General features: G+C 34.1%; 67 protein-coding genes, 1 pseudogene, 1 riboswitch and 2 other annotated features. Of the genes and pseudogenes, 52 read left to right on the top strand and 16 right to left on the bottom strand.

Going from position 1 to position 57671, the window contains the following annotated elements; all coding sequences use genetic code 11:
• Positions 1-116 precede the first annotated feature (116 nt).
• The 13 genes from IEU51_RS08195 (at position 117) to IEU51_RS08135 (ending at position 14834) form a co-directional block, all read left to right on the top strand.
• On the top strand, positions 117-2372 hold the full coding sequence (locus tag IEU51_RS08195; protein ID WP_186088538.1) for an ATP-binding protein: 2256 nt from the start codon (positions 117-119) through the stop codon (positions 2370-2372).
• 367 nt (positions 2373-2739) lie between these two features.
• Entirely contained in the window at positions 2740-3054 is a 315-nt protein-coding gene (locus tag IEU51_RS08190) for a YdcP family protein (RefSeq protein ID WP_186088539.1), read from the top strand.
• A 12-nt stretch (positions 3055-3066) separates the two neighbouring features.
• Complete coding sequence (locus IEU51_RS08185) at positions 3067-3447, top strand: YdcP family protein (RefSeq protein WP_095312472.1); 381 nt, start codon at positions 3067-3069, stop codon at positions 3445-3447.
• Positions 3447-4787, top strand: a complete 1341-nt coding sequence (locus IEU51_RS08180) for an FtsK/SpoIIIE domain-containing protein (protein WP_186088540.1) — start codon at positions 3447-3449, stop codon at positions 4785-4787. Before IEU51_RS08185 ends, IEU51_RS08180 begins: the two co-directional genes overlap by 1 nt.
• A 211-nt stretch (positions 4788-4998) precedes the next feature.
• Positions 4999-6198 carry a MobT family relaxase gene (gene mobT, locus IEU51_RS08175; RefSeq protein ID WP_186088604.1) on the top strand — a complete coding sequence of 400 codons (1200 nt, stop codon included), beginning with the start codon at positions 4999-5001 and terminating at the stop codon, positions 6196-6198.
• A gap of 129 nt (positions 6199-6327) precedes the next feature.
• The gene (locus IEU51_RS08170) at positions 6328-6549 is read left to right on the top strand and encodes a hypothetical protein (protein ID WP_050349780.1); all 222 of its coding nucleotides are present in this window, start codon (positions 6328-6330) and stop codon (positions 6547-6549) included.
• Between the two features lie 101 nt (positions 6550-6650).
• Positions 6651-7301 carry a DUF6037 family protein gene (locus IEU51_RS08165; RefSeq protein WP_308808182.1) on the top strand — a complete coding sequence of 217 codons (651 nt, stop codon included), beginning with the start codon at positions 6651-6653 and terminating at the stop codon, positions 7299-7301.
• 75 nt (positions 7302-7376) lie between these two features.
• Positions 7377-7877 carry an antirestriction protein ArdA gene (locus IEU51_RS08160; RefSeq protein WP_186088542.1) on the top strand — a complete coding sequence of 167 codons (501 nt, stop codon included), beginning with the start codon at positions 7377-7379 and terminating at the stop codon, positions 7875-7877.
• A gap of 68 nt (positions 7878-7945) precedes the next feature.
• Positions 7946-8338, top strand: a complete 393-nt coding sequence (locus IEU51_RS08155; protein WP_186088543.1) for a conjugal transfer protein — start codon at positions 7946-7948, stop codon at positions 8336-8338.
• The gene (gene tcpF / locus IEU51_RS08150; RefSeq protein ID WP_186088544.1) at positions 8322-10775 is read left to right on the top strand and encodes a conjugal transfer ATPase TcpF; all 2454 of its coding nucleotides are present in this window, start codon (positions 8322-8324) and stop codon (positions 10773-10775) included. The genes IEU51_RS08155 and tcpF overlap by 17 nt, the downstream gene beginning before the upstream one ends.
• Positions 10756-12885, top strand: coding sequence for a CD3337/EF1877 family mobilome membrane protein (locus IEU51_RS08145; RefSeq protein WP_408634893.1), 2130 nt, complete (start codon positions 10756-10758; stop codon positions 12883-12885). The genes tcpF and IEU51_RS08145 overlap by 20 nt, the downstream gene beginning before the upstream one ends.
• Positions 12886-12890: 5 nt before the next feature.
• Positions 12891-13907 (top strand): bifunctional lytic transglycosylase/C40 family peptidase, encoded by a 1017-nt coding sequence (locus IEU51_RS08140; RefSeq protein WP_186088605.1) that lies wholly within the window; start codon positions 12891-12893, stop codon positions 13905-13907.
• Between the two features lie 15 nt (positions 13908-13922).
• Positions 13923-14834: a conjugal transfer protein gene (locus tag IEU51_RS08135; RefSeq protein WP_186088546.1), complete on the top strand. Its 912-nt coding sequence runs from the start codon at positions 13923-13925 to the stop codon at positions 14832-14834.
• A gap of 209 nt (positions 14835-15043) precedes the next feature.
• Here the strand turns inward: IEU51_RS08135 and arsC (IEU51_RS08130) are convergent, their stop codons facing one another.
• The 3 genes from arsC (IEU51_RS08130) to IEU51_RS08120 are packed head-to-tail and all read right to left on the bottom strand — an operon-like array spanning position 15044 to position 17069.
• Complete coding sequence (arsC, locus tag IEU51_RS08130; protein ID WP_186088547.1) at positions 15044-15445, bottom strand: arsenate reductase (thioredoxin); 402 nt, start codon at positions 15443-15445, stop codon at positions 15044-15046.
• A 17-nt stretch (positions 15446-15462) separates the two neighbouring features.
• Entirely contained in the window at positions 15463-16752 is a 1290-nt protein-coding gene (gene arsB, locus IEU51_RS08125) for an arsenite efflux transporter membrane subunit ArsB (RefSeq protein ID WP_186088548.1), read from the bottom strand.
• Entirely contained in the window at positions 16749-17069 is a 321-nt protein-coding gene (locus tag IEU51_RS08120; RefSeq protein WP_186088549.1) for an ArsR/SmtB family transcription factor, read from the bottom strand. Before IEU51_RS08120 ends, arsB begins: the two co-directional genes overlap by 4 nt.
• 265 nt (positions 17070-17334) lie before the next feature.
• Between IEU51_RS08120 and IEU51_RS08115 the strand changes: the two genes are divergently transcribed.
• The 11 genes from IEU51_RS08115 to IEU51_RS08080 all read left to right on the top strand — a co-directional run bounded on the left by IEU51_RS08115 (position 17335) and on the right by IEU51_RS08080 (position 24435).
• The gene (locus IEU51_RS08115; protein WP_186088550.1) at positions 17335-17655 is read left to right on the top strand and encodes an ArsR/SmtB family transcription factor; all 321 of its coding nucleotides are present in this window, start codon (positions 17335-17337) and stop codon (positions 17653-17655) included.
• Positions 17656-17744: 89 nt separating this feature from the next.
• Positions 17745-18629, top strand: a complete 885-nt coding sequence (locus IEU51_RS08110; RefSeq protein WP_186088551.1) for a permease — start codon at positions 17745-17747, stop codon at positions 18627-18629.
• 19 nt (positions 18630-18648) lie between these two features.
• A complete protein-coding gene (locus IEU51_RS09340) occupies positions 18649-18957 on the top strand; it encodes a methyltransferase domain-containing protein (RefSeq protein WP_229713928.1) in 309 nt (102 codons plus the stop codon).
• A gap of 171 nt (positions 18958-19128) precedes the next feature.
• Entirely contained in the window at positions 19129-19707 is a 579-nt protein-coding gene (locus tag IEU51_RS09335) for a methyltransferase domain-containing protein (protein WP_229713926.1), read from the top strand.
• A 21-nt stretch (positions 19708-19728) separates the two neighbouring features.
• Positions 19729-19857 (top strand): hypothetical protein, encoded by a 129-nt coding sequence (locus IEU51_RS09385; RefSeq protein ID WP_268234196.1) that lies wholly within the window; start codon positions 19729-19731, stop codon positions 19855-19857.
• Between the two features lie 306 nt (positions 19858-20163).
• Positions 20164-20601 (top strand): RNA polymerase sigma factor, encoded by a 438-nt coding sequence (locus IEU51_RS08100; protein ID WP_186088552.1) that lies wholly within the window; start codon positions 20164-20166, stop codon positions 20599-20601.
• Positions 20585-20839, top strand: a complete 255-nt coding sequence (locus tag IEU51_RS08095) for a helix-turn-helix domain-containing protein (protein WP_186088553.1) — start codon at positions 20585-20587, stop codon at positions 20837-20839. Before IEU51_RS08100 ends, IEU51_RS08095 begins: the two co-directional genes overlap by 17 nt.
• A 582-nt stretch (positions 20840-21421) precedes the next feature.
• On the top strand, positions 21422-23182 hold the full coding sequence (locus IEU51_RS08090; RefSeq protein WP_186088554.1) for a recombinase family protein: 1761 nt from the start codon (positions 21422-21424) through the stop codon (positions 23180-23182).
• A 375-nt stretch (positions 23183-23557) separates the two neighbouring features.
• Positions 23558-23692 (top strand): gamma-glutamylcyclotransferase, encoded by a 135-nt coding sequence (locus IEU51_RS09460; protein WP_229713925.1) that lies wholly within the window; start codon positions 23558-23560, stop codon positions 23690-23692.
• Positions 23693-23709: 17 nt separating this feature from the next.
• On the top strand, positions 23710-23889 hold the full coding sequence (locus IEU51_RS09455; protein WP_229713923.1) for a hypothetical protein: 180 nt from the start codon (positions 23710-23712) through the stop codon (positions 23887-23889).
• Between the two features lie 75 nt (positions 23890-23964).
• On the top strand, positions 23965-24435 hold the full coding sequence (locus tag IEU51_RS08080) for a hypothetical protein (protein WP_186088555.1): 471 nt from the start codon (positions 23965-23967) through the stop codon (positions 24433-24435).
• A 357-nt stretch (positions 24436-24792) separates the two neighbouring features.
• Here IEU51_RS08080 and IEU51_RS08075 read toward each other — a convergent pair whose 3' ends face one another.
• Positions 24793-25158 (bottom strand): hypothetical protein, encoded by a 366-nt coding sequence (locus IEU51_RS08075; protein ID WP_186088556.1) that lies wholly within the window; start codon positions 25156-25158, stop codon positions 24793-24795.
• A 167-nt stretch (positions 25159-25325) separates the two neighbouring features.
• Positions 25326-25573: a binding site (T-box leader), on the top strand.
• Positions 25574-25614: 41 nt separating this feature from the next.
• Positions 25615-25875: a binding site (T-box leader), on the top strand.
• A gap of 301 nt (positions 25876-26176) precedes the next feature.
• Here IEU51_RS08075 and IEU51_RS08070 point away from each other — a divergent pair.
• From IEU51_RS08070 to IEU51_RS08055, 4 genes and pseudogenes are all read left to right on the top strand, one after another.
• Entirely contained in the window at positions 26177-26773 is a 597-nt protein-coding gene (locus IEU51_RS08070) for a protein kinase (RefSeq protein ID WP_186088557.1), read from the top strand.
• A 157-nt stretch (positions 26774-26930) separates the two neighbouring features.
• Complete coding sequence (locus IEU51_RS08065; protein ID WP_186088558.1) at positions 26931-27221, top strand: PH domain-containing protein; 291 nt, start codon at positions 26931-26933, stop codon at positions 27219-27221.
• A 1-nt stretch (position 27222) separates the two neighbouring features.
• Complete coding sequence (locus tag IEU51_RS09445) at positions 27223-27333, top strand: PH domain-containing protein (protein ID WP_408634899.1); 111 nt, start codon at positions 27223-27225, stop codon at positions 27331-27333.
• Positions 27320-27597 (top strand): annotated as a pseudogene (locus IEU51_RS08055) (23S rRNA (uracil(1939)-C(5))-methyltransferase RlmD); the annotation flags it as partial. The gene IEU51_RS09445 and the pseudogene IEU51_RS08055, both read left to right, overlap by 14 nt.
• A 43-nt stretch (positions 27598-27640) precedes the next feature.
• Here IEU51_RS08055 and IEU51_RS08050 read toward each other — a convergent pair.
• The gene (locus IEU51_RS08050; RefSeq protein ID WP_186088559.1) at positions 27641-27955 is read right to left on the bottom strand and encodes a DMT family transporter; all 315 of its coding nucleotides are present in this window, start codon (positions 27953-27955) and stop codon (positions 27641-27643) included.
• On the bottom strand, positions 27955-28305 hold the full coding sequence (locus IEU51_RS08045; protein WP_186088560.1) for a DMT family transporter: 351 nt from the start codon (positions 28303-28305) through the stop codon (positions 27955-27957). Before IEU51_RS08045 ends, IEU51_RS08050 begins: the two co-directional genes overlap by 1 nt.
• Positions 28306-28352: 47 nt before the next feature.
• Positions 28353-28451: riboswitch (guanidine-I (ykkC/yxkD leader) on the bottom strand.
• A 275-nt stretch (positions 28452-28726) separates the two neighbouring features.
• Between IEU51_RS08045 and IEU51_RS08040 the strand changes: the two genes are divergently transcribed.
• From IEU51_RS08040 to IEU51_RS08020, 5 genes are all read left to right on the top strand, one after another.
• A complete protein-coding gene (locus IEU51_RS08040) occupies positions 28727-29428 on the top strand; it encodes a ferredoxin reductase domain-containing protein (protein WP_186088561.1) in 702 nt (233 codons plus the stop codon).
• A gap of 19 nt (positions 29429-29447) precedes the next feature.
• Positions 29448-30008, top strand: a complete 561-nt coding sequence (locus IEU51_RS08035) for a TetR/AcrR family transcriptional regulator (protein WP_186088562.1) — start codon at positions 29448-29450, stop codon at positions 30006-30008.
• Positions 30009-30316: 308 nt separating this feature from the next.
• Positions 30317-30952: a DUF3885 domain-containing protein gene (locus IEU51_RS08030; RefSeq protein WP_186088563.1), complete on the top strand. Its 636-nt coding sequence runs from the start codon at positions 30317-30319 to the stop codon at positions 30950-30952.
• On the top strand, positions 30936-31796 hold the full coding sequence (locus IEU51_RS08025; protein WP_229713922.1) for an aminoglycoside phosphotransferase family protein: 861 nt from the start codon (positions 30936-30938) through the stop codon (positions 31794-31796). The genes IEU51_RS08030 and IEU51_RS08025 overlap by 17 nt, the downstream gene beginning before the upstream one ends.
• A 112-nt stretch (positions 31797-31908) precedes the next feature.
• The gene (locus tag IEU51_RS08020) at positions 31909-33624 is read left to right on the top strand and encodes a hypothetical protein (RefSeq protein WP_186088565.1); all 1716 of its coding nucleotides are present in this window, start codon (positions 31909-31911) and stop codon (positions 33622-33624) included.
• Positions 33625-33660: 36 nt separating this feature from the next.
• Here the strand turns inward: IEU51_RS08020 and arsC (IEU51_RS08015) are convergent, their stop codons facing one another.
• A complete protein-coding gene (arsC, locus tag IEU51_RS08015; protein WP_186088566.1) occupies positions 33661-34056 on the bottom strand; it encodes an arsenate reductase (thioredoxin) in 396 nt (131 codons plus the stop codon).
• A 12-nt stretch (positions 34057-34068) separates the two neighbouring features.
• Complete coding sequence (locus IEU51_RS08010) at positions 34069-35361, bottom strand: arsenic transporter (protein WP_308808181.1); 1293 nt, start codon at positions 35359-35361, stop codon at positions 34069-34071.
• A gap of 411 nt (positions 35362-35772) precedes the next feature.
• Between IEU51_RS08010 and IEU51_RS08005 the strand changes: the two genes are divergently transcribed.
• Positions 35773-36273: a hypothetical protein gene (locus IEU51_RS08005; protein ID WP_186088567.1), complete on the top strand. Its 501-nt coding sequence runs from the start codon at positions 35773-35775 to the stop codon at positions 36271-36273.
• A gap of 32 nt (positions 36274-36305) precedes the next feature.
• Positions 36306-36539, top strand: a complete 234-nt coding sequence (locus IEU51_RS08000) for a hypothetical protein (protein ID WP_186088568.1) — start codon at positions 36306-36308, stop codon at positions 36537-36539.
• A 20-nt stretch (positions 36540-36559) separates the two neighbouring features.
• Here the strand turns inward: IEU51_RS08000 and IEU51_RS07995 are convergent, their stop codons facing one another.
• Complete coding sequence (locus tag IEU51_RS07995; RefSeq protein WP_186088569.1) at positions 36560-37576, bottom strand: NAD(P)/FAD-dependent oxidoreductase; 1017 nt, start codon at positions 37574-37576, stop codon at positions 36560-36562.
• 112 nt (positions 37577-37688) lie between these two features.
• Here IEU51_RS07995 and dinB point away from each other — a divergent pair, with 112 nt between their 5' ends.
• Together dinB and map are read left to right on the top strand one after the other, a co-directional pair.
• Complete coding sequence (dinB, locus tag IEU51_RS07990; RefSeq protein ID WP_186088570.1) at positions 37689-38756, top strand: DNA polymerase IV; 1068 nt, start codon at positions 37689-37691, stop codon at positions 38754-38756.
• A 54-nt stretch (positions 38757-38810) separates the two neighbouring features.
• Positions 38811-39563: a type I methionyl aminopeptidase gene (gene map, locus IEU51_RS07985; protein WP_186088571.1), complete on the top strand. Its 753-nt coding sequence runs from the start codon at positions 38811-38813 to the stop codon at positions 39561-39563.
• 44 nt (positions 39564-39607) lie between these two features.
• Here the strand turns inward: map and IEU51_RS07980 are convergent, their stop codons facing one another.
• Genes IEU51_RS07980 through IEU51_RS07970 form a run of 3 tightly spaced genes read right to left on the bottom strand, consistent with a single transcriptional unit; the run spans position 39608 to position 41559 of the window.
• Positions 39608-40171 (bottom strand): beta-class carbonic anhydrase, encoded by a 564-nt coding sequence (locus tag IEU51_RS07980; protein ID WP_186088572.1) that lies wholly within the window; start codon positions 40169-40171, stop codon positions 39608-39610.
• Positions 40168-41187 (bottom strand): YihY/virulence factor BrkB family protein, encoded by a 1020-nt coding sequence (locus tag IEU51_RS07975; protein ID WP_186088573.1) that lies wholly within the window; start codon positions 41185-41187, stop codon positions 40168-40170. The genes IEU51_RS07980 and IEU51_RS07975 overlap by 4 nt, the downstream gene beginning before the upstream one ends.
• Before the next feature lie 51 nt (positions 41188-41238).
• Positions 41239-41559, bottom strand: coding sequence for a YtxH domain-containing protein (locus IEU51_RS07970; RefSeq protein ID WP_186088574.1), 321 nt, complete (start codon positions 41557-41559; stop codon positions 41239-41241).
• A gap of 143 nt (positions 41560-41702) precedes the next feature.
• Between IEU51_RS07970 and IEU51_RS07965 the strand changes: the two genes are divergently transcribed.
• From IEU51_RS07965 to IEU51_RS07930, 8 genes are all read left to right on the top strand, one after another.
• Positions 41703-41900 carry a DUF1128 family protein gene (locus IEU51_RS07965; protein WP_186088575.1) on the top strand — a complete coding sequence of 66 codons (198 nt, stop codon included), beginning with the start codon at positions 41703-41705 and terminating at the stop codon, positions 41898-41900.
• Positions 41901-41915: 15 nt separating this feature from the next.
• Positions 41916-43145 carry an aminopeptidase gene (locus IEU51_RS07960; RefSeq protein ID WP_186088576.1) on the top strand — a complete coding sequence of 410 codons (1230 nt, stop codon included), beginning with the start codon at positions 41916-41918 and terminating at the stop codon, positions 43143-43145.
• A gap of 73 nt (positions 43146-43218) precedes the next feature.
• Complete coding sequence (locus IEU51_RS07955) at positions 43219-43392, top strand: hypothetical protein (protein ID WP_186088608.1); 174 nt, start codon at positions 43219-43221, stop codon at positions 43390-43392.
• A 59-nt stretch (positions 43393-43451) separates the two neighbouring features.
• Complete coding sequence (locus tag IEU51_RS07950) at positions 43452-43958, top strand: acyl-CoA thioesterase (RefSeq protein WP_186088577.1); 507 nt, start codon at positions 43452-43454, stop codon at positions 43956-43958.
• An 8-nt stretch (positions 43959-43966) separates the two neighbouring features.
• Positions 43967-44761: a RecX family transcriptional regulator gene (locus tag IEU51_RS07945; protein WP_186088578.1), complete on the top strand. Its 795-nt coding sequence runs from the start codon at positions 43967-43969 to the stop codon at positions 44759-44761.
• Complete coding sequence (locus tag IEU51_RS07940) at positions 44730-45053, top strand: YfhH family protein (protein ID WP_186088579.1); 324 nt, start codon at positions 44730-44732, stop codon at positions 45051-45053. Before IEU51_RS07945 ends, IEU51_RS07940 begins: the two co-directional genes overlap by 32 nt.
• On the top strand, positions 45053-46552 hold the full coding sequence (locus IEU51_RS07935; protein ID WP_186088580.1) for a hypothetical protein: 1500 nt from the start codon (positions 45053-45055) through the stop codon (positions 46550-46552). The genes IEU51_RS07940 and IEU51_RS07935 overlap by 1 nt, the downstream gene beginning before the upstream one ends.
• A gap of 10 nt (positions 46553-46562) precedes the next feature.
• Positions 46563-47300: a hypothetical protein gene (locus IEU51_RS07930; protein WP_186088581.1), complete on the top strand. Its 738-nt coding sequence runs from the start codon at positions 46563-46565 to the stop codon at positions 47298-47300.
• A gap of 26 nt (positions 47301-47326) precedes the next feature.
• Here the strand turns inward: IEU51_RS07930 and IEU51_RS07925 are convergent, their stop codons facing one another.
• Positions 47327-48298 (bottom strand): metal-dependent hydrolase, encoded by a 972-nt coding sequence (locus IEU51_RS07925; RefSeq protein ID WP_186088582.1) that lies wholly within the window; start codon positions 48296-48298, stop codon positions 47327-47329.
• 42 nt (positions 48299-48340) lie between these two features.
• Here IEU51_RS07925 and mutY point away from each other — a divergent pair, with 42 nt between their 5' ends.
• The 4 genes from mutY to IEU51_RS07905 are packed head-to-tail and all read left to right on the top strand — an operon-like array spanning position 48341 to position 52355.
• Positions 48341-49357, top strand: coding sequence for an A/G-specific adenine glycosylase (gene mutY / locus IEU51_RS07920; protein ID WP_186088583.1), 1017 nt, complete (start codon positions 48341-48343; stop codon positions 49355-49357).
• Between the two features lie 56 nt (positions 49358-49413).
• Positions 49414-49953, top strand: coding sequence for a nucleoside tri-diphosphate phosphatase (gene ntdP, locus IEU51_RS07915; RefSeq protein WP_186088584.1), 540 nt, complete (start codon positions 49414-49416; stop codon positions 49951-49953).
• 46 nt (positions 49954-49999) lie between these two features.
• Positions 50000-51736 (top strand): ABC transporter ATP-binding protein, encoded by a 1737-nt coding sequence (locus IEU51_RS07910; RefSeq protein ID WP_186088585.1) that lies wholly within the window; start codon positions 50000-50002, stop codon positions 51734-51736.
• A 4-nt stretch (positions 51737-51740) separates the two neighbouring features.
• Positions 51741-52355 (top strand): DNA-3-methyladenine glycosylase, encoded by a 615-nt coding sequence (locus tag IEU51_RS07905; RefSeq protein WP_186088586.1) that lies wholly within the window; start codon positions 51741-51743, stop codon positions 52353-52355.
• Between the two features lie 42 nt (positions 52356-52397).
• Here IEU51_RS07905 and IEU51_RS07900 read toward each other — a convergent pair whose 3' ends face one another.
• Both IEU51_RS07900 and IEU51_RS07895 read right to left on the bottom strand, forming a co-directional pair.
• Entirely contained in the window at positions 52398-53507 is a 1110-nt protein-coding gene (locus tag IEU51_RS07900) for an FUSC family protein (protein ID WP_186088587.1), read from the bottom strand.
• Positions 53508-53518: 11 nt separating this feature from the next.
• Positions 53519-54811: a glutamate-1-semialdehyde 2,1-aminomutase gene (locus IEU51_RS07895; protein WP_186088588.1), complete on the bottom strand. Its 1293-nt coding sequence runs from the start codon at positions 54809-54811 to the stop codon at positions 53519-53521.
• Between the two features lie 137 nt (positions 54812-54948).
• Here IEU51_RS07895 and bcp point away from each other — a divergent pair, with 137 nt between their 5' ends.
• From bcp to IEU51_RS07880, 3 genes are all read left to right on the top strand, one after another.
• Complete coding sequence (gene bcp, locus IEU51_RS07890; protein WP_186088589.1) at positions 54949-55395, top strand: thioredoxin-dependent thiol peroxidase; 447 nt, start codon at positions 54949-54951, stop codon at positions 55393-55395.
• Position 55396: 1 nt separating this feature from the next.
• Entirely contained in the window at positions 55397-56332 is a 936-nt protein-coding gene (locus IEU51_RS07885) for an NAD(P)-dependent oxidoreductase (RefSeq protein WP_186088590.1), read from the top strand.
• A 75-nt stretch (positions 56333-56407) separates the two neighbouring features.
• A complete protein-coding gene (locus tag IEU51_RS07880) occupies positions 56408-56839 on the top strand; it encodes a Fur family transcriptional regulator (protein ID WP_408634898.1) in 432 nt (143 codons plus the stop codon).
• 17 nt (positions 56840-56856) lie between these two features.
• Here IEU51_RS07880 and IEU51_RS07875 read toward each other — a convergent pair whose 3' ends face one another.
• Complete coding sequence (locus tag IEU51_RS07875) at positions 56857-57249, bottom strand: DUF2614 family zinc ribbon-containing protein (protein WP_186088592.1); 393 nt, start codon at positions 57247-57249, stop codon at positions 56857-56859.
• Between the last annotated feature and the right edge of the window lie 422 nt (positions 57250-57671).

The following is a 57671-nucleotide window of genomic DNA, read 5'->3' as shown; positions in this document are numbered from 1 at the left end:
TTACTTTTGAAGTAGGAACTTTTTGAATATTTAGTTCTCTATATGGACTTGTTAGATTTTTCCTATAGAATAGTAGATAATCAATATATTAGAAATAAAAATAGAGGGGGAGTAAATTGATAGAAAAAGTTAAGATTAAGGAAGTTGCTTCCTATGATTCTGCAGGAATTGATATTAATTTAGGGAAAATTAATTATATTTATGGAAGTAATGGTACAGGTAAGACTACTATCTCTGAACTACTTCGAGATAGCGATAATCAGAAGTTTTCTTCCTGTAACATTAAATGGATACCAGGTAGTCCCAACTATAATATATTTGTTTATAATAGACATTTTGTCGATGAAAACTTCGATATTCGTAATGACATAAAGGGAATTTTTACTTTAGGCAAAGAGTCTACTGATATTTTGACTTCAATAGATCGGAAAAAGAAAGAAGCAGATAAACACGGAGAGAAAATTGGGAATTTAGAAATAAATATAAAGAAGAAAGAAGAAAAAATAGAAAGCTTACAAACAATTTTTTTAGATTATTGTTGGGATTTAAAACAAAAATATGATGGAGTCTTTGAGAACGCATTTACTGGTCTTCGTAGTAATAAAAAGAGATTCATGGAAAAATGTTTGGATGAGGCAATAAATAACAACAATGAATTATATGCATATGAAGGGTTAGTAGAAAGAGTAGATTCCGTCTTTAAAAACACTCGTGAAAGAATCGAGTTAATTCCAGAGATATATTATGATAATTCGATAGAGGATCAAGCAATATTTCAAACAAAAATAATAGGTAAAAAGGATATTGATATTGCTAGACTAATATCTGAGTTAAATATCAGTGACTGGGTGCAACAAGGAAAAAGACATTTAGAAGAAACTGATGATATATGTCCATTTTGTCAACAAGAATTACCTGTTGGATTTGAAGAAAAGTTAAATGAATACTTTGATGAAACATACACCGAACAAATACAAAATTTAAACCTTGCTATAGAAAAATATAAAAAAGAAACAGTTGGCTTTATTGAAAAATATAATTTTCTTGGAACTGAAGAAGTACGTTTTATTGATAATGAAAAAATAGCCTCCTTATTTGAAGTTATAACCTCTACTTATAAGGAAAATATTCAGTTGTTAGAAAAAAAGAAAAATGAACCAAGTAGAGAAATTAAGTTAAATTCAATAACAAGTTACTTTGAACAAATAAAATCAGAAGTTAAGGAAACAAATCTTCAAATAGCAGAGTTTAATAAAATAACTGATAATATAAAAGAGGAAAGTGGTAGGCTAAAAAAAGATATCTGGAGATTTATTGTAGAGGAGAACAAGAATAATTATAAAAATTATACTAATGACTTTAAAAGAGAGAACAATGCAATAGAGGGAATGAAAAGAAGTTTGGAAGAACAAACGGGTTATAAAAAGGCACTAGAGGCAGAGGCAATTGAACTTCAAAATCAACTTACAAGTGTCTTACCTTCTATAAATGAAATTAATATGCTTCTTAAGTCTTTCGGTTTTACAAACTTCCTACTGGCTGAGTCTGATGAAAAAGGAAATTACAAAATTGTAAGGGATAATGGTGAAGATGCAAATGAAACGTTAAGTGAAGGAGAGAAAACTTTTATTACCTTCTTGTATTTTTATCAACTTATTAATGGTAGCAATGATCAGGATAAAGTTAATACATCAAGAATCGTTGTGATTGACGATCCTATTTCCAGTCTTGACAGCAACATATTATTTATAGTAAGCAACTTAATAAACAATCTAAAGCAAAAGATTAGAGACAATGATTCAAACTTCAAACAATTGATAATTCTGACGCATAATGTTTATTTTCATAAGGAAATCTCATTTAATAAATCTCATGGTAATAAAAAGTTACGTGATGAGACTTTTTGGATTATAAGGAAAAACAATAATGTATCCCACATATGTGAATATGAAGAAAATCCTATTAAAAATTCATATGAGTTGCTTTGGAAAGAATTAAAAGAAAATCCGAACTCAATTACTATCCCAAACATAATGAGAAGAATATTGGAGAATTATTACAAATTCTTCGGTAATATTGATGTTAATGAAATTATTGAAAAATTTCCGGATGAAGATAAGGTAGTTTGTAATTCTTTGCTTTTTTGGGCTAATGACGGATCTCATTATGTAAATGACGATTTATATGTGGACAATAATCAAGAGTTGAATAAAACTTTCTTCAACGTATTTAAGAGGATATTCATAAATTCTAGGCATGAAGCTCACTTTAATATGATGATGGGATTCACCGAGTGTGAAATTGCGGAAAAACAACCTGCCAAGAATGAGTTTCAAGAGGCATTGGTGCAAGTTGCGGCTAGTCAGGAATAATGGGATTTGAGGTTCTAGTAAACTGCTCTTAGAGAACATGATACAAATGTTAACGTAACATAGAGAATTAAACATTGAGAAATGAAAACTAAGTGCAATGCCATGCTCAATACCATCTATACTCTCTTAAAAGGATATATACTAAATTTGAATATACAATTTAAATGAAGAGATATTGTTTTAAAGCAATATCTCTTTTTTCATTTGTTATCATGTCATATTTTATAAATGTGGCATTTTTTAATGTTTTTTAAGTATACGAGGGGGGGTTATCATGAAACGCTATTACGTTCGTTCACCAACGGATAAATTATTTACACTAATGCTTTGAAATGATAAATCTATTGTATAGAAAGGAAAATGCAAAATGGAGTTAAAACATGTCATTCCAAATATGGAGAAAACATTTGGAAATTTAGAATACGCAGGAGAAGGCAAAGTCGAGCAACGTCGTATTAATGGGCGTATGACAACATTGTCACGCAGTTACAATCTATATTCCGATATTCAACGGGCAGATGATATTGAGGTAATCTTGCCACAAGAAGCTGGAGAGAAGTTCTTTGAACATGAAGAAAAAGTAAAGTTAGTTAATGCAAAAATTACCGCAGAAGGTTATAAAATTGGTGAACGTGGTTTCACGAAATACATTTTACATGCTGACGATATGGTCAAAGCATAAGGAGGAAAAAACATGAGATTAGCGGAAGGAATTGTGATTGATAAAGAAAAGACATTCGGATTACTAAAGTTTTCTTCATTACGTCGGGAAGTCTTTTTACAAAATGAAGATGGTACGGTATCAACAGAAGTAAAAGAACGCACATATGATTTAAAGTCTCGTGAACAAGGGCGCATGATTCAAGTAAGCATTCCTGCTTCCGTTCCATTAAAAGACTTTGATTATAATGCAGAAGTAGAACTCATTAATCCTGTCGCAGATACAGTCGCAAATGCAACTTTTCGTGGTGCGGATGTGGATTGGTATATCAAGGCAGATGACTTGGTTTTAAAAGGGAAAACAGCGTCGCCAGGCACTAACACTCAAAAATCCACTCCATCCAAAGATAAATAATGAAATTATACCGAAAAAGAGGGAAGCGAATCCGACCAAGTGACGCCTCTCTCTTTTTTCAATTTATCTTTTTTGGATTGTTTGGTGTATGGCTAGTTTTCTTTATACCTTTTCATGTAAAGTTTTTACTTTCGACAACGTGGGAAGTTGATCCATTTCAAACTCACTTTATAAGTACGTATGGATTTACTTCCCTAATTATTAGTTTGATATTGGTGGCAATCTGTGCATTTGTTTACTATCGGTATCGTTATAACCATCTAAAACAATTGATGCATCGACAAAAGCTCGCAAAGATGATTTTAGATAATCAATGGTATGAAACAAAACAAGTGATGAATGAAGGATTTTTCAAAGATATCCCATCTAGTAAGGCGAAGGAAAAAATGACTCATTTTCCAAAGATGTATTATCGGTATGAAAAAGGCATGATTCATATTCAAGTAGAAATAACACTGGGTAAATATCAAGAGCCATTGTTAAATTTAGAAAAGAAGCTAGAAAGTGGCTTGTATTGTGAATTAGTGTCAAAAGAATTACATGATTCCTATGTAGAGTATGTGCTTTTTTATGATATGATTGCGAACCGTATTTCGATTGATGAAGTCATTGCGCAAAACGGTCGTTTAAAGCTCATGAAATCAATGGATTGGGAATACGATCAGCTGCCACATATGTTGATTGCTGGCGGAACAGGTGGCGGAAAAACCTATTTTATTCTTACGTTGATTGAAGCACTTTTAAAAACCAATGCGAAGTTGTATATTTTAGATCCGAAAAATGCTGATTTAGCCGATCTAAGTACTGTCATGCCTGATGTCTATTATAAAAAGGAAGACATGATGGCAAGTATTGACCAATTTTATGAAGATATGATGGCTCGAAGTGAAGAAATGAAACAAATGCAGGGATATAAAACAGGAGAAAACTATGCTTATTTGGGTTTACCTCCCCACTTTTTAGTTTTTGACGAGTACGTTGCATTTATGGAAATGCTTGCTTCTAAAGAAAGTACGGCTGTATTAACGAAGCTAAAACAGATTGTGATGTTAGGACGTCAAGCCGGTTTCTTTCTTATTCTCGCTTGTCAGCGGCCAGATGCAAAATATTTAGGGGATGGGATTCGTGATCAATTTAATTTTCGGGTTGCTTTAGGAAGAATGTCCGAACTAGGATATGGCATGATGTTTGGATCGGACGTCCAAAAACAATTTTTCTTAAAACAGATTAAAGGACGTGGGTATGTCGACAAAGGAGATAATGTCATTACCGAATTTTACACACCACTTGTGCCAAAGAATCATGACTTTTTAAAAGAGATAGAGAAACTAGCTCAATGAAGGCTGCCCAGTGCGGCGGCGTGCGAAGCGTAAGCCGCTGTGCTGGGCAAAGCCTGCGTGGCGACAGCCACGCTTTACCCCCCGTTTCTAACAGGGGGGTAGAAAAACAATAAGAAACTGTTTCAAAAGTCCAAAAACCCTTGTGCATCAAGGGTTTAGGTCATATTACGAAGATGTCAGCTTTTATCCTTTAGTTGACATCTTTTTTGTGTTGGGAGGAATGCATATGAATGAAGTACCTTGGTATCAACAATTAAAAGAAAAACGATTGGCATACGGCGTATCGCAAAACAAATTAGCGGTACATGTAGGAATTTCAAGGCAATATATTAGTGAGATTGAAACAGGAAAAATTACACCGACTCAAACGTTACAACAGGCGATGTTCGATATATTAGAACAATTTAATCCAGAAGCACCTTTGGAAATTTTATTTGATTACGTGCGAATACGTTTTTTAACAACGAACCCGAAGCCAGTTATTGAAGAAATCTTACGATTGAAAATGGAGTATATGATCCATGAAGATTATGCGTTTTATTCTTACTTGGAACAATATGTTTTTGGTGACATTGTCGTTATGGTTTCGCCTGATGAAGATAAAGGTTGTTTACTTGAACTCAAAGGTAAGGGTTGTCGTCAATTTGAAAACTTTTTATTAGCCCAGCAACGTACATGGTTTGATTTCTTTATGGATGTATTCCGTGTGAATGGTGTCTTTAAACGAGTTGACCTAGCAATCAATGATAGGACAGGCATATTGGATATTCCATTTTTGACGAACAAATGTAGAAATGAAGAATGTATTTCTGTGTTTCGTAGCTTTAAAAGTTATCGTTCTGGCGAATTAGTTCATGGAGAAGAAAAACGGGATATGGGAAATACGTTATATATTGGTTCCTTGAAAAGTGATGTGTATTTTTGTGTGTATGAAAAAGATTACGAACAATACGTGAAACATGGCGCATCACTTGAAGATACGGACATTAAAAATCGGTTTGAAATTCGATTGAAAAATGATCGTGCTTATCATGCAGTTGTTGATTTAATGACCTACGAAGATGCGGGACGAACAGCCTTTTCCATTATTAACCGATATATTCGATTTGTTGATAAAGATGAGAAAAAACGGCGAAGTAGTTGGCCAATGAATGCAGAGTGGCAGCGTTTTTTAGATTTAGGTGAAAACAGAAGAATTTATTTAACAACAAAACCTGAACCTTACACATTCGATAAAACACTTAGATGGTTGGCACGTCAAGTAGCCCCTACTTGGAAACTGGCAACTAAACTAGATGAAATCAATCAAACAACTGTGATTAAAGATATGCTGGATCAAGCGAAGTTAACCAAACGACATCAACAATTATTGATGCAACAGGCACTTGAAACAGAAGATGTTATTAAATGATAGATTGAAGGGTTTCCATGAAAATCATCAAATTTATTTTTATTGCCATCATAGGTGGTATTATTTTATGGTTTATCGAATGCATGCGTCAAGTGACAAAATATTAGTAGATGGAAGGAGAAATGAATAATGAACTTTGGACAAAATTTGTATAACTGGTTTTTAAGTAATGCACAATCGTTGGTGTTAATGGCAATCGTTGTAATTGGTATTTATTTAGGCTTTAAACGAGAGTTCTCTAAATTGATAGGTTTTTTAATTGTTGCTTTAGTTGCGGTAGGGTTGGTATTTAATGCAAGTGGAGTGAAAGATGTATTGTTAAACTTATTCAATCGTATTATTGGAGCGTGATATATGGATTGGTTTATTAAAATAGTAGAATCTTTATTCTGAATGTTGTAGTTAGATTTAGAGAACGGGGGATGATACAATAGGCTTAAAATGGAAAGGTCTTGGTAAATTTGACGAATAAGAAAACGAAAATACGTTTTAATAAATTGCCGTGTCTATTAAAGGACATGGAGAAAAAACAGTGGATGATAGATTCTTTTATCTTTGAATATAAAACTGAACAATACATTGTTATATTAACTTTGTATAATGAAAAGGAAAGAAAACCAAATCAGCATGCTAAAGCTAAAGTAGAATTTGTAAAAGATAACAATACGGAACATTCAATTAAAGGATTTATTGACTTTTATGAAGTTTATTTTGATGATTTTAAAGAATTTTGTGATTTTTTTGGTGTGGAAAATAGAAATATGGGGAGAGATTTATTTGTAGATTTTGCCAATATTTTCTCTGAATTTATACCTGAAGAAAAAATCATAAAGAAAAGTGATAGGATACAAAAAATAATTGGTAGTCGTGCAGAAGGGAATAATCCAAAAGCAGTGTATTGTTATGAGGTTCGTCGTAATGGCAAAAAAGCTGATGGAACATTGAAAAAGCGTAGTATTGCTAATAGTAATAAAGCAGAAATGCTTCGACCAGAACTATATGAAACATTTCGTAATGATACTAATTTGAGCTTTTACTTTTCAACAGAAAAAGCTGACTGTAAAAGCGACTTAGAAATTAAGCGGGCATTTGCAAAGAGATAAAATGAATTTTCCAGTGGACATTTATTGTCTGCTGTTTTTTTATGCCTATTTTTAACAAAAAGGATGTGAAAACTGATGGACATGCAAGTATATATCGCCAATCTCGGAAAATATAATGAGGGCGAATTGGTTGGAGATTGGTTTACCCCACCAATCGATATGGAAGAAGTGAAAGAACGCATCGGTTTAAATAGTGAATATGAAGAATACGCCATACATGATTACGAATTACCATTTGAAATTGGTGAATACACCCCAATTTCTGAAATCAATCGGTTATGTGCCATGGTAGAAAATTTAGAAGGCTCACCAATTTACCATGAACTATCTGAAATTCAAGGCTACTGGTTTGATAGCTTAGAAGAATTGCTAGAGAATCAAGATGATATTATCTGTTATACAGATTGTGAAGATATGGAAGATGTGGCTCGTTACTATGTTGAAGAAACGGGTATGCTTGGTGAGGTACCTACTAATTTACAGAATTATATCGATTATCAAGCACCTGGAAGAGATTTAGAAATAAACGGGAGTTTTCTCGTTACGTCACATGGTGTATTTGAATATGTTGGATAAGTAAATATAAAAATGCGAAAACAGTCTGTGTATAATATGCAGGCTGTTTTTTCTTGAAAGGAGAACTTATGAAAAAATTAAAAAGTTATACCCGTATTTGGTCGGTTGAAAAAGTCATTTATGCAATCAATGATTTTCGCTTGCCCTTTCCCGTCACATTTAATCAAATGTCGTGGTTTGTACTTTCGCTTCTGCTTGTCATGTTACTTGGGAATCTTCCCCCGCTCTCATTGATTAATGGAGCACTATTAAAATATGTTGGAATTCCTGTTGGCTTAACATGGTTTATGAGTCAAAAAACATTTGATGGCAAAAAGCCATATAGCTTTCTGAAATCCGTCATCACTTACTTTTTTCGTCCTAAAATAACTTATGCAGGGAAGCCAATTAAATTACAACATGTGAAAGTGAATGAAAGTATTACAGCTGTAAGGAGTGAAATCCATGCGTTATCCGATTAAATATATGGAAAATAATCTTGTCTTTAACCGTGATGGAGAATGCTTTGCCTATTATGAATTGCTTCCCTATAATTATTCCTTTTTATCACCAGACGAAAAAATACAAGTACATGATCATTTTCGCCAATTGATTGCACAAAATCAAGACGGAAAAATTCATGCTCTACAAATTAGTACGGCCAGTAGTATTCGTTCTGTTCAAGAGCGTAGTAAAGATTTAGTTACTGGTCGATTAAAAGACGTTGCTTATGCACGAATTGACGATCAAACGGAAGCGCTTGTTTCGATGATCGGGGAACATCAAGTAGACTATCGTTTCTTTATTGGTTTTAAACTGCTCTTGAATGAAGAAGAGGTTAGTATGAAATCTATGGGGAAATCGATTAAAAATTCACTATCTTCTTTTGTTCGTGATGTGAACCATCATTTAATGGGTGATTTTGTGTCCATGCCTCATGATGAAATGAGACGTTTCTCTAAAATGGAGTCTTTACTGCAAAACAAAATTTCAAGACGTTTCAAAATCCGTCCTTTAGAGAAAAATGATTTTGGTTATTTAATTGAACATCTACATGGTCAATCAGATGTTGCTTATGAGGACTATGACTACGTGCTTCCACTGAAAAAGTTAAATCATGAAACTTTAGTGAAACACTATGACATTATTAAGCCAACACGTTGTTTAATAGAAGAAAATCAACGTTATTTAAAAATCGAACAAGAAGAACAGACAACATATGTTGCCTATTTTACGATCAATTCAATTGTTGGTGATTTGGAGTTTCCATCAGATGAAATCTTTTATTATCAACAACAACAATTCACTTTCCCCATAGATACATCCATGAATGTGGAAATCGTGACGAATAAAAAAGCATTATCAACTGTGCGCAATAAGAAAAAAGAACTGAAAGATTTAGATGATCATGCGTGGGAATCCAACAATGAAACAGGAAGCAATGTGTTAGAAGCCTTGGAACAAGTGAATGAATTAGAAGATGTACTTGATCAAAGTAAAGAATCGATGTACAAGTTAAGTTATGTCATTCGCGTATCTGCTTCTACTTTAGATGAACTGAAACAACGGTGTAATGAAGTGAAAGATTTTTATGATGATTTAAACGTAAAACTTGTTCGCCCATTTGGCGATATGATTGGTTTACACAGTGAATTTATTCCTGCCAGTAAACGATATATGAATGATTATATTCAGTATGTTACATCTGACTTTTTAGCTGGACTTGGATTTGGTGCTACACAAATGCTTGGTGAAACAGAAGGGATTTATTTTGGTTACAACTTGGATACAGGAAGAAATGTATATCTCAATCCTAGTTTAGCGAGTCAAGGGGTCAAAGGTTCAGTCACAAATGCCTTGGCTTCTGCTTTCTTAGGTTCACTTGGTGGTGGGAAATCTTTTTCCAACAATCTACTGGTCTATTATGCTGTTCTTTTCGGAGGACAAGCACTCATCGTTGATCCAAAGGCAGAACGTGGCAACTGGAAAGAAACATTGCCTGAAATGGCACATGAAATAAATATTGTTAATTTAACAAGTGATGATTCAAACAAAGGACTACTTGATCCCTTTGTCATTATGAAAAAGAAAAAGGATTCAGAAAGTCTTGCGATTGATATTCTCACCTTTCTCACGGGTATATCGAGTCGGGATGGGGATAAATTTCCTGTATTGCGACGTGCGATTCGTGCCGTTGGTCAACAGGAAGAACGGGGCTTGCTTCTTGTGATTCATGAATTAAGAAGTGATCCTAATCCATTAGCTGGTCCGATTGCGGACCATATTGAAAGTTTTACGGACTATGATTTCGCTCACCTTCTATTTTCAGATGGAACGGTGAAAAATTCGATTAGTTTAGAGAAACAGTTAAACATTATTCAAGTAGCTGATTTGGTGTTACCTGATGCGGAAACTAGTTTTGAAGAATACACAACAATGGAACTCCTTAGTGTTGCGATGTTGATTGTAATTTCTACCTTCGCATTAGACTTTATCCATTCTGATCGAAGCATATTTAAAATTGTTGATTTGGATGAAGCTTGGAGTTTCCTGCAAGTCGCACAAGGGAAAACACTCTCGAATAAATTAGTTCGTGCAGGACGTGCGATGAATGCGGGCGTATATTTTGTAACACAAAACGCAGATGATTTAACCGATGAAAAACTAAAAAATAATATCGGTGTGAAGTTTGCCTTTCGTTCTAGGGATATTAATGAAATTAAAAAGACCTTGGAGTTTTTTGGCGTCGATAAAGAAGATGAAGGCAATCAAAGGCGACTTCGTGAATTAGAAAATGGTCAATGCTTGATCCAAGATTTATATGGACGGGTTGGGATTATTCAAGTCCATCCTGTTTTTGAAGATTTATTTGATGCATTCGATACTCGACCACCTACAAATGAAAAAGAAACGAGGTGACAATGTGAACAAACAAAAACTAAAAAAGATAATTTTAACGGTAGTGCTGATTAGTGCTGCCGTTTTTCTATGTCTTCTTTTACTCGGCACTTTCGCAAATGCTGCGGGATTAGTTGATGATACGGTATCAGAAGATAACTTGTATTCTCTTTATCCATTAGACCATTACCAACTCGATTTTTATGTGGATACAGGTTGGGATTGGCTGCCGTGGAACTGGAATGATGGAATTGGTAAACAAGTCATGTATGGACTCTACATGATTACCAATTTCATCTGGATTATTAGCTTGTATTTGTCCAATGCGACAGGGTATTTAATCCAACAAGCTTACTCACTCGATTTCATTTCACAAACGGCAGATGCCATCGGAAAAAACATGCAAACATTAGCTGGGATTACCGCAAATGGGTTTAGTAGTTCAGGTTTTTATGTTGGTTTCTTGCTTCTGTTTATTTTAGTCATTGGGATTTACGTGGCTTATACAGGTTTAATGAAGCGAGAAACGACGAAAGCCATTCGAGCGATTCTGAACTTTTTAGTCGTGTTTATTTTGTCGGCTTCTTTTATTGCCTATGCTCCAACGTATATTACTAAAATCAATAACTTTTCTGCTGATATTAGTCAAGCAAGCTTGGACTTAGGAACAAAAATTTTGATGCCGAATTCGAGTAGTCAGGGAAAAGATAGTGTCGATTTGATACGGAATAACCTCTTTTCCATTCAAGTGGAGCAACCTTGGATGTTGTTGCAATTTGATGATTCGGATAAAGAAACGATTGGAGAAGATCGAGTTGAGACGTTAGTTTCGATTAGTCCAGATGCTAATAACGGAAAAGATCGTGAAGATGCGGTTAAAGCAGAAATTGAAGATCATGACAATAAAAATTTAACGATTACGAAGACCACTACACGTTTAGGAATGGTCTTCTTTTTATTTCTATTCAATATCGGGATTTCCGTTTTTGTGTTTCTTTTAGCGGGAATTATGATCTTCTCGCAAATTTTGTTTATTATCTATGCGATGTTTTTGCCCATTAGTTTTTTACTTTCCATGATACCGACTTTCGAAAACATGGGAAAACAGGCGATTATGAAATTGTTTAATGTGATTATGCTTCGCGCGGGTATCACGTTAATTATTACCGTTGCTTTCAGTATTTCATCCATGCTGTACAGTTTAACAACGAGTTATCCATTTTTCTTAATTGCCTTCTTGCAGATTGTCACGTTTGCGGGCATTTACATGAAACTTGGTGACATCATGAGTATGTTTAGCTTACAAAGCAATGACTCACAAAACGTTAGCCGTAAAGTGATGCGTCGTCCTTATCGCATGTTTAATCGTGGTAGTCGCCGATTACAACGTAATATTACCCGTACACTTGCAGGTGCAACGGCTGGTGCATTAATTGGTCAATCTAAAAAAGCAAAAGGGAGTTCATCGCCACTTCGCCCATTACAACGACTAACATCATCACCAAAAAAGAATCGCGAAAAGGCGAACGAACAAGCGAATCCAACTTCATTAAGTCAGAAGTTTGTTCAAGTAACGGGCAAGGTACTTGGTGCAAAAAGTCAGGTTCGAGAAAATATCAAACATCGAAAAGAACAATTGGTTGATTTACCAACGAATACTAAATATGCGGTAATGCAAGGGAAAGAACAGTTGAAAAAGCCTGTTCATGATTTTAAAGAAGGTGTTGTGCAGGCGAAAGAACAAAGAAAAAAAGCAGCAAACGAACGAACAGTAAAACATCGTCAAACGATAGCCGATAAACGAAGGTCATTAGATAAAAAGCGTGAACCTTCTCGTAATCAGGCTACTCATACACGACCAGTTACTCAAAGAGAACCGATTGTGGGGAGAATTATACAGCAACAAAAGACATCAACAAACGCTCAAGAACATGTAACCCATGGGATGCAGGACCAATTCAAACAGGAGAAGTTGAATAGAAAAATATCAGTTTATAAAGAACGCCCTGAAATGGAACGTAAACAAAAAGTACAAAAAGTGATGAAGCATCCGGATAAACCAATCAAAGTAATGAAGAAGAGACAGCTTCAGAAACGTTCTGCGTCTACAAATAGGAGGGAACGTCAATGAAGATCATGCGATTAAAAATAATGCTCATTACGTATGGAGTAGGCTTTCTACTCTTTTTTGGATTGTTGGTTTTTGTGGCACTCTTTATTTCTAATGAAGATGATTCATCAGGAAGAAATTATTCTGACATGGATGGCGTGGGAAGTGTTTCTGTGTCAGCAGGTGTATTAAAGCACCGACCAATGGTAGAGAAATATGCGAAAGAATATGGCGTTAGTGAATATGTGTCAACATTACTCGCAATTATGGAAGTGGAAAGTGGTGGAAGGTTAATTGATGTGATGCAATCAAGTGAATCAATGGGATTGCCACCAAATACTTTAGATTCGGAAGAAGCATCTATAAAGCAAGGCGTAAAATACTTTGCAGATTTAATTCAATCCGCAGGATCTAAAGGAGTGGATGGAAATACGGTCATACAGGCTTATAACTATGGCGGTGGGTTCATTGATTATGTTGCACAAAGGGGAAAGCGATATAGTTTTGATTTAGCCCAAAGCTTTGCGAAAAAACATTCAGGTGGAAGTAAAACGACTTATTCCAACCCAATTGCGGTAAAAAAGAACGGTGGTTGGCGATACCTGTATGGCAATATGTTCTACGTTGACTTGGTTAATCAATATTTTCACTCCCCACAATTTGATGGTGACCTTGTGCAGTTAGTGATGGATGAAGCCTTGAAGTACGAAGGCTATCCTTATGTATTTGGTGGAGATAACCCAAACACTTCTTTTGATTGTAGTGGGCTTACACAATGGAGCTATCAAAAGGCTGGCATTAATTTACCAAGAACAGCACAACAACAATATGACTTTACAGAACATATCCCTTTATCGGAAGCAAAGCCAGGTGATTTAGTATTTTTTCACTCAACGTATAACTCTGGAACGTATGTTACCCATGTTGGAATTTATCTTGGAGACAATCAAATGTATAACGCAGGTGATCCGATTGGCTATGCAGATTTGACGACTGCTTATTGGCAAAAACATCTAATTGGAGCTGGGCGCATTAAACAATAGAAAGGGTTGGAATAAATGAAAAACATCTTTAGAAAAAAAGAAAAACAAACGGCGGAAACAAAGTCATCGAAAACAAAAGTAAAAAGTGTTGGCACACGTAAGAAATCCGTTACGGTTTTGTGGATGGTATTAATCAGTAGCCTTGTCTTTGGGATTTATAAGAACTTTACAGCTATTGATCAGCATATAGTTCATGAAAAAGAAGTCATTGAAACAAAGCTTGTGGACACAAGTGCAATTGAAAGCTTTACGAAAAACTTTGTGAAAGATTACTATACGTGGCAAAACAATAAAGAATCGATTGAACGACGAGAAGAAAAGTTAAGCCTGTATCTAACAGAGGAATTGCATGCTTTAAATACTGATACAGTAAGAGCAGACATTCCTACTAGTTCGAGTGTCAGTGATATTGATATTTGGTCGGTTTCACAAGAAAATAATGATGATTATGCAGTTGTTTATTCCGTAGAACAAAAAATTACAGAAGAAAAAAATAATGAAACGATTCATTCCACTTATCGAATCTTACTTCATCAAGATAGCACAGGAAACTTAGTGACTACCCAAAGTCCAACCATATGGAGCATACCGAATAAATCAGATTATGAACCAGAACAACCTGAAAGTAATGGCACGGTCGATTCTGATACAGTGCAAGAGGTGACAGAGTTTTTGGAGACGTTTTTTAGGTTTTATCCAACTGCCACAGAGAAAGAACTTGCTTATTATGTTAAAGATGATGCTTTGCCATCAATTGAAAAAGATTATATTTTTTCCAATCTGATTAATCCTATAATCCAACAAGACGGAGAGTGGATGCGAGTATGGTTAACAGTGGAATATATAGATGAGATAACGAAAGTAACCCAAATCTCGCAGTACAATCTGACGTTAGAGAAAGAAATGAATTGGATAATTGTAAAATAGAGATATTTATATGAAATACAATTTTTTTGTTTGTAGGTCAAATTGATTGTAGTTACAATTTTCAAAAAACAATAATGCAATAAAAGTGGAGACGAAACTTAGGGGAATTTAAAAGCGTATGAAATCAGTTTTTAAAAATTGATTTCATACACTTCACTTTTGAGATAAATAATTTCATATATTTAAATAATACTTAAGACTCTTTTTAATTACTTTCCTGTGTTTTTAAATTTTTCAATTCTTTTTCCTATTTCATCTCTCACTCTTTGAAATTCTGACCATGGTTTACCAGCGGGATCATCAAATCCCCAGTGTACTTTTTCTACATTAGCAGGTAGTATCGGACAATTATTGTCGGCATCACTACATAGGGTTACAAGTAAAGTTGATTTCTTTATAATTTCTGGATTAATAATGTCAGAAGTTTGATTAGAAATATCAATATTCACTTCTTTCATAGCTGCTACAGCATTCGGATTAACCCCGTGTGCGACAATACCAGCTGAATAAACATCCCATTCCTCCCCTAGAATATTCTTAGCCCACCCTTCTGCCATTTGACTTCTGCAGGAGTTGCCAGTACAAATAAAATAAATAATCTTGTTTGCCATATAAATTACCTACTCTCTTAAAATATTAGTAAAGTTAAATACAATCCAATTAGTGTGAAAAATAATACAGGAATGGTGATTACGATACCCGTTTTAAAATAAGTCCCCCAAGATATCTTCATGCCTTTTTGAGACAAAACATGTAACCATAAAAGTGTGGCTAAAGATCCAATAGGTGTAATTTTTGGACCCAAGTCAGAACCGATAACATTTGCATATATTAAACCTTCTTTTAATAAACCGGTAACACTTGCCTGATCAATGGCAATAGCATCAATTAATACTGTTGGCATGTTATTCATAATGGAAGATAAGAATGCCGAAATAAATCCCATACCCATAATACCTGTAAATAGTCCGTTATCACTCAAAGACGTTAGTATATTTGCTAAAATTGTTGTGATACCTGCATTTTTTAATCCAAACACAACAAGATACATACCTATGGAGAAAATGACAATATTCCAAGGCGCACCCACTATGACTTGACGAATATTTACCGCTTTTGACTTTCTAGCCATTAGTAAAAATACAATAGCTACAATTCCTGCAATTATTGACACAGGGATAGCGATAAATTCACTTGTTAAATATCCAACAAATAATATTCCTAAAACAAACCATGAATACTTAAAGAGATTTTTATCCTTTATGGCTTCCCTTGGGGCTTGTAGTTCTTTATCGTTAAAATGCTTAGGTATCGCTTTCCTAAAGTATAACCATAGAACTAAAATACTCGCTACAAGTGAAAAGAGATTGGGTATAATCATTCTGCTAAAATACTCTAGGAATCCTATGTTAAAGTAGTCTGCTGACACAATATTTACTAAATTACTTACAATAAGAGGAAGGGACGTAGTATCTGCAATAAAACCACTTGCAATAACAAACGGAAAGACCACTTTTTCTTCAAAATTTAGGTTTCTAACCATGGCAAGGACGATAGGTGTTAGAATTAACGCTGCTCCATCATTCGCAAAAAAAGCGGCAACAAGCGATCCTAATAAAGATATATATATAAACATTTTTACGCCGTTTCCTTTTGAAGCTAAAACCATATGTCTTGCAGACCATTCAAAAAATCCTATTTCATCTAAAATTAAAGAAATGATAATCACGGCAACAAAAGTCAGGGTAGCGTTCCATACGATGCCTGTTACTTCTATTACGTCTGAAAAAGAAACAACACCTGTTATGATTGCAAGGATAGCTCCTATTATAGCTGTTACACCGATATCAAGCCCTTTAGGCTGCCAAATGACGAAGATTAAAGTTAGCAAGAAAATAAGAATTGCTAATACTGTCATGAATCACACTCACCATTTCGAATGTTTTCACATATACATGGGGTATGATTAGAACCTAATAAAGAAAGTTGTGATGTTACCTCGGTGATTAAATCTTGATTCAGTTGATACATTGTCTTTGTACCTTCTTTGCGAGAAGTCACAAGTTGGTTTTGGACTAAAGATTTCATATGATGGCTTAAAGTCGGTTGCGAGAATGGAAAGTGTTCTAACAAATCACATGCACATAATTCTCCACACGATAATATGTCTAATATTTCTAACCTGCTAGGATCAGCCATAGTTTTTATCGTACTAGATAATTCCTGATAGTTCATAAAATCCCTCCTGATTAATTTAATTATAGAATACCATCTATATAGATATATGTCTATGATTAGTTGTAATTTACTTCATTTTTATTCAATGACTTTTAAACGTCTCATATATATTTTTTGTCATTGTACCTATTGCTTTAGGTTCAATAGGGGAAGTCGTAACACTTATGATTTTTAAATGAATCATAAGTGTTGACAAATGTAAGTTTTTAATTTAGATTTATATACATCAAGAAAAATTGATTTAAAGAAGGGGGTGGTGAACATGGAGGTAATTCAAATTGTTAAACAACTAAGTAATGAAGAGACTCTCGATTTTTATGAAAACATGTTTAGTGCATTAGCTGATAAAATAAGGCTGAAGATACTAAACGAAATCAATCAAAGTCCAGATAAAAATTTATGTGTTTGTGATTTGGAAGAAAAATTAGGCTTGCAACAATCTAAACTTTCTTACCATCTAAAAAAATTAGTAAATGCTAATATATTAATTTCGGAAAAGCATGGAACCTGGAATTATTACAGAATTAATGAAGAACAAGTACAGCTTGTTTTAAACGAAGATACTTGTTGCAAGTTCTTTTAGCAAGTATCTCTATTATTTAACCTATAAATCAATTTTTTTTGATTAATATATCAACAAAAATTAATTAATATAAGTGAGGAGTTAAATTAATGTCAGATACTATTATGGAGTTTGCGAAAACATTTTTTATATTATTTTTTGAATTGCTTGCATTGTTCGTTGTAGTAAGCTTTATTGTTAGCCTAATTCAACAAGTAATATCGGAAGAGAAAATTAAGAAATTCTTAAATCGGCCGAACAGAGCTGTTAATTATATTTTAGGAACATTTTTCGGAGCAATAACACCTTTTTGTTCGTGTTCGACAATACCTATTCTTGCTGGATTATTAAATTCTAAAGTACCATTTGGTCCAGCGATGAGTTTTCTTATAGCATCGCCTTTAATGAATCCGGTAGTTGTATTTATGTTATGGGCACTTTTAGGATGGAAAATTACAATTGTTTATGTTGTTGTTTTAAGTATATTTAGCATACTAACAGGTATTGTGTTTTCAAAATTAAATTTATTGGAATCGTATAAAGGTGTAACAGTAAAAGGAGACGGATTCTTTAGTAATAACCAAGGATCTAGAATAAAACGGGCTTTAAATGATGCATGGGCTTTTCTTTATCCAATGTTACCTTACCTATTCGTTGGGGTTTTCATAGGTGCCTTTATTTATGGCTTTATACCCACTGAATTTATTACGAAATATGCAAGTGGTGATGGTGTCTTTTCGGTTCTCATTGCTTCAGTTATTGGAATACCGTTGTATATCAGACCAGAAACAATGCTACCTATAGCAGAAGCGCTTGTTTCAAAAGGGATGTCAATGGGTACAGTAATTGCTTTAGTTATTGGCGGTGCAGGAGCTAGTATTCCTGAAGTTGCCCTATTATCCAAGTTATTTAAAAAGAAATTTTTGTTCGCCTTTATATCAGCAATTATAATTGTAGCTGTTTCTACTGGTCTTATTGTTAATTTAATATTTTAAAGGAAAAGGTGGTAATAAAATGAATATTGAATCCTCAGTTATTAAACGTTATGGTAGTGCCGCTATTAATCATGAACAAAACCTTTGTTGTCCCGTAGAATACGATACTAGGTACCTTAAAATCATACCTGAAGAAATAATAGAAAAAGATTATGGTTGTGGTGATCCTTTGGGGAAAATTAAAGAAGGAGATGTAGTTCTTGATTTAGGTAGTGGTGGTGGAAAAGTCCCTTATATTGTTTCGCAAATTGTTGGGAAGACTGGAAAAGTCATTGGAGTAGATATGAATGATGATATGCTTTCTCTAGCTAAGAAATATCAAGGATAGATAGTTGAAACTTTAGGTTATGACAATGTTACTTTTTATAAAGGAAAGATTCAAAATTTAAAGTTAGATTTAGATAAGCTAGATAAGTATATAGAAAAAAATCCAGCTACTAACTTAACAAGTTTTAATTCTATTAATAATTATATTTATTATTTAGAAGAAACGCTTCCAATGATTGAAGATAATAGTATAGATGTTGTTATTTCCAATTGTGTTTTGAATCTTGTTTCGACGAATGAGAAAGAACAATTATTTAATGAGATTTATAGAGTTTTGAAGAAAAATGGAAAAGCAGTTATATCTGATATTGTCTCAAATGTGGAGGTTCCTCAAGAAATGAGAGAAGATGAAGATTTATGGAGCGGTTGTTATTCAGGGGCAATAGAAGAAAGGGAATTTATCAAGGCATTTGAGAATGTAGGGTTTTATGGTATTCAAATTGATAAACGTGAAGAAACATGGACAACAATTAACAATATTGATTTCAGAAGTATGACAGTTACAGCATATAAAGGTAAAGAAGGATCTTGCACTGATAAAGGTCAATCTGTTATTTATAAAGGACCATTTAAACATATTGAGGATGATGACAATCATATCTATCAAAGAGGTGAGAGAGTGTATGTGTGTGAAAAGACATTTAATTTATTAAAAAAAGAACCATATTTGCATTGCTTTGATTTTATTGATGAAAATGAAGGTCAAATCAGTAATGACAATGACGATTGTGCTCCAACATGCAATTGTTAATCATTTTAGGAGGTGATAATAATGGAGAAAAGTAGTTTTAAAAAGGCTCTTTCTAAGTTAAAGCCAAAACAACAAGAATGTTGCTCTATACAAATTGAAAATAGTAAAGAGAATAAGCAAGAATCAAAAACTAAAAAAGCAAAAAAATAGTGATGTTTCTTATGAAATAGCGATTAAGGGAGCATGAGGTTTCGTGCTTCCTTTTTATTAACTTTAAATTTTATTTTATATGAAAATGTATACTTAAATAATTTAACGAATATCAAATGTAATTAACATCATAAAGAAATATAGCCTGTTAGACCCATCTGATTTAGCATCAGTTGGGCTTTTTTTATATTAAATTATTTTTTTGAAAAACACTTCTATATTTGGCATTTTCTTAAAAATCTTGTTGAAGGTTATGAAAGGGGAAATCATCACCCACCTTTGCAGTTGCGAAGGGAGAGGAAATGCATGATAGAACCAGATCGTACCGAATGGCAAATTCGCTGTGCTTTTAATGCTTTTTGTAAACGAGTATTGAAGAATGAAGCAATCAATATTTATAACGAAAGGCAGCAACTACTTACAAAGGAGCTGACATTTTCTGATCTCAACCCACAAGAAGAAAATCAACTCTTTACCTTGGATAAACAATATGGAGGAGGAGAAGAGCAAGGTTTTCAAGTGGCTGGAAAGAAAATTACTACGAAATTACTTGCTGAAGCGTTGCGTACTTTGCCAGTAGAAAAGCGTGAGACCGTCCTACTATACTATTTTCTTGATAAATCAGATGTAGAAATAGCCGAACTACTAGAGATTCCTCGTAGTACGGTTCAGTATAGACGGACAAGCTCTTTTAAAAGGTTAAAACGGTTTTTGGAGGAACATGCAGATGACTGGGATGATTGATGCTAACACAAAAGACAACGAACGTGGTTTATTACCGTATCCAATTATTTTAGCTGCAAATAAGGGTGAGCCAGAAGCGATGAAATACGTCATTTTACATTATGGAAGCTATATGACTAGTTTGTCGATGCGTAAACTTTATGACGAACAAGGAAATACGTATTGGGGCGTTGATGAAGATACTCGTGATCGTTTACGTTCGAAGCTTATGCAAGCCATTTTAGCTTTCAAGATTTGATTACATGGTTAAGTTTTCCCTTTCATTTCATTAATCATACATTTGTTCTTTGACAAAGAAAGCAAGGAAGATAACGCCTTGCAGTATATATCAAAAAAATCAGATACGTTCTACTGATGAAGAGCTACTTGATTCATGCGCCATGACTTTCAATAGAAGAAACGAGCAATCATCTATGAATCTAATGCAATTGTGGTGGATTGCTGGCGATAACTCATTAGATAGGATAATGATACTCCTCTACCGTCATGGTTCGAGCGTTCAAAGCGTCGCAAGCTATGAGTAGAGCTGGAAGGTATACTTGCAGGGGTGAAATTCCCGTGGAGCTGAACCAACAGCCGTCTGATTTTGATTAATTATAAGGGGGCGTGTTTTTTGAAACAGAATTTGATTCATTATAGTATACAAATTTCTATGTTAAAACAACTGCTAACCCGTAAATTGATTACTGGCAAGGAATATTACATGGTTAAAAATAGATTAATGAAAGAATATGGCATTATTTCTGATATTACAAGCTGAATTGTGTTCCTTTAGATGTTATAATAGAAAGTAAGAAGGAACACGAAGAGAGGAGCTATTATGTCAGAAGTAGAAGTGATTCGGGCCAATAGTAACTTAGCCAATCAGAAACGTGGAAAAGAAATAAAACAGCTTAGAGTCGCAGCCTATTGTAGAGTAAGCACAGACTCGGAAGATCAGTTAAATAGCTATAAATCACAAGTCTCTTATTACTCTGATTTAATTCAGAAAAATGTTGAATGGGTGTTAGCCGATATTTATGCGGACGAGGCGATCACAGGTACACAGGTTACTAAACGTGGAGATTTTCAACGAATGATTAATGACTGTATGAATGGAGATATTGATATGGTGATTACGAAGTCAATATCTAGATTTGCAAGGAATACATTAGATACGTTGAAATATGTTCGTATGTTAAAAGAGAGAGAGATAGCCATTTATTTTGAAGATGAAAAAATTAATACATTGACAATGGATGGTGAATTGTTACTTGTCGTTTTAAGTTCAGTTGCACAACAAGAAGTTGAGAACATATCTGCTAATGTTAAAAAAGGGTTAAAGATGAAAATGAAACGTGGAGAGTTAGTTGGTTTTCAAGGATGTCTTGGTTATGACTATCATCCAGAAGATAAAAGTATTTCAATTAATGAAAAAGAAGCGGAAATTGTTCGTTATATTTTTCAAAGGTATGTTGAGGGAGCTGGAGGTAGTATCATCTCAAGGGAGTTAGAGAATTTAGGCTACAAAACAAAGAGAGGTACTCCAACGTGGGCTGAAACAACTGTACTTGGAATTATCAAGAATGAAAAATATAAAGGCGATATTTTAATGGGAAAAACTTTTACATTAGATCCCATTTCGAAACGTCGATTAGAAAACTTTGGTGAGGAAGATCAGTATTATTTACGAAATCACCATGAACCAATTGTCAGTGCTGAAATATTTGATAAAGCACAGGAAATTAGAATGAGAAGAAATCGAGGACGAAATACAGTAGAAAATAATGGTGGGAAGCGAGAGAAGTATAGTCGTAAATATGCGTTTAGCTGTATGATTGATTGTGGTTACTGTGAAAGTACATTAACAAGGCGCAGATGGCATAGTTCAACGAAATATAGCAAAACGATTTGGCAGTGTGTTACAAGTACAAAGAAGGGAAAAAAATTCTGCCCAGACAGTAAAGGAATACCCGAAGAAGCCATTGAAAAAGCCTTTCTAGAAAGTTACCGAATTATGTGTAATAATAACAAAGACGTATTGGAAGAATTTTTGCAACGAATGGAAGAAACATTGAGCTACAATACGATTCATAAAGAAATAGCTAAAATGGAAAAAGAAATTCAAGGATTAGAAAACAAAAAGAATAAATTAGTAGATATGAGATTGGAGAATATTATCGATAAAAATACGTATGAGGATAAATATAATTCACTCATGCAAGATATTAATGAGAAGGTTCAAACAAGAGAAAAGTCCTTATCGAATTTAGAAGAAGAAAAGGATATTAAAAAACGCTTATTAGCTTTCAAGAAAGTTTTGGAACAAAATGAAGTGATTGAAACGTTTGACCGTTATGTATTTGAAAGTGTCGTTGAGAAAGTAATTGTCGGTGGAGTAGATGAAGATGGAAACAAAGATCCTGCCATGATTACGTTTGTATATAAAACGGGTTTAAGTAATAGTTTAGATGGCGAAAAATTTAAACCAGCTAGAAGAAATGCGAAAAAAGAAAACACAAAAACATCTAACGAATTGTGTTCACATACAGTCAACGAGGATAATAAATTGTGTTCACATAGTAGCACCGACACACTGTGAAATTGTGGCGTTATTGTCTAGGGTGGATGAATAGGAAGAGTTGAAGTGTTGATAGAATAAGGTTTATAGGGTTTCGCTGAAGTTTATTTTGGATGGATAAACGAGCGGAACCCTTTTTTATTGGCTTTAGATGCCCTGAAAATCAGGGTTGACATGGAGATTCCGGGTTGGATAAGCCACCCGGAATCATTCAGAAGTAAATTGTGAAAGGATTGAAAAGATAGGAAAATTATATATTGCCTACGGATAAAATTTAATTCTAGAACAAATGGCAAACAGATGTCCAACTGCAAAATTAGTAGGAACAAGTGAAATAAAGGACCACAAACTCACTTTTAGGGGGCCACAGTTGCATGCTGTGGCAACGGTTGAACCATGCAAGGGGAAAGCGTACCAGCCCTTGTGTGGCAGATTACGCTCAATGACGAAAAAGCACTCGACCGGTATGAGGGATGGCCCCATCTATATAGAAAAGAAATGATGAAAGTTAAAGTCGATAAAAGACAGTAAATGCGATGGTCTATATTATGAATGAAGGTAGACCACTTGAACAGCCGAGTTGTTTCTATTACTCAACTATTCTAGAAGGTTATCAAAGTACAGGATTTGATGATGAATATTTAAGTAGAGCTGTTGAAGATTCATATGAAAAAAATGATGCGGTTTTAGAAAACGATATAGTAAAGAAAAATCATGATAAGATATAAACAATGTTGAAAGTTCTGTAAACGGGGCATTTTGTTTAAGATTATTGTAAGGAAATAATTAATAAGGGGACTACAATGAAGCCTAAAATGACAAGAAAAGAGTTATTAGACACCGACAATATATGGAACGCTATTATAACAGCGATAAGTGAAGTTGATTTATCAACTAAAGACACAGTTTTAAATGAAGCACTTATTATTTTTCAATACTATTCTGAGCTTGAAGGTGGAGGACACGAAAATTTACTGAATTGGCTTGAATCGTATATAGAAGAAATAAGCATTGAAATTTATATAAACAAATTAATAACTATTCTTGAGAAAATTGGTGCTCACGATTATGCAATGATTGAGAGTAAGTACGGTCAAGAAATGTGGAGGTTGTACATTGCTCTAGAAAAAGAAGAGGTAGAAGAAGATGAATTTTATAATGTTATTAAAAAGGCTGATGATGAATACCACAAGCTTGATGGCATATTAGAGGAATTATTAGAAACTTACTTCGTTAGTATTCATACTGATTTAATAGATGTAGTTGAAGATTAACCAATAAAAAATGCTATAGTACCTTCCTTAATCGGGCGCAATTCTTGAATAAAGATCTGTGCCCTGTATTGTAGAATCGGGCCATTATGCTGAAGAAATGTAGCCAATAAAAAGTACAGATTTTTGAATCAGGGGGGATCTTATGTTAAATATGTTTTTGGTAGTGTTGGGATTAATGTTTATGGTGGGTCTTTACCATTTACAAAAGATGCTATGCCGATTTCAAAATAAGTACATAATTATGTAATGTGGAGGGATTCATATGCTATAAATAAGACTGATTAAAGACTTAAAAAATATATATGAAAGTTCATACGATTCTTTTATGAAAGATTATGCACAAATAAAAATACAAACTTAAATATGCGAGATGTAGTTTTTGACTGTCATCAGCTCTCCTACACCTAGAGCAAGTTGTTTTGGATCAGTTAACTCTTTTAAATGCATTGATTTTTTCTTATCAATCGTACAATCTTCAATGTTTGAATTTAAATAGTTAGCAATTTGAACGGTGCTTGTCGGAAAATGCTCAAAATGGTATTTAATGCACAAAAGTAAAGCGAATAATTCTCTTTCCTTTTGTGGGCTAAGCATTTCAAGTTGAATTGGAACATCGAACCCATCAATATAATCTTCTATATCATGATCTACTTCCCAAGCATCAAGCTGTCCTTCAGAAAACTTAAAAGGTTGATCAGATGCAATATAATAATAATATGTCATAAGTACATCTCCTTAACTTTTATAAAATATTATATAATTAAAAAGAGGAAAAGCCAAGTTTTTAAAAAAACATATAATGTGATAAAAATGATTAAGAAATAAAAAAATTGGTATGAATAGCTGAAATTTTCAAATGCCTCCTGTATAGTAATTCTTAATTTCATGATTGGAATGCGTTGATGAAGACGAGTAAGTTAATCATGTTCTTTCAGAGAGCTAGTGGTGCTGTGAACTAGTAGAACAAATTAACTGAATGGCCTTCTGAGCTCTAACCGAACGCTGAATGGTTATTAAGGTTAGTGGTTGTCTCACCGTTACATCGAGACACAGATTTATGACATCTTTCATTGATCTGCTAAAGTGGGCTGTTTATAGCAGTCAACAAAGGAGGTATCACGGGTTTCTCGTCATTTTTAATTAAAGACGAGAGACCCTTTTTTTATTGAAAAATATATGAATAATTCATAGCGTAAGATAAGTAGAGCTTGATAACGGATGTACAGAGAGTCAACCACAGGTGAAAGGTTAGCCATTATATCAAGCTTGAATGGACTTACAAGAGTGTACCTGAACCTGCTTGAAGTAGGGTACGACGGGTTCGACCGTTATATCGATAGAGGCTAAGTTATTCCTAATAAATATCCTGTCCTTGATGAAGTGAAATGCATTAATTAACATTTAACGTGAGGTGGCACCGCGAACAGCATCGTCCTCCATAACCCTATCAGGGGTTATGGGGGATTTTTTTATTGAGTGACACCGTTCCAACTCACTGACGCAAATGACAATAGACTAACATAATGATAAACAAAAGGAGTGTACAAACATGAACATGACCTATAAAATTCGTCAGATTGAAGGCGATACGTTAACACCTATGTGCCTGCTTATTCGGAAAATTAAAAGCAAAAAAGACCATCATCAGAATTTTATATATTTATGATAAGATATAAAAAAGTTGAACATTAAGCAAATGGTCGAGTCTACTAAGAGTGACTTTATAAGAGGAGAAGATTATATGCTTGAAGAGTTAATTAAAAATTGGAAGCTGTACTGTAAAGAGAAAAAATTTGTGGGGATAGGCTCTACAAGAAAGGTATACAGAGTTTCAGACTATGTAATAAAAGTCAATTTACATCCAATCGGATATAACCAATCAAAAAATGAATTTGAAATTTACACCGAAATGGAGAATAAATTTCTAGATCCTTTACTCGCTCAGAACTATTACTATGATGATCTTATTTCTATACAAAAATACTATGCACCCTTAGAACTTATAGATAATCAATCGTATGAAATAAACTTTGAGAATCACTCGCATTTAATTCCTGATTCATTTGAAAAAATTTTGAATGAATTGGATAGAAATTTTGATTGCTTTGATTTAAAAGACAGTAGTAATTTTGGATTAGATAATGAAGGAAAGCTTGTTTTTATTGATTATGGTATGACAAAGTCTTTGTATGAAACGATGTGGGTTCCATTAGCTGAAGAGGGTATACTTCCTCAAATATACTTTGATATTTGTAACAGCTGTGGAGTAGAGAAAGAGTTACGTATGTATGGAGATAATGATAAAGATAAACGCTGTTATGAATGTGGAAAAGAATAAAATGATTTAGAAACATTTAAGTAGATGTCTTAAACCCAGATAATAATCGGGGCTTTTTTGTCCGTAAATTTTATATAAATAGCGGTATCATTATAATTACAAGTGGTAAACTATTAATATTATATCGTCTTTCATTCATTATATTGGAGGTGAAGTGTTGAATTTTAAATCTAAAAAAGATGTTTGGCTTTCTGTACTTATTTGGGGAGTAATCATTTTAATGTTTTTTATAATGATAACTGAACAAAATATAGTGGTGTATATTGTCGGAATATTAAACAATGCACTACTATTATGGTTATGGTTTGGGACTAGTTATAGAATTGACGATGAAAAGCTTATAGTTAGATCAGGACCTTTTAAAAGTACAATAGATATTAAAACTATAAAAAAAAAAATTAAAAGCTACAAAAACACTATTAGCAGGACCAGCGCTATCTTTAGATAGAATAGAAATTCAGTATAAAACTTATGATAACGTAATTGTATCACCAAAAGATAAAATCGAATTTATTGAAACTTTATTAATTAAAAATAACTCGATTGAAGTCGATAATTGACTTATTCTGCGAAGTAGGAATGTTCTCATTACCATTTGCAACATGCGTGAAACGTCTTACTGGTATAGGAATTGTCGAGACTTCAATAGAATCAGCAAAACAAAATGCAGAAGATAACGAAGTTACAAATACTTACTTCCTCGCAAAAGATATAACTTGCTCAAAGATTTTGGCTATGAACTAAAAATCGTACAACTTGTGGACCTATTTCTACATACGGTGCACTGTGAAATTGTGGCGTTATTAGAACTAAAAGAGATATAGAAATATTAAATGCCCGTTAGATTTTTATCTAACAGGCATTTTTCTATGAAATGAGTTTTAAGCCAATTGCACTGCTGAGAATCAGTGCAATAAATAATATTCTATAGATACTTTTTGATTCCCCAAAGTAAACCATACCAATAAGTGAACTGCACACAACGCTTATTCCTGTCCATATTGCATAAGCTGTTCCCATTGGAATATAAATTAACGAATAGTGCAAGAACACAAGTGACATACCTATACCGATGAGAATGTAAATAACAGTTTGCCAATCTTTTTTAATAGTTAAGCGATTGATCATTGAAACCGCAAATGTTTCAAACATGCCTGAAATAATTAAGCTTATCCATGCCATTATCTCTCATACCTCGCTTCGCTTTGTCGTTTTTCATAATCTGTGACAATCATCAGCCCAATCACACTAGTTAAAAGTGTTAAAATTAAAAAAATCTTCAACCAATTGAAAGGTTCTCCAAAGAATAATATTTCTGCAACTACAGTACCACCAGCTCCTAATCCAACAAATACAGTATAGACGGTAGTTGTAGGTAGAATCTGTGCAACTTTGATCATTAAAACGTTACTTACTATGATTAAGATTACAGTGAGCGTCCAAGTCCAAAAATTATATGAATGGGCAAGTCCAATTACCCATAACACTTCAAAAAAAGATGCTAAAAATAAAGTGAACCAATATTTTTTCATAGTTACCCCCAAATAAAATTAAAAAGCCTGAGAAAACTGATATCAGTTTCTCCCAGGCTTTTATCCTTCCGTGACACAGAAAAATCTATGAGTTTTCTCTTGGACCAGGCTAACCTATAGATTACGGAACCCTAGAAAACATTTTATATTTACATATTAGTCAATAGGATTATAGCTGATTTTAATATTATTTTCAAATCAACAAGAATTAATTAATAACAGTATTTCCCTTTTAATTATTTTATAACTAGAAAAAGTCGTAAAAGTAGAGAATGGAGAAGTGACCATAAATAAGATTAAACCAACAAAAGATAATCTTAAAAAATTGAAATCTGACGCGTGTCAGAATATACTAAATGGTGTAGTAGGACGCATGTGAAGTTAGACGAAATTATAAATTATATATAGAGGAGCATGCTTAATGCAAATATATTGGACTAAAATAAATAAGATCATAGATGAGAATTCAGAAGTCAAAACATACTTCTTAGACTGCCCTGAGGACTTCACTTGGGAAGAGGGCGCACATACGCATTTTGCACTGAAAGGTTTCCAAGATGAAAATGTAGGCAAAAAAATGGTACGCCATATGTCTATCTCAACAACGAATGATGAAAGTGTAATAGGAATTACAACACGTATCAGAGATCTGCCTTCTGAATTTAAAAAAGCATTAAAGGAACATTCAGTTGGAGATGATGTTGCACTATTTAAAACTCATTCCAACGTGCCGCTAAAAAGAGAAAACAAGAATATTTATTTATTATCATCAGGTGTAGGTTTAGCAACATTTAGACCACTTGTTCTTGAATATTTAAAACGTGCGGATGACGTAAATCAAATTCATTCACTAAATATTGATTCATCAAAAGAATTTTTATTCTCTGATGTATTCGAGAGTTCGTCAGAGAAGAAATTTACTTCTGAGTTTGTGGATAACCGTCAAAGTTATTATGAGAGAGTAAAAGAACTTGCTGAAGACAAAGGCGGTCTATTTTATGTTGTAGGTAGCGACGAGTTCATTGTACAAAACATAGAATTATTACGCGAACAAGGTATTCTAAAAGAGCAGATTTTACTTGATAAGCATGCAGTACAATTACCTAAATATTTTACTGCTTAAGTAGTTAGGAGTAGTTAAATTGAGTAGAGATAAAATTAAAGAAGTCGCAATTAAACATTTTAATCATTATGGCTACGCAGGGACAAGTCTTTCTAAAATTGCAGAAGAAGTTGGTATTCGTAAACAGTCACTAGCATATCATTTTCCAAATAAATGCGAGCTATTTCAAAATGTATATAAAGAGGTAGTGGAGAAAGAAATCAATTTTGTCCGAAATTATTTTCAGGAAAATAAAGATAAACAAATAGATGAGCAGCTATATAATTTTTTGTCTCTACACAAAGAACGATTTCTATCAGATCATAATGTAACACTTATGTTAACGACAACGCTTCAGACACCTGAAGGTATACCAAAAGATATTTTAGAAGAGCCCTATAGATTTATCAGAGTATTAACTGAAACACTAAAAAGTTGTTTCCAAAAAGAATCATTCCGACTAAGTGCAGAAGACTGTGCACTCGCTTTTGTTACGTTAATTGATGGTCTAAATATCCAGCTCGTTTATGAAGACAAAGAGAGATATGAACGACTACAAAAGATAACATGGGATATATTTTGGTCGGGGATTCAAAAATAAAATGGTTAAGACCTATCAACAATGCGAATTGCATGTAGATAGGTCTTTTTTTAAAAAATAGTATTAATATTTAAGGCGTTTGAAACTTTTCTATATAGTCCATAATGTGATTTAAATTCACAGTAAAATCATGATCGCTAAAGTTGATGTATACCAAAAATAGTTACCTCTTTTCTTGTGTTTCTAGTAACTTAATTAAATGATATCTAATACTTTTAATACATCACCTATATGTAGACTGGACAAAAGATTCTTAATAAATAGATTATATGTGTATAATAAACAAAAAATATTGAACGAGGTATGCGATGAGTGTAATAAAACGTTTTAATACAGCATTATTTGATATAGGAATTCCATCTTTAGAAGATTCAGCAGTATTTTATACTTCTCCAGTTGCGATTCGTTTTGAAATAGGTGGAGATGAGGATATTTATATTTCTAGGTTGTTTAATAAAACAAAGATAAATCCATTATATGTGAACGAAGCATTGAACCGTGCACTTACTATTTTAGATGATCTACCTAAAGATAATTGGATAATAAAAATTGATTTTTATAATAAAAAAGATAAAAATAAAATAATCAAAGTATTTAATTTAGGTAAACCAGATGCTTCTGTTACAAATGCATATGAGTTAGATGGTGACCCATTTGAATACTACGAGTTATATTGGGAACTTGATAATTTAACTTCTTTTAAAGAGAAGTTGCTAAAAGAGATTATTTTGTCGGATATTGGGGGCAATTTAGATTTAAGTTCAAGTGTGTATTTAATGAATACAGAACATAATATTTTATTTCATCTTTATGATGACCGTGGCCTTGATGTTGCTGCTCATGAAACAAATACTATAGATCATCTCTATCACAAATATAATCATTGGATTTTAGATTATGATAGAGACGAGATTGATGAGGTGTTTAATGAAAAAGATTCCTGAAAGCTTTGGTCTTGATATTGCTAGAGTATTAGAAGTTGAAGATTCTCATAGTTCGGAAGTTTTTAAAGTGATATTAACTTCTGGCGAAATTGTGTATGTTAAATATCCATATTCAAAACTAAAGTACCAACGTGAGTTAGATAGTTTTAATATTTTAAATGAAAAGGTTAGGATTCCAAAATTACTGGACTTTAATTCTGAAACATTCCTTTTGTCTGAATTAAAAGGGCGTCCGCTTTCTAAAAATGATCCACCTAATATTGCGTATCAAGTAGGTGTATTACATGCCAAAATGCATAATGTTAGGCCACACGAGGATATCATTTATTCTGGAATCAAAAATGAATATCCACATTGGAACACGTTTGTTGAACAGATGTTTGAAGGGTTTAAAGAAAACGTAAAGTCTGCAATTGACAAAGATCTATATAATAAATCTATACTTAAATTTGAACAAATGAAAAATAATTTACCAGAGCCAGATGGTCCGTGTTTCATTCATATGGATTTCAGGCCTGCTAATATTATTGTCGATAATGATAAAGTAACTGGTGTCATCGATTTTGAGAGTGTACGTTTTGGATCATCCGAGATAGATTTTACTAAAATTTATAGAGATTATTTAAGGTTTGATGCAGATGTTTTTGGGGCCTATAAAGAAGGCTATAGATCTGTACGTCCATTGATAGACTTAAACTTAGTACTTCCTTTTTATGAGTTCACAAACGCGTTTATGAGTATCGGATGGTGCGTAAAAAGAGGGATTACTGAAAACCAATCGTTCTATGATGCGAGTCTAGAAACTTTGATAACTTTAATAAACAGGGAAGAATCTCATGAATAATAATATGATCACTTTGAAGTTACTTTAGGCGGTTTTTATGGGTGAATCTATGTGCGTCTTAAACTATGGTACTATTTAAGTAATTACTTATGGTACGAATAGGGTGATTCTTATGCAAAGAGAGATAACTGTAAAGCAAACGGGTTTCTTTAATAAATATAGAACAATCCAAAAAGCGGTTGATGATATTTTACCTGGAGGTACGATCTATGTCGAGTCTGGCGAGTACATAGAAAACGTTGTATTTCACGGAAAAGATGTGACAGTAATTGGTAAAGGTGACGCTGTCATCAAAGAGAACACATCACGTTCTGTCATTACAGTTCGTACGTGCACCGTGAACTTGCAAGGATTATACATTATTCAGGAGAACCCTTCGAATACTGTACATGCTTCTGCTCAAGGGACTGTAAATATTAAAGAGTGTTATTTAGAAGGTTACAAAGTAAATCATGATAGCCAGTATCCTGTGGTGTGGGCAGGAGGTCAATCGACAGTAAACATCGAGAACTCGACGCTTGTTGCACGTAAAGGTGAAACCTGTTATGTGACTGAGTCCAAGATGTCTATTGCAAAATGTGATTTAAAAGGGTTTGGTATCGGTGTTCATAATGGCTCAACTCTAACGGTTAGGGACGTAAATATTCAATCTCCATTTAGCCATGGCATATATAGTGTGAAGTCTAAAATAGATGTGAGTCATTTCGAAGTTACTGGTGGTGGAGTCGCAATCCTTGTCGAGCAGTCGGATGCGGTCGTTAAAAATCTGAAAGCAATACATCAATATAGAGATGTGATTAGAATCTCAGAAAGCAACGTGACTGTTGAAGATGCCTATATCGACGACTTTATGAGTATTAAAAATTTAGATAAAGAACAAACAAGTCCTGGTATTCCGATTACCAATAATTCAAAAGTAGCTCTGAAGAATATTGAAATCAAAAATTCGCCGAGTGGTGCGATTGGTTTTATGCATTCTGAAGTTGATTTAGATAATGTGAAGATCGAAAATACATTCACAGGTATCTTAACGGAATACTCTAAGATAAACATTAAAAATCTTACAGCAAAAAATATTGAGTGCAATGCACTGAGCATCAAAAATTGTGATAGCCCAATTATAGATACGGCTTGGTTACAAGACTTTGGTCAGAGTAGAGATGATAATTTCCCAGGATTCTTTATTCAGAAGACAAAGCATTTGCGAGCGAAAAATATCGATATAGTAAGTTCATTTGCAGACGGTGTATCTATCAATGAAGCGGATGATAACCTGTTTGAAGATATGAGAATTAAAGGTGTAAATATTGGTATCTATGCATGGGTAACGGATCTAAATCTTACAAATGTAGAATTGGAACAGTGTGGAAACCAGTCATTATACACGAACAATGCTACTGTGAAGCTGAATAGCTTTAGGTCACATGATAATCTAAAGTTTAGAGCGAATGCAAATCCTAAAAATGATAATATCAAAACACCATCTGTAGTGTTTATGAAATCTAAATTAATAGCACAAGATATAGAGATTTCTGATTCATTTGATGCAATGAATATTATTGATGAGAGTAAGGTAACGTTTGATTCTTATGCAGTAAGTGGAAACATTGAAGTTATTAATTCTAATGCAATATTCAACTCATTTAAAACAATGAATGACACAGAGGCATCGATTATTAATCTTGTAGACGCCTCTACGGTTAACGCATCATTTGATGATCCAAATACAAAAATTATGCTTTCAAAAGATAAAACCAGCACATTCAGTTCAAACCTAAGATACAATCCAGAAAAGTTAGTACAAGTGAATTTCAGAAAAGAAGACTAGAGGTAAGAATACTCTCTAGTCTTTTTTCATTTATTTTTATAATGTTTCTGAAAAAGATTTTATCTTCTCACCAATCTCGTCACGAATTCTCTGGAATGTGTTCCAATCTTTTCCAGCAGGGTCTTCAAATCCCCAGTGTTCGTGTTTGACTCCTTTTGGGATTACTGGGCATTTATCAGCAGCATCTTTACAAAGCGTCACAACTAATGTTGCTTTCTCAAAAATAGTTGGATTGATTAAATCTGATGTTTGATTTGAAATATCAATACCAACTTCTTGCATTGCTTTAACTGCATTTGGATTCACACCGTGTGTTTCGATTCCAGCGCTATAAACATCCCAATCAGGTAAGAACTTTTTTCCAAAACCTTCAGCCATCTGACTTCTGCACGAGTTCCCTGTGCATAAAAAGTAAATGAGTTTTTTCTCCATAATCATATTCTCCTAAAATAATATTAGCGATATATACAGACCAACGAGTGTAATAAATAGAATAGGAATCGTGAGTATAATACCTGTTTTAAAGTATGTGCCCCAAGAGATTTTGATTCCTTTTGTAGATAATACATGTAACCAAAGTAATGTCGCAAGTGATCCAATCGGCGTAATTTTTGGTCCTAAATCTGAACCAATCACGTTTGCGTATATCAGTGCTTCTCTCGTGAGTCCAGTTGTATTCGTCTCAGCAATCGCAATCGCATCAATCATGACAGTTGGCATATTATTCATGATAGATGAAAGTATCGCTGCAATGAATCCCATCGCAACTGTAGCTACGAATAATCCATGTTCTGCACTTGATTGAATTAAGTTTGCTAACACATTCGTGAGGCCAGCATTTTTAAGTCCAAATACAACGACATACATACCAATAGAGAAGAATACAATCGCCCATGGTGCACCCTTAATCACTGTTTTCGTGTTTACCGCTTCACTATTTCTGGCAAGTACTAAGAAGAATATCGCCACAATTCCCGCAATAAATGAAACAGGAATGCCTATAAACTCACTCGTAAAATACCCAATCATTAAAACAATTAACACAACCCACGACCATTTAAAGAGTTTGTGATCTTTTATAGCCTCAATCGGTTGTTTTACGTGTGCTACATCATATACTTTTGGAATATCTTTTCTAAAATATATAAATAAAACTAGGATTGTCGCAATGAGTGAGAATAGGTTTGGTAACATCATACGGATTGCATACTCAATGAATCCTATGTTAAAGAAATCAGCTGAAACGATGTTTACAAGGTTACTAATAACAAATGGTAGGGATGTTGTATCCGCAATGAATCCACTCGCCATTATAAAGGGAAATATAAACTTCTCCTTGAAATTCAAGTTGCGAACCATTGATAACACAATAGGTGTCAGAATTAATGCAGCACCGTCGTTTGCAAATAATGCCGAAACAACAGCACCTAAAAGGCTGACATAGATAAACATACGCACACCGTTGCCTTTAGCAAATTTTGCCATATGTAATGCTGCCCATTCAAATAATCCAATTTCATCTAGGATGAGAGAAATCAAGATAATCGCTACAAATGCGAGCGTTGCGTTCCATACGATACCTGTCACTTCAATAACATCACTAAAATTCACAACGCCAACAATTAAAGCAAGAATGGCACCACCAATTGCTGACCATCCAATAGATAGACCTTTTGGTTGTATGATGACTAAACTCAATGTAATTAAAAATATAATTAAAGCTAGAAAAATAGACATTAAAAATTCGTTCCTTTCACTATGTTTAAATATATAAATTAATATAGTGGAATGCAATGAAAAAAGCCGAAATTTATGCTTCAGATTAATGTATATTTATCTTTTTGTTCTAATTCATGAATGAGTTTTTCACAATCGATGTTCAAGTAAGGCAATTTTAAATATGAATGATGATTGGTATGATCTTCATTCTAAACTTTTTAACAACTATAGCTTATATGCATGGTGTACTTAAATTTTCTAAAATGAGATTTATACTATTGAGTAATAATTTAAGACGTTCATTTTGAACGTCTTTTTATAATTAATTAAAAATTTTGAAAATAATCACAAGTTTTCGTCTTTTTATTACGAAACCTTATCTGATCGCGTAATTTTTATGTATAATAATGGGTAAGGAAGGTGACCTTGATGAGACATTATTATTGGGAAATAGGTAAGCGTCATAATAGTAGGAATGTATATATTACCGATGAAGCGGATAATCGCATTGGTGAGGTGGTTTTATCAAACGAAAGCGGGTTTGATGAGAGAAATAGTTATGTTTTTACATATAATGATAACGATTCTTATTTTTTAGGCCTTAAAAAGCGTCGATTCAAAGACATGAATGTTGCACGTTATCGCATGATTTTTGGTGGAGAATTATTTAAACTACGTGAGAAAAAAATACATAACATTATGAACTTCCGTGTTGATGGAATCATCAACGATATACCTTATGTTTTCAAAGAGAATACAACTGGAGTTGTTGAAATGATAAAAGACAAGACAATCATCGGTCGTATTGCTGATGATGAAATTGTCTTAAACGATAATGCGGAACGTTATGAGATGAGTGCGCTCTTCTTAATGTATTTCATGTTTAAGTTATATAAACGTGAAGATATCCCATTTAAAAAATACTTATAATATCGAATGAATCATCCATTGGAGGAACAACCATGTATATTTTAGCTTATAGTATTTTAACTCCTTTAATTGCAGTGTTTTTACCTATGGTTCTAAATAACGAAAATGGTTGGCTCATTACTATTTTAATGTCCATGCTTGGAATCATCTTTAGTGTGACCAACCTGATTGAAAAGAGAGACAAGATTGCAATTATTGTTTTAGTTGCAAACATCGGTGTTTTTATTTACTCAATATTCGCAACCATTAATTACTGGACGAACTGACGAGTCAGTTCTTTTTTATGTCAATAATCGTATTCACTAAAATTGATCTCGCATGTGCCTGTTTTGATATGTGTAACAATTTCTTTAGCGATATAAGGCGCTGCAGTGAGTCCACTTGAACCGAGTCCATTAATCGCATAAGTATTTTTATCTGGCTGACCGATGTAGGGGAGAAAGTCTCTCGTGTAAGGTCTAAGTCCAACACGCATTTCTATATCTTCATATTCAATGTCTCTGAAATATTCTCTTACTAGGTTCTTTAAATACTGATAGTTTTCTGTGTTCGGTGTAACATCAAAACTTTCTGTATCAATGTGAGTTGTGCCTATCGCAAATGTATTTTTCCCAGTGTTTACAATATAATGGCTACGGTGCATCACAACTGGTAAATGCTCGAACGCTGTATTTAAAGTTTTAAAATGATAAATTTCTGCACGCTGGTGGGAGACTTTTGGTTCGAAAGGTTGCTCAATCCCCCAAGCGCCGGTTGTAAAAATGTAAGTATCTGTATCATTTCTGTCTTTATCTTTGAATGACTCATTTTTGATCGTACCCCCAAGTGATAAGTACGCATCTTTTAATGCATTTAAAAGTCCTCCACCAGTGACTTGCGAGCCTCCAGAAACGTATAGTCCTGTATGATCCTGTGTTAGTGCATCATGCTTACTAATATCATTATTTAATTTTCCGATTTCAGGATATAACTCCATCTTAGCTTTAATTCTCTTACGTGCTTTTTCTAGCTTGTTGTCATCATCAAAAAGAATTACAGCACCGTTATTTTCATAATTCGTCGAGAGTGTTGTATGTGCATTTATGAGTTCAATAAACTCAGGATAATATTTCGCGCCACTTGTCACGAGTTTCAGCCAAGGCTTGTTGCGTCTCTGTGACACCCATGGCACGATGATTCCTGCTGAAGCGGCGGATGCTTGTCCTTTATCATTCCTGTCATAAACGATCGATTGTATATTTTCTTTTTGTAGCAAGAACGCGATACTCATACCTTGAAGTCCGCCACCGATGATATGAATCATGAAATCTCTCCTAACGTCTTTTTTAAAAGTATACGTGTTAGTGTAGATTAATTTCAAGCATTCGATATAGAACGTGTGTTCGAATTTTGGTATACTATATATGGTGAAAGTTATGGAAAAGCGTATTATACATGTGGATATGGATGCATTTTATGCTCAAGTTGAACAAAATGATAATAAAGCATATAGAGGAAAACCGGTAATCGTAGGTGGCCGGTCTTTTAGTCGTGGAGTTGTATCTACAGCGAGTTATGAAGCGCGTAAATACGGTGTTCACTCAGCGATGGCTATGAAAGTTGCACACCAAAAGTGTCCAGATGGTATATTCTTACGCGCTCGCTTTGATAGATATAGGGAAATTTCCGCACAAATTAGAGACATATTTTTATCATACACGGATATTGTAGAGCCATTAAGTTTAGATGAGGCATACCTCGATATTACTCATCTTGTGAATAGAAAACGTTCAGCTCGAATGATTGCGCTAGAAATCCAAAGTAAAATTTATGAAACAACCGGACTGACATCAAGTGCTGGTGTTTCATATAATAAATATCTCGCAAAAATTGCTTCTGGTATGAATAAACCAAGCGGCACAACCGTCATCGATTACGAAAACGTTCAAGAGTTACTTTGGAGTCTAGACATTGGTGACTTCCCTGGAGTAGGAAAAGTAACAGAAGAAACCATGAAGTCTAAAGGAATTCTTACGGGTAAAGATCTATACGATTGGTCAAAAGACGCACTTATTTTAGAGTTCGGCAAACGTGGTGAAAGCCTTTATAACAAAGCGCGAGGCATTGGTACAGCTATGCTACAAAAAGATAGAATTCGTCAAAGCATCGGAAAAGAAACGACGTTTAGTTATGACCGTAATGAAGACGAAGAACTCCTAAGAGTATTATTATCTTTATCAGGTGAAGTAAGTAAACGTTTAAAAGATAAAGACATGGCAGGCCGAGTCGTTACAGTAAAAATCAGAAATAGGGATTTCTCAACTCATACAAAACAAACGATGCTATCAAACCCAGTCTATCAAACAGAAGAAATCTATGAATTTGCCTCAAAGTTATATATGGATTTGAAGGATCCTGTGACACCAGTGCGACTTATCGGGGTTACAGTATCTGGTTTAGAAACACGAGTTTATAGAAATATGACAATCTATGATTTTATCTAATGTATAATGAGTGATATACTATTAAAAGAATTTTTTATAAAGAAGGGTTAAACATTGATCATTAAGACAGATGAAGAATATCAAGGAATGAAGGAAATTGGTCAAATTTGTGGCCGAGTTCTAAAAGAGACGATTCAGTTTGCTAAAGTAGGTATGACGACAAAAGAGGTCGATGATTTTGCTGGCAAAAAACTAGAAGAATACGGTGCAGTGAGTGCTCCAATCAGTGAATATGACTTTCCTGGATATACATGTATCAGCATCAATGAAGAAGTTGCACATGGAATTCCTGGATCACGTGTCATTGAATCAGGAGATATTGTAAATATCGACGTTTCTGCAACTAAGAATGGATTTTATGCAGACACTGGTCTTTCATTTATTGCGGGTGAATCTACAAATGAAAAAAAAAAACGTGTGATTGACGTTTGTGAAATGGCATTTGAAGAAGCAATGAAGAAAGTTAAACCAGGTGCAAAAGTATCTCAAATTGGACGTGCAGTGCATAATACAGCACGTAAAAATGGTCTGACTGTTATTAAAAATTTAACTGGTCATGGTGTTGGACGTAGCTTACATGAAGATCCAAAACACGTTATGAACTACTTTGATCCAGCAGATAAATCCATCCTACGTGAAGGTATGGTTCTTGCAATTGAGCCATTTATTAGTTCAAACGCAACACTTGTTACAGATGGAAAAGACGACTGGGCATTTGAAACAAAAGACGGTAGCTTCGTTGCTCAGAAAGAACACACAGTTCTAGTAACCAAAGACGGCCCAGTATTATTAACAGAAGTAGAATAAAAAAGTTCGCACTCATGTGCGAACTTTTTTTATTTAGATATATTCTAGTATTCATACCCATTAACGATTAAGTCTACTTTTCCAGTTTCAGGATTCATTACTAAACCATGAATAGGGACGCTATCGTCCATGAGTGGATGATTTTTAATATTTTTGACGCCTTCAAGAACACTTTCTTCAACACTGTCAAACCCTTTAAGCCAGCTATAAACTTCAATGCCTGAATGTTCTAATGTCTCGAAAACACTCTTGTTGATGCCTCTATCTTGCATTGCTTGAACAATTGGCTCTGGTTTAAGTGCTCCAAATCCACAATCATAATGACCCATGATAATGACTTCGTCTACGTTTAACTGATAGACACCAACTAAAATGCTCCGCATTGTACTACCATATGGATGTGAAATTACTGCGCCAGCATTTTTAACTTGTTTGATGTCTCCGTTTTTTAAACCTAATGCTTTTAGAGATAGCTCTGTTAAGCGTGTATCCATACATGAGACAATAAGTAGTTTTTTATCTGGAGTACTTGTTGTCCTATATTCTAGATATTTTTCCTCTTCGACAAATTTAGAATTAAAATCAAGAAGTTCTTCTAATAATGTCATACGTTGTATACCTTCCGATCTGGATTTTTTGCAACAATTTTTTTGTGTATAAGTGAGTTAATCTGTGCACCAAGAATCAGTACGATTGACGTTATATACAACCAAAAAATTAAAATAATTACCCCTGCAATACTACCATAAGTTGCAGTGTAGTTACTAAAGTTCGATACATAGAACCCAAATCCAGCTGATATTAATAAGAACATCACTGTTGAAAACAATGTCCCTGGAATCACTGATTTTAGCTTAACTTTTATACTTGGTGCCAATGTGTAAACAAGTAAAAAAACGACGAATACTAAGATTAAAGGTAATACTGTACGTACGAGATTCCAAATCCATTGGAATTCATTGTCTAGACCAACGAACCCAAACATAAATTTACCAATTTGGTCACCTAAAATTGTAAATACGAATGTACCAACGACAGCTAACGCAAGTAGTAATGTAAATATAACTGATAAAAATCTTGCTAGGATTGGGTTTCTTGTGTCTTCAATATCATATGCAACGTTAAATGCGTTCATCAATTGGTTCATCCCGTTAGATGCGGACCATAAAGTTAAAATTAAACCTATTGAGAAAAGCCCACCGGATTTTGTATTCATTACTTCATTTAAAATTCCTTCAAGCAGGCCAGAAATCTGTTCTGGAGCGTATTGATTGATCATGTTCGTTAGACTATCTGCATCCACGTTAAACATTGGGACGATTGATAATAAGAAAATTAGGGCAGGGAAGATTGCGAGTAAGAAATAATAAGCAAGCTGTGCAGCCATCCCTGTCGTATTATCTTTTGAGAACCTAAACATCAGTTTCCCTAAAAATCCTGCATCATCTTTTAAAGCAACCGGGCGGTTTACTTGAGATAAATAAAAGGTTGAATTTTTCTTATTAGGAATCGATTTAAATTCTACATAATCGACGAATGTATCATCTTTTTTTCTTTCCTTTTTCATCTCTTCAGTTTTCTCTTTAATTTTTTCTAAATATTTCTCGTTATCTTCATATGACATTGTTTTCCCTCCTATATACAAAGAAAAGGGCGTAACGATACGCCCTTATTTCTAGTTTAAGTGTTTTTGCTCTCTATATTTCATGAATGTATCTTTAGCATCAATAATTGATTGCTCGAGCTCTGGGTTGTTTCTACGAATCTCTTCGATTGTATCTTTCCAGAATAATACTTCTTCTTTAATTTGTTCAAACTTAGATGGTTCGTTTGACGCGCTAGAGAATTGGTTCTTTAACTCATCTGGATTCTTTGCGAAAGATACGACTTTCTTAGAACCAGAAACAACATTATCTCTTGTCGATTTATCAACTAGGCTCACTAGTCCGCCGACTAAGGCACCAAGTAGAACTGCTGGTATTAATTTGTTTTTCATTCTTATCTACTCCTCAAAATTATTACTAATCTACCTTAGATATATCCATTTTAGCTTGCTTTTAAACTAAAAACCAATATTATTTCGTACATTAACGTTAATTTTGTTAAAATGAACTCATGTGAAGTGGTAGGAGGGGTAAAATGGAAATAAGTCAAATGTTAGAAGAGATTGAAGAAAATCTGAATGTCGTGAATAAAGGGCTTTTAAAAGCTAAAGATTTTAACGAAGATAATTATGATAATATAAAAGAGATACATGAGTTCGTTTCGAGCCGTGATAATTTTTCACCGCAAGAGACAACGATGATTTTAGATGAACTTAAAAATTTACGAAATTAATTAAGGGGTGTAAGTATGGAATTAAATCAAAAATTACAAAATTATGCTGAGTTATTAGTAGATGTAGGTTTAAACATCCATGAAGGTAAGCGTATGTTTATCAATGCAACTACTGACGCATTACCACTTGTTAGAAAAGTCGTTGAAGTGGCTTATGACCGTGGTGCTGCTGAAGTTAAAGTAAATCTATCTGACGATAAAATTCAACGACTAAACGTTCTGAATCGTAGTGAAGATGAACTCGCAACTGTTCATGACTGGATCGTTGAAGAGAGAATGCACTACAGCAATGAGAAAGCAGGTTTCTTAAGCTTAATTTCAAGTTCACCTGAACTATTAAAAGGGATTGACCCGATGAAGCTTAGAAAAATGCAAATTGCGACAGGTACAGCATTAAAAGAATTTTCAGCACGCTCACAGTCTGACTATCATTCATGGTGTGTAGCAGGTTATCCATCACCTGAGTGGGCAAAACTGGTTTACCCAGATTTAGATGAAAACGAAGCAGTTGAAAAATTACTTGATTTAATTCTTTACACAGTCCGTGCAGACCAAGAGAATCCTGTAGAAGCATGGTTACAACATGATAAAAACTTACACGAAAAAGTAGATTTCTTAAACGGTAAAAAGTTCCATGCACTTAGATTCGTATCACCAGGTACTGATTTAACAATCGAACTACCAGAGAAACATCTATGGGCAGGTGCATCTAGTAAAGATAGCGATGGACGAGACTTCATGGCAAACATGCCTACAGAAGAAGTATTTACTGCGCCTAAGAAAACAGGTGTGAATGGATATGTTTCAAATACTCTACCTTTATCATACGGTGGTAACATCATCGATGACTTTAAACTTACATTCAAAGAGGGTAAAGTCGTTGATTTTGAAGCGGGTGTTGGATATGAAATCTTAGAAAATATTCTAGAAACAGATGAGGGTGCACGTTTCTTAGGTGAAGTAGCACTCGTACCAGATGATTCACCTATCTCTAATACTGGTACTTTATTCTACAACACATTGTACGATGAAAATGCATCATGCCATATTGCGCTTGGTTCTGGATATGCATTCAGCGTTGATGGTGGAAAAGAAATGTCACGTGAAGAGCTAGAACAAGAAGGCATTAACGATTCAATTACACATGTTGACTTCATGATTGGTAGTGCGGACTTAGATATCACTGGAATCGAGAAAGATGGAACTGAAACTGCGATCTTCAAAAAAGGAGATTGGGCAATTTAAAAAACACATGTATATTGTGACAAAATTGTGTTAAAATAAATGTAAGTATATATGAGTATAGGGGGATCCCGAAATGGAATCATTTGGATTTTTCGGATACGGAATGAGCACACTCGTTCTATTGTCGTTCATGTTTGCAATCTTAGGATTTTCAGGAGTGCTATTCTACTTCTTATCAAAAGCATTCCACAGCCAAGATGCAATTACAGTGGATACAAAACAAGAAGCATTAGATAGAGAGATTTAATCAGGAGAGGAGACACGTTCTCCTCTTTTTTTCAATTATTTTAGGAATAGGTGGAAAATATGATCAAAAAAATGTCAGAGTCTTACACTGTTAAAAGTGCAATTGTATTCCCACAAGATACAAACAGCTACAATACAATTTTTGGTGGTAAACTACTTGCATACATAGACGATGTTGCAGCAATCACAGCACGTCGCCATTGTCGTTCAAATGTTGTAACAGCATCGATTGACTCAATGGATTTTTTAGCGCCAATCGATGTAGGTGAAGTAGTTATTTTAGAATCAGTAATCACTGGAACTGGACGTTCATCTATGGAAGTCATGGTTAAAGTTTCTAAAGAAAGCTTGACTGAAGACTCGAGCCCTGTGTTAACAGGTTTCTGCTTCATTACTTTTGTTGCATTAGACGATAACGGGAAATCAAAACCAGTACCTGGAATTGAATGTGACTCAGAAGCACTTCAATTCTTAATTGATAGCGCCAACATTCGTGTTGAAAGAAGAAAAGCCCGTTTAGAACATACAAAAGAACTTTCGGAGTACATCGCGAAAGATTTATATTAGGTGATTTCATGAAAGTAACTAAACTTGTTGCTTTAAAAAATAATTTCTTTAGAGTCGAGTTTGATAATGGGGCGCATTTGCGAGTTCATGAAGAAGGACTCATCAAACACATGCTGTATAATAGCAAAGAGTTAACTGATGAGGAGTTTGAACAAATAAAGTCTACGCTAGACTTTGACAGAGCTTACATCAAAGCCATCCATTATATCAGTTTTAAGTTGCGCTCAGAATATGAAATTTACACGTATTTAAGTGAAGATTTTACCGATGAAGTAATTGCTCACGCAATAGAGCGACTCATAAATGAAAACTATATCAATGATAATATATATGCAGAAGCACTCAAGAATACGATGCTCAACACGACAGACAAAGGTCCATTACTTCTAAAGAGAGAACTCGAAAAAAAGAGAGTCTCTAAAACAATTATTGATGATGCAGTTGAAGCATTTAAAGAAAGTATCGAACCTGAGCGACTCATCAAGATTCGAGATAAGGAATTAAAACGATATAAAGGCTCAAAAAATTTATTTAAACAAAAGCTCTCAGAACGACTGATGACGAAGGGGTACACAGGAGAATTTCTCTCAATGATACCATCAGAAGTAGAGCTTGATGATGCAGAATTTTTTGAGAAAGATTTTGAAAAATATTATAATAAACACGCGAGAAAATATCGTGGGTTTGATTTAAAAAATAGAGTGATTAGGAGTCTTCTAGGGCGAGGATATTCATATTCACAAATAGATGAAAGAATAGGAAGTATTGAAGATGATTTCATTTGGTCAGATGACGAGAGTTGAAATAGAAAGATATATTGCTGAAACACGAGAAAAGATGAGAAAAGCTGAAATGATGGGTATAGAGAATGAATATAGAGTACTAGAGCGCCAAGCGCTAATCGCTGAGTGCTATTTAGTAGATCTTTCTCAAATCGAAAAGGGCAAAATCTATAAAGTAATTTCTAATGAAGATCTTTATTTCAAAGTAGATTACTTAAAAGGTGTATTTGCTTGGGGCTTTTTCATCGGTGGCGATCACCACGAAGAGGCAATCCCTGTTTCTATGCTTCAACTCAATAAAAGGAAAAAATAATGCAAGAAATTGTGCTTCATAGAGCGACCGATGTTGTATATCATAAAGAGCCAGAGAAATTAAAAGACCGAATTCTAAATACTCCTACTCATATCGTCCTAAAAAATGTATCTACAACATTATATCGTGGAGAAGTCCTTGGAATTTTAGGAGATTATGAAACATTAAAATTTTTAAAGGATATTCTAGTTGGGTTAATTCAGCCAGATAGCGGAAGAATTAGATATAAAGATACTTTTTTAAGCCTAGATGTTGAAGACCATATCCTGAATGATCATTTAGTGCATGTGTTTATCACTGAAATATTAGAAGAATACATGACTGAAGCGGCACTTAAGAAAAGTCTCGAGAAATTAAATCGGCACCCAGTAATTTTTAACCACTGGGAGAAACCTTTAAAAAATCTGTCTAGACAAGATATAGCGGTGATCTTGCTTGAAATATCTGCTGAAATTAGTGCAGATATTACCCTTTACAACAACTTTTATAGATATTTAAATGAAAAATCTTTTTTACGTTTTAAAGAAGTTGTGAATACACATGAAGCAAAAAATCGTGGCGTATATTTATTGGAATCAAGTTTTGAACCAATTGAACTTTTAGCGAATCACTTTATCTGGCTATCGTATGGTCAGATGAGATTTGAGGGAACTGTAAAAAAAGGATTCGAAGTTTACAACGAGTACTTAAAAAAACGCAGTCAGCTGAAAAGTTTAGACGAAGAAGCGTTGTTTGACCTCGAGTGGAAAGAGCGCATGTATGAGAGTGCGCAGTTCAAGCATAATTTACAGCGACGTCAGAAGAAATATGAATCTGTGTTAGATAAAATTAATATCCAACGCGTGATTATCTCATTCATTCTTGTGTTTACGATACTTTTATCAGCAACTTTAATATTTATGGATATTCAGTTTTCTAAAGAACAAACACCGTTCACTGAGGAAACACTTACCGACAATACGGAAGAAGTGAATACAAGACTGAGATATGGCTTTGTTATTAGTGATTCGCTTTCAGCTGCAGGACAAGAAATTCCAAAATATAGTCTAATTCGAATTACGAGTGACCAAGGGGATACGATGACAGCTTCTATCAATGATACAGAAGTAAAAGTATCATCGAGTGATGTGTTATATTTCAATCCAGCATCGATGTATGAGTCAGTCCAAGACGATACAATTAGACAATATACGAGTGACACATATCTCTATAACTACATGTTCTACTCTCATTATTTAAATAAAAATGTGAGTGTTGCGAAAGATAATATGACTCTTATAGAAGAGTCGAAATATCGAGTGAAGGTCGATGGTATCGATATCACCTATCTCGTAGAAAACGGCACTGTAATTGGATTAGTGACTTCAGGGTCTGATCAACAAGAAATAATTAAAGCTTTGGATATACAAGATGATGAAGCATTTAAAATATTTAGAAGCGAGAATGGCTTTGTAATTTATGATAAAGAATCAAATAACTGGCTATTCTTGAGCAGATAGGAGAGCGTATATGAATCAAAAATCAAGATTTTTAATTCGAGAATCGTTTAACTTATCTGGCAGAAACTTTAAGAAAGTACTGTTACCAACCGCAATCTATACACTGATTGGTATTGTTCTTTTTATATTGAGTTCGTTCATGGATGATACTGAGATGGTGAGAATCACGTATACAGCGGTTGGAGTAATTACAGTGTGTTGGCTCTATTCAAGCACAATTTTGAATCAGTATGAAATTTTTAAGAAGGATTCGGTTATAAAAGTAAACTATATACCGATGTATTACCGTGTGCTACCGACGATTTTTTTCCAATCGATCTTGTTTATATTGTTTGTAATCATATATAGTGCGATTGTGAGTTTAAAAACGGAAGAGTTTTTACTTCATTTGTTAACACTCATTTATTACACGATACTAGGAATTATTTTAATTATTCCATTTACGATTCTATATATACAAGTCAGTCGTTATACGAATACACGCTTAGCAAACATAATTGTGCTCGTTGTTCTACTACTTGTGACTCCTGTATTTTACGTAGGAGCTAGTTTACCGAGTATCGTGCAAAACATACTCTTATTAAATCCATTTTATTATGTTATTGAGAGCATAGAAATGTCGTCAGTTGGTATACCTTGGAGTTCCAATAGATTACTTCAAGACGTATTATTCATATCTGAAATGCTACTGATTTATTTATGGATTATGGTAGGGTACAAAAAATTAAAAGTAGATTTTATTTCATAGAAAAAGTAGTGCACGAGTCTCGTGCACTACTTTATTTTTTGCTGTAGTTTATCTTCTGAAAACACCCAACCTGTAAAGCTAGATATAACTTCTTTAGATGCCTCATCAACAATCATAATACAGACGAATGGATAATGTCCGTCCTTAAGATATCGAAGATCCGTATATCTGATTTCTATTGTTTGATCCTCTAAATGTTTGATTTCATATCTATAGATGGATGAAAAGAACGTAAATGATTTAAAGTTTTCGTCATATTTAATGATTTCGTATAAGTCTTCTCTTAGTGGTTCCGTTTTTTTGAACTCATCATAAAGTACGACTTGTGATTTAAATGCACGTCCGACATAGAATGAATTGTCCGTAGCGAGTGCAACCCGCCATTCAAAGAATTTGATTGTCGGCATAACAAACGTTCTGATGATATGTTCTTGCGGAAGTAGATTACGCACTTTTCGTTTCAATGTTTGTTGATATGCATATCGAACGATATAATAGATAAAGATGATGCCATAAATAACAATGAACAGTATAATTGGATCCAGTCCTAGGAACCACAATATGAGGTAACTAGATAGTAGCACAATGATTGGTATATCAACGGTGTTTATGAATCCAAGTTGTATCCATGTGTTTCTGAGAGGCCGGATCATCTGGGTACCGTACATGTTAAATATATCTACAAATACATGTAAAAACACTGCTAAGAGTGACCAAAAGTACATATTCACAAAAGGCAAATCAAAGAACAAATAACTGATTGTCGCAAGAAGCACTGGCCAGATAATAAAAGTAAACGGAATAGAGTGTGTAATACCTCTATGGTTTTTAATGTATACAGCATTATTTTTAAGTTTTAAAGTAGTATCTATATCAGGGATTAAACTAGCACCTACGACTGTCGCACCAAATCCTAATGTGAGCGGATCAACACTTGGATCTATTGTGGCGAGTCCGAGGAGCGTTCCCCCCATAAGTGTATGCGTAACAGTATCCATAATAAAATCCCTTCTTAATAAAATAAAATTTACGGTGATAACGTGTTAAATAAAAATGAATTTGCATTAAATTTACTCGAATGGTATCACATTAATAAGCGTGATTTACCATGGAGACAAACAAATGATCCATATAAAATATGGCTCTCAGAAGTCATGCTTCAACAAACTCAAGTACAAACAGTGATTCCATATTTTAACAAGTTCATCGATAAATATCCAACTTTAGATGATCTTGCAAATGCCGATGAACAAGAAGTATTAAAAGACTGGGAAGGACTCGGTTATTACAATAGAATTCGTAATCTTCACAGTGCAGTCAAAGAAGTCCAGTATACATATAATTCTATTGTTCCGCAAAAACCAAAACAATTTTTTGAATTAAAAGGAGTAGGACCGTACATTGGTGGGGCAGTACAATCCATTGCATTTAATCATAGAATCGCAGCAGTAGACGGAAATGTGCTTCGTGTGATGGCGCGATTAAATGAAGATAACCGTGATATTAGCAAACAATCGACAGTAAAGTCTGTTAAATCATATGTCGAATCAATTATTCCATTAGAATCAGGCGACTTCAATCAAGCCCTCATGGAACTCGGAGCAACCATTTGCACACCAAGAATACCAAAATGTCTATCTTGTCCTGTTCAAAGTCATTGCGAATCTTTTAAATCGAACTCAGTATTACAATACCCTAAAAAGAAGAGTTCTAAAAAGAAAACAGAACTATATTATAATATATTCTTAATATTAAATGATAAAAATGAAGTGTACATGTTCATGAATGAGTCGAATCTACTAAAAGGCATGTATAAATTCCCGAAATATGATATTGATACGAGCATTGGTACAATAGAAGAAGAGTTGAATTTAAAGCTTTCACAATTAAAAGAACCAATCGCAGAAGAGAAACATGTATTTACACATCAAGTCTGGTACATGAACGTGTATCTCCTATATACAAATAGTGAAAGTGAACATTTTATTAAGATTAAAGACGTCTCGGATTATCCAATGAGTGTTGCGATGCAAAAAGTATTTAAGCATCTGAATTAATTCGCATTATGTACTATGCTATAATGAGTAGGTAAAAAATTAAGGGGTGTGGCAACATGTTTAAAGAGTCCATACCAAAAGAAGGACAAAGAGTTCGCATCCAAAGTTATAAGCACGATGGTAATATCCATAGAGTTTGGAAAGAAACAGTTGTTCTTAAAGCGACTGAAGATATTATCATTGGCGGCAATGATCACACACTAGTAACGGAAAGTGACGGGAGATGCTGGGTTACTAGAGAACCTGCCATTGTTTATTTCCATAAAGAGTTATGGTTCAATGTCATCTGCATGTTTAGAGAAGATGGTATCTATTATTATTGTAACTTATCTTCACCGTATGTATACGATGGTGAGGGCATCAAGTATATCGACTATGATCTTGATATTAAAGTATTTCCTGATGGAAAATATCATCTTCTGGATGAGGATGAATACATTGTTCATAAGAAGCGAATGAAATACAGCAATGATATAGACGAAGTTCTAAAAGTGAATGTAGATATTTTGCAAGAATGGATCGAACAAGAAAAAGGACCTTTTGCGACAGATTTTGTGAAAATTTGGTATCAGAGATTTAAGAAATTTATGAAGTAATTTAAACCAATCAGCGGATTGGTTTAATTTTTTAGGAGGAAAACAGTTGATAAGACGTTATTTAAAGTTCGTTAAACCATATACATTACAGGTTGTTTTAACGCTTATCATAGGTATTTTAAAATTCGGTATACCCTTACTGATTCCACTCCTTGTGGCATACACAATTGATGATGTCATCATGGCACAATCACTAACGAATGATGAGAAACTACACAAACTGATGAGTGTTATGATTCTCTTTTTTGTAATATTTGCGATTGTAAGACCACCAGTGGAATACGCAAGGCAATATCTCGCACAATGGACATCAAACAAGATACTCTATGATATCAGACAGCAATTATATGCACATTTACAAAAGTTAAGTGCAAAATATTATGCAAATAATAAAGTAGGCGAGATTATCTCCCGTGTCATCAATGATGTGGAGCAAACAAAAACGTTCATTATTACAGGTCTCATGAACATTTGGTTAGACCTTGCCACAATATTAATTGCATTATCAATCATGTTTACAATGAACGTTCAGTTATCCCTTGTCTCAATTATCATATTCCCATTCTACATTTTTGGTGTATGGTATTTTTTCTCAAGACTACGTGCATTGACGCGTTCACGCTCACAAGCAGTTGCAGAGCTACAAGGATTTTTACATGAACGTATTTCTGGCATCAACGTAATCCGTTCGTTTGCAGTAGAAAATCATGAGCAAGCACGATTTGATAAAGTGAATGACAACTTTTTATCAAAAGCAACCGACCATGCTAAGTGGACAGCATACAGTTTCATGGTAGTAAACACAATTACAGATATCGGACCATTATTAGTGATTGGATTCGGTGCATGGCAAGTCATTTCTGGTGACTTAACAGTCGGTGTATTAGCAGCATTTATTGCATACTTAGACCGACTGTATGGCCCACTGCGTAGACTGGTTTCATCTTCAACAACACTAACGCAAAGTATCGCATCTATGGATAGGGTATTCCAACTCGTTGATGTAGAATATGATATACAAGATAAGAAAGATGCATACGAAATACAGAATGTTAAAGGTGAAATTTCATTCGACAATGTCAGCTTTAGATACAATGAATATGCTGAAGATGTTTTAAGTGATATCAATCTAGATATTGAAGTCGGACAAACAGTTGCCTTTGTTGGAATGAGTGGGGGTGGAAAATCGTCACTCGTATCACTAATCCCTAGATTCTATGATGTGACAAGTGGTAGCGTAAAAATTGATGGACAAGACGTTCGCGATATTACACTTCATTCTCTGAGAGATAATATAGGAATGGTCATGCAAGATAATGTACTATTCTCTGACACAATTAAAAATAACATCTTACTCGCAAAACCTGATGCGACTGACGAAGAGGTGTATGAAGCGGCAAGAAATGCAAACGCTGAAGAATTTATATTAGATCTTGAAAGTGGATACGAAACAGAAGTCGGAGAACGCGGAGTCAAATTATCTGGTGGACAAAAACAACGTATTGCGATTGCACGCGTATTCTTGAAAAACCCGCCAATCTTAATTTTAGATGAAGCGACGAGTGCATTAGACTTAGAAAGTGAAGCATTCATTCAAGAAGCGATTCGAAAAGTATCGAAAGATCGTACAACAATTATTGTTGCACATAGACTTTCAACAATTACACATGCAGATAAAATTGTTGTAATTGAACACGGACAAGTTGTTGAATCAGGTACACACCAAGAATTACTTGATAGAAATGGTGCGTACCATCGATTATTTAGCATTCAGGATGTGTAAATAAATGGAGAAACAAACCATTGATATTAGTTTTCTAGGTGGAAATACTTTAGATGCTGCACAAAATTTACTTGGTAAAGAGATTGAAACAGTGATTGACGGTATAATCACAAGCGGGTTCATTACTGAAGTAGAAGCATATCTTGGAACTTTAGACCGTGCATCACATACGTATAAGGGTAAAATAACAAAGAAAAATGCAATGATGTTTGAGCCGTACGGTCATATCTATGTCTATACGATGCATGGACATAGTTGCATGAATTTTGTAACGACAACAGACAAACCAGAAGGAATTTTAATTCGTGCAGTTGAACCGAATGTAGGACAAGAAACAATGATTGATCGTCGTGGTAGAAATAAAAACCTGACAGACGGTCCAGGTAAACTTACGAAAGCACTTGGTATTAATCGAAATGACCATAACGGAATGGATATTAATAATGAGCTTTTAAAAGTTTACGAAGGTAAGACTCCGATTGAGATTGAAGCAACAAAGAGAATTGGTATAGATAACAAAGAAGAAGCGGTCGATTATCTATATCGATTTATTGTTAAAGGAAATCCTCATGTGAGTCGCTTTAAAGGTAAAATTGATAAAAATAATGGATGGAAATAGAAATACGCCTTGCCTATAATTTATATAAGCAAGGCGTATTTTTTATTCATCCAATGATTCTTGTTGAATGTCAAGGGCTTTATCTTTTGTATGATATTTAAAGTAACTGTTTGCGAGTCTATCCCCACGTTCAATCGCTTTTTGATATTCATTCATAGAAGAAATGATTTCTAATATGTTTTCGTATTTTAACCTGATATCTGTATTTCTAAGTGTGCTGTATTCATCTAAAAAGTTTTCCATTAATGTATTATCATAATACATTGTAGAATCTTGGTAGTAAATAGATGTTTCTGGTGGAATCTTGCCAGCAATTTTTAAGAATACTTGCTCATGGTATGCCATGAGTTGATCCATTTCAATACGAATTCTGTTTGTGAAATCATCACTAACGTATTTATAATCGTTTTCTAGGCGATTCAAGTTTGAAAGAACAATATACGCTTTTCTCGTCATAAGAATCATTTGCTTAAATAAAATCTTTTTTCTAAGATCTGAATAAGTTGTTTTTCTAAAGTAAGGACGTTCTTCTTTAAACCAACTGTACATTGTTTCAAGTTTTTGAACGCGTTTGTCTAATTCTTTGACATCTTTACGTATGCTCATCGCGTCACTTGCACCATTGAGTTCAAGTCTGATCCATTTAAAAATATCGCTAGTAATACTCACAGAATGGTTGTACATTTTATCTTCATATTTCGGAGGGATTACAAACAAGTTGATGACTAGTGCACATAATACACCGATCATAACGAGTGAGAATCTAATAAATGCAGTATAGATAAAGTCAGAAGTTTCCATCACTGTGCCAAGTGGTTCATCCATAATCGCGATGACCGTAACGACAGCTAGAGTAGAAACGCTCTGTAATTTAAAGAAAATAAGGATAGATAATACAAGAATAATCGTAAGTCCAATAACAATTAAGTTACTATCAAACATCAGTACCATCAATATAGCAGAGATGGCACCGATGATATTACCTCTAAACTGATTCCATGTTTGCATAAAACTTTTGTGTACGTTTGGCTGCAGTGCGTTAACTGCAGCGATTCCTGCGATAAGTCCAGGTGAAATATCAAGCGCGTGGACAACTAGGAACGTGAGTACAACAGCAAGGCCTGTTTTTAATATTCGGGCTCCAAATTTCATAGCCTCAGCTCCTAAAAGTCATTTTTAAAGACGTCTTCAACAATTTTAAGTGTTTCTTCAATGTCTTCGTACGTATGTGCAGTTGTAATAAACCATGCTTCATATTTAGAAGGAGCGATCATTACACCTCGTTTGATTAGTCCGTTAAAAAATGTTGCGAAGCTTTCTCCGTCTGTATTCTCCGCACCTTTGTACTCAGTCACTTTATCTTCACTAAAGTAAATTGAAAATGCACCAACCTTACGGTTGATGTTTGCTTTAATATCGTATTTTTTGATGAGAGCATTGATACCATCTACGAGCATCTTTCCTTTTTTGTCGATTTCCTCATAGACTCCATCTTGTTCAAGTACTTCAAGGCATGCAATTCCTGCTGCCATAGAAAGTGGGTTACCTGCCATCGTACCTGCTTGGTATGCTGGGCCTAAAGGAGCTACTGACTCCATGATTTCTTTTTTACCACCATATGCACCGATTGGTGTACCGCCTCCGATAATTTTGCCGAGTGCTGTGAGGTCAGGTTTCACATTGAGTAAATCTTGTGCACCACCATACATAAATCTAAATGCAGTGATGACTTCGTCATAAATAACAAGTGCACCGTTCTCATGTGCAATTTTATTTACACCTTCTAAGAACCCTTCATGTGGTTCTACAATTCCAAAGTTACCAACGATTGGTTCAACAAGAACACCTGCTATTTCATCTTTAAAATGATCGAAAGCTTCTTCTAAGTCATCGAGGTTGTTGAAAGGAACCGTGATTACATCACTCGCTACTGCTTGTGGTACACCTGCAGAGTCAGGGGTACCTAGTTGTGAAGGACCACTTCCTGCAGCAACAAGTACTAAATCTGAGTGTCCATGGTAGCACCCTTCAAATTTAATAATTTTATTTCTATTTGTATAAGCACGAGCAACACGGATTGTTGTCATCACTGCCTCAGTACCTGAGTTTACAAAACGGATACGCTCTAAGTTTGGCATTGCGTGTTGAATTTTTTCAGCAAATTCAATTTCTAGTGGAGTCGTTGTTCCGTACAGAATACCGCGAGCACTTTGATGCACGATTGCTTCATGAATATGTGGATGTGCATGTCCTGTGATAATTGGACCATATGCGCTTAAGTAGTCGATGTATTTATTGCCGTCTACATCATAGAAGTAAGCCCCTTCCGCACGATCCATAACAACTGGTGCACCGCCACCAACTGCTTTATAAGAACGTGAAGGTGAATTCACACCACCAAGTATGATATTTTCACTACGCTGTCTTAATTTTTCAGAGTTTTCATGTTTAAACATTATTGCCATCCTTTACACATGTTTATTATGATATTTTACCATAATTTGCGCGCTACTTTAATCAGAATCCCTTTGTGTTTTCAAATCGTAAAAATAAGGTACACTTAATAATGAGAGATAAAAAGGAGTGGAGTGTAATGGAAAAATTTCCAAAGTTTAGTTTAGAGAATCAAAATGGTGAAATAGTTACGAACGATGACTTAACTGGTACAACGGTAATCTATTTTTATCCGAAAGACAATACACCTGGGTGTACAACCCAAGCTTGTGATTTAAGAGATAACATCTCTGCATTCAACGATTTAGGTGTGACAGTGTATGGAGTCAGCAAAGACTCTAAGGAATCTCATCAGAAATTCATTGAAAAACAAGGTTTAAATTTTGATCTATTAGTCGATGAAGACCATAAGCTAGCGAAAGAAGCAGGTATTATCGGTGAGAAGAATGTATTCGGTAAACTCACAGTTGGTCTCATCAGATCGACATTTGTAATAGATAAAGACAGTAACATCTTAAAAAGATTCGATAAAGTAAGTCCGAAGAAACATGTTGAACAAGTATTAGAATTTCTAAAAGAGGGATAATATGCACGTACTATCAACTATAAATTTACCAGACAAATATATAGAAGATATGAAAAATGAAGGACTCACATATAAATATGTTAAGTCTGCTGAATTAACAAAAGCTGACTTAAATGAAGCGGAAATTATGATATCATATGGATCAAAGATTGATTTTGAACATCCTGAAGAACTTACAAGCATTAAATGGCTACATGTCATGAGTGCGGGTATGGATGAAGTACCAAAAGAAGTGTATGACACATGTATTGTGACAAATTCTTCTGGTATTCATAAAATCCAGATGGCAGAGTATGCGGTTGGTTTAATATTGCAGTATTATAAGAATTTAAACCAAGCTTATGAAAATCAAAAAGCACATATTTGGGAACGCAATTTAAAGAGTGAAGAAATTTACGGAAAAACTGCGTTTATTTTAGGTACAGGTAATATCGGTACACGCCTTGCCAGGTTGCTTTCAGCCTTCGATGTTAAAGTCATTGGATTCAACACATCAGGTAGAGAAATAGAACATTTTGAAAAAACTCTTCCTATTATAGAACTTAAAAATAGACTCGGTGAAGCCGACATTGTTGTTAACATTTTACCAAGCACAAAAGAGACTAGGGGAATGCTCGACACATCAATGTTCGAAGCAATGAAAGATTCATCAGTGTTTCTAAACATTGGGCGTGGTGACATTATGACAGATGAAACGATGATTGATGTGTTAAAAAATAGAACAATTCGTCATATGTTACTAGATGTATTTAATGAGGAACCATTAAAAGAAGATTCTATTTTCTTCGAATTTGATAATATAACAATCACGCCACATGCAAGTTCAAAAACGAGTGAATATATTCCTAGAGCATATAAAATCTTTAAAGAAAACCTGCACAATCTAAAAAATAATGAAGAAATGTTTAATGTAGTTACTTTTGAAAAAGGCTATTAACATTGACAAAGATTATTAACTATATGTAAAATTATATGTAGTAGAAGATTAGAAAGTAGGTTTGCGCCTATGAAAATGATGGATAAAGAACAGACGTTCATAGAATCAATCAACAAGTTAAAAGGTACTGGCGTAAGAATCACACCTCAAAGAAAAGCAGTTCTCGAATATCTAATTGAGACTGAAGAACATCCAACAGCAGATGATATTTTTAAAGCACTATCACACGAGCACAAAAATATGAGTGTTGCGACTGTATATAATAATTTAAAACTATTTAAAGACACAGGGTTAGTTACAGAACTGACTTATGGGGATTCATCGAGTCGTTTCGATTTCAGAACAAACCCACACTATCATATTATATGTACAGAATGTGGAACGATTACAGACTTTGAATATCCTGCGCTTGAAGAAGTAGAGCATCTCGCTGGCTTATTAACAGGTTATGAAGTCAATGGACACAGACTAGAATTATATGGTCGTTGTCCAAACTGCCAAAAATAAAAAGTAACGAGTAGTTTCTACTCGTTACTTTTTTTATTTTCTAGCTCTTGTTTAATCTTTTCGCGTCTGTGTTTTACGTTCATATCATTATCGAATATCTCACCCTCAAGATCTTTATCTAGAGTTAAAGGTTCTTTACAATGCTGACAGTAATCTACAGTTCCAAGAATCTTCGTATAACCTCCACAATTTGGACATTCTACAGTGACTGCTCGTGCACTAATCATCCCGATCCAGAAGTAGATAACGAAGCTCAGTAGTATAGGAATAATACCTATTATTAAGAAGATTAACATCAGCCATGCTGTTTCTCTAAAGAAGATACCAAGATACATGATGATCATCCCAACAAATATCATTGCAAGGGCATAACCTCTGATACGTAATATCTTGTTCCCAGGTAATCTCATATTTTCACCTCAAGATTATTATATACTTTTATATTAATATAATGTATCATATATGAGTGTTCTACAAAGAATGTTTATAGTTCATTAAAATTAAATAAAATTCTTTAAAAAAAGTGTTGACCTTTTTGAACCAACTTGGTAATATTAAATATGTCGTTAAGACCGGCGCACGAATTGCAAATGATTCGTACATAAAAACAAAACTTTTTAAATAAATATTAAAAAGTTATTGACACTGAGAAAGCGACATGATATATTAGAGTAGTGCTTGCGAGAGAGACATCAAACAAGCGCGAAATAAACATTAAAGAACATTGAAAACTGAATGACAATATGTCAACGTTAATTCCAAGAAAAATACTCTACGGAGTAACTGAGAGAACAGTATAAAACACGGATAAATTTGAGCTAACTCAAATTCT

Origin of the sequence: Phocicoccus schoeneichii, from assembly GCF_014635565.1 — a bacterium.
Classification (GTDB): domain Bacteria; phylum Bacillota; class Bacilli; order Staphylococcales; family Salinicoccaceae; genus Phocicoccus; species Phocicoccus schoeneichii.
Note: the sequence above shows the minus strand (reverse complement) of the source record. Positions and strands in the feature narration are given on the sequence as shown.

Bases quoted from the DNA above. Each gene is read 5' to 3' on its own strand.
- IEU51_RS08190 (WP_186088539.1), top strand. From the start codon at position 2,740: ATGGAGTTAAAACATGTCATTCCAAATATGGAGAAAACATTTGGAAAT.
- IEU51_RS08185 (WP_095312472.1), top strand. From the start codon at position 3,067: ATGAGATTAGCGGAAGGAATTGTGATTGATAAAGAAAAGACATTCGGA.
- IEU51_RS08180 (WP_186088540.1), top strand. From the start codon at position 3,447: ATGAAATTATACCGAAAAAGAGGGAAGCGAATCCGACCAAGTGACGCC.
- IEU51_RS08170 (WP_050349780.1), top strand. From the start codon at position 6,328: ATGAACTTTGGACAAAATTTGTATAACTGGTTTTTAAGTAATGCACAA.
- IEU51_RS08160 (WP_186088542.1), top strand. From the start codon at position 7,377: ATGGACATGCAAGTATATATCGCCAATCTCGGAAAATATAATGAGGGC.
- IEU51_RS08155 (WP_186088543.1), top strand. From the start codon at position 7,946: ATGAAAAAATTAAAAAGTTATACCCGTATTTGGTCGGTTGAAAAAGTC.
- tcpF (WP_186088544.1), top strand. From the start codon at position 8,322: ATGCGTTATCCGATTAAATATATGGAAAATAATCTTGTCTTTAACCGT.
- IEU51_RS08145 (WP_408634893.1), top strand. From the start codon at position 10,756: ATGAAAAAGAAACGAGGTGACAATGTGAACAAACAAAAACTAAAAAAG.
- IEU51_RS08140 (WP_186088605.1), top strand. From the start codon at position 12,891: ATGCGATTAAAAATAATGCTCATTACGTATGGAGTAGGCTTTCTACTC.
- IEU51_RS08135 (WP_186088546.1), top strand. From the start codon at position 13,923: ATGAAAAACATCTTTAGAAAAAAAGAAAAACAAACGGCGGAAACAAAG.
- arsC (WP_186088547.1), bottom strand. From the start codon at position 15,445: ATGGCAAACAAGATTATTTATTTTATTTGTACTGGCAACTCCTGCAGA.
- arsB (WP_186088548.1), bottom strand. From the start codon at position 16,752: ATGACAGTATTAGCAATTCTTATTTTCTTGCTAACTTTAATCTTCGTC.
- IEU51_RS08120 (WP_186088549.1), bottom strand. From the start codon at position 17,069: ATGAACTATCAGGAATTATCTAGTACGATAAAAACTATGGCTGATCCT.
- IEU51_RS08115 (WP_186088550.1), top strand. From the start codon at position 17,335: ATGGAGGTAATTCAAATTGTTAAACAACTAAGTAATGAAGAGACTCTC.
- IEU51_RS08110 (WP_186088551.1), top strand. From the start codon at position 17,745: ATGTCAGATACTATTATGGAGTTTGCGAAAACATTTTTTATATTATTT.
- IEU51_RS09340 (WP_229713928.1), top strand. From the start codon at position 18,649: ATGAATATTGAATCCTCAGTTATTAAACGTTATGGTAGTGCCGCTATT.
- IEU51_RS09335 (WP_229713926.1), top strand. From the start codon at position 19,129: ATGATTGAAGATAATAGTATAGATGTTGTTATTTCCAATTGTGTTTTG.
- IEU51_RS09385 (WP_268234196.1), top strand. From the start codon at position 19,729: ATGGAGAAAAGTAGTTTTAAAAAGGCTCTTTCTAAGTTAAAGCCAAAA.
- IEU51_RS08100 (WP_186088552.1), top strand. From the start codon at position 20,164: ATGATAGAACCAGATCGTACCGAATGGCAAATTCGCTGTGCTTTTAAT.
- IEU51_RS08095 (WP_186088553.1), top strand. From the start codon at position 20,585: ATGACTGGGATGATTGATGCTAACACAAAAGACAACGAACGTGGTTTA.
- IEU51_RS08090 (WP_186088554.1), top strand. From the start codon at position 21,422: ATGTCAGAAGTAGAAGTGATTCGGGCCAATAGTAACTTAGCCAATCAG.
- IEU51_RS09460 (WP_229713925.1), top strand. From the start codon at position 23,558: ATGCAAGGGGAAAGCGTACCAGCCCTTGTGTGGCAGATTACGCTCAAT.
- IEU51_RS09455 (WP_229713923.1), top strand. From the start codon at position 23,710: ATGAATGAAGGTAGACCACTTGAACAGCCGAGTTGTTTCTATTACTCA.
- IEU51_RS08080 (WP_186088555.1), top strand. From the start codon at position 23,965: ATGAAGCCTAAAATGACAAGAAAAGAGTTATTAGACACCGACAATATA.
- IEU51_RS08075 (WP_186088556.1), bottom strand. From the start codon at position 25,158: ATGACATATTATTATTATATTGCATCTGATCAACCTTTTAAGTTTTCT.
- IEU51_RS08070 (WP_186088557.1), top strand. From the start codon at position 26,177: ATGCTTGAAGAGTTAATTAAAAATTGGAAGCTGTACTGTAAAGAGAAA.
- IEU51_RS08050 (WP_186088559.1), bottom strand. From the start codon at position 27,955: ATGGCATGGATAAGCTTAATTATTTCAGGCATGTTTGAAACATTTGCG.
- IEU51_RS08045 (WP_186088560.1), bottom strand. From the start codon at position 28,305: ATGAAAAAATATTGGTTCACTTTATTTTTAGCATCTTTTTTTGAAGTG.
- IEU51_RS08040 (WP_186088561.1), top strand. From the start codon at position 28,727: ATGCAAATATATTGGACTAAAATAAATAAGATCATAGATGAGAATTCA.
- IEU51_RS08030 (WP_186088563.1), top strand. From the start codon at position 30,317: ATGAGTGTAATAAAACGTTTTAATACAGCATTATTTGATATAGGAATT.
- IEU51_RS08025 (WP_229713922.1), top strand. From the start codon at position 30,936: ATGAAAAAGATTCCTGAAAGCTTTGGTCTTGATATTGCTAGAGTATTA.
- IEU51_RS08020 (WP_186088565.1), top strand. From the start codon at position 31,909: ATGCAAAGAGAGATAACTGTAAAGCAAACGGGTTTCTTTAATAAATAT.
- arsC (WP_186088566.1), bottom strand. From the start codon at position 34,056: ATGGAGAAAAAACTCATTTACTTTTTATGCACAGGGAACTCGTGCAGA.
- IEU51_RS08010 (WP_308808181.1), bottom strand. From the start codon at position 35,361: ATGTCTATTTTTCTAGCTTTAATTATATTTTTAATTACATTGAGTTTA.
- IEU51_RS08005 (WP_186088567.1), top strand. From the start codon at position 35,773: ATGAGACATTATTATTGGGAAATAGGTAAGCGTCATAATAGTAGGAAT.
- IEU51_RS08000 (WP_186088568.1), top strand. From the start codon at position 36,306: ATGTATATTTTAGCTTATAGTATTTTAACTCCTTTAATTGCAGTGTTT.
- IEU51_RS07995 (WP_186088569.1), bottom strand. From the start codon at position 37,576: ATGATTCATATCATCGGTGGCGGACTTCAAGGTATGAGTATCGCGTTC.
- dinB (WP_186088570.1), top strand. From the start codon at position 37,689: ATGGAAAAGCGTATTATACATGTGGATATGGATGCATTTTATGCTCAA.
- IEU51_RS07980 (WP_186088572.1), bottom strand. From the start codon at position 40,171: ATGACATTATTAGAAGAACTTCTTGATTTTAATTCTAAATTTGTCGAA.
- IEU51_RS07975 (WP_186088573.1), bottom strand. From the start codon at position 41,187: ATGTCATATGAAGATAACGAGAAATATTTAGAAAAAATTAAAGAGAAA.
- IEU51_RS07970 (WP_186088574.1), bottom strand. From the start codon at position 41,559: ATGAAAAACAAATTAATACCAGCAGTTCTACTTGGTGCCTTAGTCGGC.
- IEU51_RS07965 (WP_186088575.1), top strand. From the start codon at position 41,703: ATGGAAATAAGTCAAATGTTAGAAGAGATTGAAGAAAATCTGAATGTC.
- IEU51_RS07960 (WP_186088576.1), top strand. From the start codon at position 41,916: ATGGAATTAAATCAAAAATTACAAAATTATGCTGAGTTATTAGTAGAT.
- IEU51_RS07955 (WP_186088608.1), top strand. From the start codon at position 43,219: ATGGAATCATTTGGATTTTTCGGATACGGAATGAGCACACTCGTTCTA.
- IEU51_RS07950 (WP_186088577.1), top strand. From the start codon at position 43,452: ATGATCAAAAAAATGTCAGAGTCTTACACTGTTAAAAGTGCAATTGTA.
- IEU51_RS07945 (WP_186088578.1), top strand. From the start codon at position 43,967: ATGAAAGTAACTAAACTTGTTGCTTTAAAAAATAATTTCTTTAGAGTC.
- IEU51_RS07940 (WP_186088579.1), top strand. From the start codon at position 44,730: ATGATTTCATTTGGTCAGATGACGAGAGTTGAAATAGAAAGATATATT.
- IEU51_RS07935 (WP_186088580.1), top strand. From the start codon at position 45,053: ATGCAAGAAATTGTGCTTCATAGAGCGACCGATGTTGTATATCATAAA.
- IEU51_RS07930 (WP_186088581.1), top strand. From the start codon at position 46,563: ATGAATCAAAAATCAAGATTTTTAATTCGAGAATCGTTTAACTTATCT.
- IEU51_RS07925 (WP_186088582.1), bottom strand. From the start codon at position 48,298: ATGGATACTGTTACGCATACACTTATGGGGGGAACGCTCCTCGGACTC.
- ntdP (WP_186088584.1), top strand. From the start codon at position 49,414: ATGTTTAAAGAGTCCATACCAAAAGAAGGACAAAGAGTTCGCATCCAA.
- IEU51_RS07905 (WP_186088586.1), top strand. From the start codon at position 51,741: ATGGAGAAACAAACCATTGATATTAGTTTTCTAGGTGGAAATACTTTA.
- IEU51_RS07900 (WP_186088587.1), bottom strand. From the start codon at position 53,507: ATGAAATTTGGAGCCCGAATATTAAAAACAGGCCTTGCTGTTGTACTC.
- IEU51_RS07895 (WP_186088588.1), bottom strand. From the start codon at position 54,811: ATGTTTAAACATGAAAACTCTGAAAAATTAAGACAGCGTAGTGAAAAT.
- bcp (WP_186088589.1), top strand. From the start codon at position 54,949: ATGGAAAAATTTCCAAAGTTTAGTTTAGAGAATCAAAATGGTGAAATA.
- IEU51_RS07885 (WP_186088590.1), top strand. From the start codon at position 55,397: ATGCACGTACTATCAACTATAAATTTACCAGACAAATATATAGAAGAT.
- IEU51_RS07880 (WP_408634898.1), top strand. From the start codon at position 56,408: ATGATGGATAAAGAACAGACGTTCATAGAATCAATCAACAAGTTAAAA.
- IEU51_RS07875 (WP_186088592.1), bottom strand. From the start codon at position 57,249: ATGAGATTACCTGGGAACAAGATATTACGTATCAGAGGTTATGCCCTT.